Source organism: Neisseria sp. P0006.S009 (genome assembly GCF_051962915.1).
GTDB classification, from domain to species: Bacteria; Pseudomonadota; Gammaproteobacteria; order Burkholderiales; family Neisseriaceae; genus Neisseria; species Neisseria subflava_E.
This window is the reverse complement of record NZ_JBQCUV010000001.1, coordinates 303,823-360,178: the sequence shown is the minus strand read 5'-3', so window position 1 is coordinate 360,178 and position 56,356 is coordinate 303,823. Positions and strand designations below refer to the sequence as shown.

The window sequence follows — 56,356 nt, the reverse complement described above, 5'->3', positions numbered from 1 at the left end:
AATTATAAAGGGTAATGCTGATAAGCAGGCAATATGTTGTTTAATCGATAAATTTTTCAGACGGCCTTAAATGTCGGATGTCTTTTTACTGCTTCCAACCAGCTGTCCGGCGTTTGAAACTGCATCAGGCCGTCTGAAAGCGACACCGCGGCTTGGGTAGTCGAAGCGCGGGTCAGTTTTTCATTGGTTTCAGCATCGTAAATGGTGTAATCGATACGCAGGCAGCTTTCGATTTCGACAATGTCCATATCAACGCGGATTTTTTGGCCGAAACGGGCAGGGCGGATGTATTTGAGGTTCATCTGCACAATCGGCCAGCTGTACCCTTGCCGTCCCATTTCGTTGTAGTCATAACCGATGGAAGACAGAAAAGCACAACGCGCGGTTTCAAGGTATTTGACATAGTTGCCGTGCCACACGATGTGCATGGCATCTACGTCAAAAAAAGGAACTTCGGTTTCAAAGCTGTGTTGGCAGTAGATGTGTTTTTTCATGGTTTAAAAGTGTAAGTGTGATTGGTTTCAGACGGCGTCTTCGCCCCAAAAATCATAAAAATTGAACCATTGTAGCGGATTTTGCGCACATTCTTGCGCCAAAATGTCGGCAAAACCCTGCATTGCGTCTTTGACGGCAGCCTCGCGGTTGCCGCGTTTCCAGCTGGAAGTATCGGTAAAGCGACGCAGTTTCAAATGATGGCGGCCGTTTTGTTTGACGCAAAACAGTGTATTTACCTGTGTTTTTAAAAGTGAAGCCAACAGCCATGCGCCTTGCGGCATAGGGGCGGTATGGCCTAAGAAATTAATGTCGGCGGTTTTCTCGCCGCGTACAGGCACGCGGTCGGCCGCGATGGCAATCCATTCGCCGTTTTCGATACGGCTGTTCAATTCCATCATCAGGGTGGTGTCCAAATCTGTTACTTGAATCAGACGGATATGATCTGCGCCGGCTTTTTGCAATGCCTCGTTAAATGCCTGTGCGTGTTTGCTGTGCACCAATACATTGAGTCTGAAATCTTTATGGTGCGACACCAGCGCACGGCAAACTTCGGTATTGCCCAAGTGCGAACAGGCAAAAATCTGGCCGCGTTCGTTGCGCTTGACTTGCGAATAGATGTCGTCCGGATCTTCAATCACCAAATCTTCATAACGGATTTTGCGTTGCCACACGGCAAAACGGTCGCAAACTGCTTCGCCAAATGCGACGAATTGTTTGAATATGCTGTGTTTCGGCAGGACGATATGGGGAAAGGCCGTCTGAAGACGGGTTTGATACCGCAGGATATGGCGGCGCGGTTTGGGTGCGGTTGCATAAAAATACAGCACCACAAACCAAATACACGGCCTCATCAAAAAGGCCGGCAGATAGCGCACCATCAATGTGGTCAGAGCGAGAAACAGGCGGCTGCCGCGTTCTGGCTGCGCCGCCCAATGGGTTTGTTTATGGTCGGTCATGGTTTCAGACGGCCTTTCCGAAAACTTTGCTCAATCGGTGTTTTAACATACCGAAAAACAGCCGTGTGTGCATTTTGCTGATGCGGACATTGTCGGCAAAGGCATCGAAGTGGGACACGCCGTCGGAGGCGTATTGGACGGGCGTTTTAATCCAAACCGGTTTGACGTCGCGCCAGTACAGGCGGATAAGGATTTCCGTGTCGAAGTCCATACGGTCGCCTACGGTTTCTTCGTGGACGACCGAAAGCGCGGGTGCAAGCGGATAGAGGCGGAAGCCGCACATGCCGTCTTTGATGTCGCATGACCAAGTGTGCAACATATTCCAAAAGTCGGTAATTTTGCGTCCGTAAAGCCGTGCTTTGGGAGCATCATTGCCGTATTGCGGCCAGCCGCAAACAACGGCTTCGGGATTTTGTTCTGCTGCGGCGAGGAGTTTGGGAGTGTCGCTCAAGCAATGCTGACCGTCTGCATCAACCTGCAAGACGTGGGTATAGCCATGTTCTTGAGCGTATTCCAAGCCGGTTTTGACCGCTGCGCCTTTGCCGCCGTTGATTGGACGGTAAAGGACATCAATGCTGTCTGAAACCAAAGCCTGCAATACAGGTTTGCATTCTTCGCGTGAACCGTCGTCCACAATTAAAACGTTTAAACCGAAGCCGCGCATGGTTTGGGCAACGTGGCTGATGGTGGTCGGATGGTTGTAATGTGGAATGAGGGCCAGGGTTTTCATAAATATTTTTTAGACGACGTTAACACAATGCAGAGTATAGCAAATAAACATGCCATAGCGTTTGAAAAGGCCGTCTGAAACGGTGAGGACAAAATCGTTTGATTTCGTTTTTCACTGTTTCAGACGGCCTTTGGTATGCCATTAATTCAGCATTGTACATGACCGACATCGAGGCAAAAATCATGGAATTCATTGAGCGTGCTGCGGTGGCCGATGCTGATGATGATGCTGTCGGGCAGTTTTTGTTTTAAGGCGCGGTAGAGCATGGCTTCGGTCGGTTCGTCCAAGGCTGCGGTGGCTTCGTCGAGCAGGATGACTTTGGGCTGCGAGAGCAGGGCGCGGACGAAGGCGACGCGTTGCAGTTCGCCCGGGGAGAGTTTATGCTGCCAGTCATCGGTTTTATCTAATTTATCGACCAGATAACCTAATCGGCAGGTATTCATGGCTTCGATCAGTTCGGGATGTTGTTTGTCGATGTCGGGGTAACAAATCGCATCGCGCAGGCTGCCTTGCGCTGTGTACGGGCGTTGCGGCAGGAAGAGGATGTCTTGATGCGGCGGATGGCTGACTTTACCGCTGCTGCCGAAAGGCCAAAGCCCTGCCAGCGTGCGCAGCAGGGAAGTTTTGCCGCAACCGCTCGGGCCGCGTATCAACAGGGAATCGCCGCTTTTAAGGTTGATGTTGATGCTGTCCAATAAAACTTCGCCGTTGTGGCGGTATAGGGCGACGTTTTCTAAGATCAGGCCGTCTGAAACTTCGGTAAGCTCGGGTTGTTGTGCGGCGTGTTTTTCTTCCGTGCTCAGCAAAAAGCCGTACAGACGCTCCAATCGGGCGCGGTAGGCGGTGAACTTGTCATAGAACATTCGGAAGAAAGACAGCGCACTTTGCAAACGGGAGAAGGCTTGGACGGTCTGCTGGATGTCGCCGATTTTGATTTGTCCGGCAAACAGGCGCGGAGCTTGCAAAATAATGGGAAAGAGCTTGATTCCGTTGGTAAACATATCGTTAAAGCCGCTCAGGCAGACGCTTTGCCGTGCAATGCGCCAACGGTTGCGGATGATGGCTTTGAAGCGGTCGGCAAGCTGGTCGTGTTCGTGTTTTTCGCCGTTGTAAAACGCGACGCTTTCGGCATGGTCGCGCACGCGGACAAGGGAATAACGGTAGTCGCCGTTGAGTTTTTCGTTTTCATAATTAAAACGAATCAAAGGGTTGCCTATCCACATGGCGATAAAGGTCGCCAAAATCACAAAGATATAGACAAACCAAACGATGCCGTGCGGAATATCGAAGCCGAACACGGTCAGGATGCCCGCCAAGCCCCACAAAACAACGGCAAATTCCAGCGAGGTAACGACCGAATTGACCATGCCGCGCACAAATTCGATGGTCGAAGCGATGAATTCCTGCGCATCCTGTTGGATACGCTGGTCGATATTGTCCGGCGCATGGCGGCGCATTTGTAGGCGGTAGTAGTTTTTGTCGGCAAGCCAGCGCGAAGTTAAAACTTCATTGAGCCGCTCCGACCATTTAATCGCCAAGCCTTGGTCGAGAAAGTCGTTGACGACGTTGTTAAACGCCCGTATCAACACCACGCCCGCATTCATCGCTGCAAACATCCAAAATGCGGAGGCATTCAAATCCTGCATCGAGTCGTAAAGCCCTTTGGACATAAAGGTACTCAAAACATTCAACCGCACTTCAGTCAGCAGCAGCGTAATCATCGCCGTAATCAGCAGCAATACTTTAACTGCACTTTTCGGCGTCAGACACAGCCGCAGGATATAGCTAAACTCGCGCCCGAAGCGCGTGTTGCGTGCAAAAAACAGAATCACCGCCGAGGCGGCGGCGACCATCAACAAGGTCTGCACCAGCCAAGACGGTGAGGAATAAAGCTCGGTTTGCCATTTTTGCATGGATGTATTCTCTGAAAGGGTCGTAAAGGCCGTCTGAAAGGACGGCAAATTTATGGAATTATGATCACTATGAAAATAGTTTTTCAAACTGTTGTATTTTTGTATTTACAAACAGTTCTTATTTGTTTTTGTGGAAAGCAGGAATCTTATCAAATATAATCGCAAAGCTAAATTACTTTGTAATTTTTTACCCGATATAAGAATTATTAATATTTCAATTCAGAAGGAATTTATGAACAGCAAATTAGCCCTAATGCCGCTTGTGGTTGCAAGCGCATTCGCCTACGCCGCCGATGAAGCCACCCCTGCTCCCGAAGCCCATGCAGAAGTGCAGGAAGTCAAAGTCCACGCCGACGCCAAACGCGTGAAGGCCGCACGCTCTTATTCTATTGCCAGTGACGGCGATATGCGCGATCGTGTGAATTTGGGCGTATTGGGTAAAGCCAATGCCTTTACCGCGCCGATTACCGTGGTCAATTACGATGAAAAAGCCCTCAACAACACCGAAGCGCGTACTTTGGTGGATGCCGTAGCGAAAAAAGACGCTTCGACTTGGCAGTTTGGCGGCGAAAGCAATACTTTGACGGGCCTGTATTTCCGCGGTTACCAACTTGATGCGCGCCAATTCAGCGTCAATGGTTTGGCCGGTATGTACGGCACGCAAGGCACGGCCAGCGTGCAAGTCGGCTCCGCGCAACTGATTAAAGGCGCGTCCACCGCCGTAAACGGTATGGACCCTGAAGGCGCGGTATCCGGTTCCGTCAATATCGAAACCAAAAAAGCCACCGACGAAGGCAACCGCAAAATCGGTTTGGGCTGGTTCAGCAACAACCGCGCCCAAGGTACGTTCGACTTGGGTCAACGCTTCGGTGAAAACAAAGAATTCGGCGTGCGCGCCAACGGCAAACTGCGCCACGGCGATACTCCGCGCCACGGTTACAGCGAAGACAACAAAGAATTTGCCTTAAATGCCGATTATCGCGGCGAAAAACTGCGTGTGGCATTCGATTCCATCTACGCGAAACGCAAAACCAACGGCGGCCGCGCGCGTATGCAGGACATTCAAAACCTGCAAGGCCGTCTGTTTGATGCACCTGATGGTAAAACCAACCTGCTGCCTTCTTGGAACTGGCAAAACACCGTCGGCCAAACCAATATGCTGACGTTTGAATGGGATGCGTTTGACAATGCACAGATTACAGGCGGTATCGGCTACAACAAAGCGCGTTATTACGGCACGCTGATTTCTCCTACTGTATGTTTGAATGCCACCAGTACTTGTACCGATGCGCAAAACACAAACGCCAGCGGCAAAGTAACTGCCCGCAATTATGACTACAACACTGGTACTGCCCGTCTGACCGACCAATACTTCCGCACTTTAAGCATGAACCTGTCTGCGCGAGGCGAATTTGAAACCGGCCCGGTAACGCACAACTGGAGTACGGCTTTTGACCGCGTTATCCGTCAACGTGCCACTACGCGCGGTTTGTCAGCAGGCAGCAGCAGCGCGAAAATTTCTGCAAGCGGCGATATTGCAGCGCAACTTGATTCTTTCCAACCGGACTATGCAACCGATTGGGAAAGCTCTGCCAATCTTGATGCCAATATCAAAGTCAACAGCTTGGCTTTGTCCGACACACTGGGTTTTGCCGACAACAAATATCGTCTGACTTTGGGAGGTCGTTTCCAAGCGGTTGAATATACCGATAAAAAAGCAGGTCAAAGCGGTGATGCCAAACGCTTCAGTCCTATGTTGATGGCCGCGTGGGTGCCGCAACCTGATTTAGTCGTCTACGGCAACTACATGGAAGACTTAGAGCCAGCCGATATCAAAACCGACGATGACGGCAATACCACTATGTCCAAACCGCGTGTCAGCCGTCAGTTTGAAGTGGGTGTGCGTAAAAACTGGGGTAATTTCGTGACCACGTTAAACGCGTTCCAAATCAAACGTCCGGGTTACTGGCGCGGTTCTACCACCGGCAAAACAGACTTCGCAGCGTATAAAGCTTTGGGCGGCGCAGCCGGCGACGAGCAAGGCATGGAACGCAGTCGCGGTATTGAGTTCAACACCTACGCGAACTTGCTCAACAATACTTTGCGTCCGACTTTGGGCCTGATGTATCTGCAATCGACCGTGAAAGACTACCCAAATTCACGCGATATGCTGGTAAACGGCGTACAAGTTGCCAATCCGCGCGTAATTGCCAAAGCAGGTGTCGAGTGGGATACCCCGTTTGCTAAAGGCTTGACCTTGAACAGCAATGTTTCGTATTTCGGCAAGTCTTACCAAGACACGCAAAAACAATACGCCTTCCCGTCCTACACCTTGGTTGACGTAGGCGCGCGCTACAAAACCAAGCTTGGTAAAAATACTTTGACCGTCAGCAGCTCGGTAGAAAACCTGTTCAACAAAAACTACTGGCAGGTTCAGCGCGGCCAATTCGACCGCAGCTTCGCCGTCGCCGGTATGCCGCGCACTTATTGGCTGAAAGCGGAATTGGATTTCTAATCTGATTTTGGTTTGACCGTAATAGCAGGCCGTCTGAAAGGGAATGATAAAGAGCAAGAATTTGTTTTTTATCCCTTTCAGACGGCCTGATTTGATTGCCTTATGTTTTTTGCTTGAAAAATCTTACATGTTTTTTATGGATTTCACGCGAAACAAGGTTAATATTCCATTTTCACAATACATCATTCGAGAAAACATATGAAAAAATCCATCAAACTCACCCTGTGCGCCCTCGCACTGTCACTCTCCGTGCAAGCGCAAGCGGTTACCCATGCCGTGATTGAAACCAATATGGGTAACATCCAACTGGAATTGGATGAAGTCAAAGCGCCGAAAACTGTGGCAAACTTTGTCAATTATGCCAAAAAAGGTTTTTACGACAACACGATTTTCCACCGCGTTATCGACAATTTTATGATTCAAGGCGGTGGATTTACCGAGAAAATGGTTCAAAAATCCACCGATAAAGCCATCAACAACGAAGCAGACAACGGCTTGAAAAATAACGTCGGCACCATCGCCATGGCGCGCACCGGCGATCCGAATTCCGCAACCAGCCAGTTCTTTATCAATACGGCTGACAACGACTTTTTGAATTTCAAAAGCAAAACTCCTCAAGGCTACGGCTATGCCGTTTTCGGTAAAGTTACTTCCGGCATGGACGTTGTCCGTAAAATCAGCAAAGTGAAAACAGCGACACGCGGTTTCCATCAAGATGTACCGACCGAAGCCGTGATTATCCGTAAAGTCAGCATTAAATAATTTTGATTGCTTGAATCCAAACAACAGGCCGTCTGAAACATTCAGACGGCCTGAATTTATTTATTTGATAATAAGCGGCAATTTGGGCGATAATTCAGCATCTACTATTTAAGGAGTCGATTATGCAAACCCGCCTGCCTTTTTTCGGCGTTGTCCGTGTCAGCGGTGAAGACAGAGCTTCATTTCTTCATGGTCAATTATCCAACGATATTAATAATTTAGCTATCGGTCAGGCATGTTACGCCACATACAATACACCTAAAGGCCGTGTGTTGTCGAATATGCTGGTCGTCAATCGCGGAGAAGATTTACTGTTGGTCATGGCTCAAGATTTGACCGAAGCCATCGTCAAACGCCTGAGAATGTTTGTCTTGCGTGCAAAAGTCGTCTTCGATCTGATGCCTGATTTAGCAGTCAGCGGCGAGTTGGCAGACAATGCAGAGCCTCATCCTGCTGCCGAACCGCAATTGTCTTTCCCAGCCCAAATTCAAGAAAACACCGTAGAAATTGCCTTGCCGCACACAGGCCGTCTGAAAATTTCAGCAGCCGAAAACGCAGACGAATATCAAGCAGAAGCCGAAAACGCGTGGAATCTGCACGAAATCCGCAGCGGCTATCCGTGGATTTGCGCCGCAACCAAAGAAGCGGCTGTTGCCCAAATGCTCAACCAACACATCATCGGCGCAGTCCATTTCCGTAAAGGCTGCTACTCAGGTCAAGAAATCATCGCCCGCGCCCAATACCGAGGCCAAGTCAAACGCGGTCTGGCCGTATTAAGCGGCAATTCTTTAGAAGCCGCCGGTATTGCCGTCAAAGTCGGCGAGGAAGAAGCAGGCGTCATCCTCAACACAGCACTGACTGAACAAGGCAGCCTCAGCCTCGCCGTTATCAAGTTTTCCGCAGTAGAAGCAGCATTGACCGATGCAGACGGTAATGCTTTGAAACAGGAAGCACTGTTTTTTACAGTTGATAAAGATTGATGTTAGATGATTGAATAAAAAGCTTAAATATCAGCTTGAAATGAAAACAGAAAGGCCGTCTGAAATTCAGACGGCCTTTGATATTGAGTTTTGTTGGTACATGACCCAAGCAGCGTTTGCTACCGACTGAATTACGGCATGGTTTGGGATCATTTGGTAACAACAAAAACCGCGTGCGTGCGTACCGCACACACCCTACACCTCAATCTTAAGGTTTGCGTCGCCCGCAGTGGTAGGGTGTGTGGTCTAGCCACGCACGCGGTTGACAGGAGTGCGGGCTACGGCTTGCTTCGATTTTTGAAAGTGCAGGCAACTTTTGATAAAGAGAGGCCGTCTGAAAATTACTTTTCAGACGGCCTTTGATATTACGGGCGATATGAGGATTTCATTGGGTTATGGATCAAGCTGCGTTGCTGCCGACTGAATTACAGCATGGTTTGAAATCATTCGGTAACAACAAAAACTGCGTGCGTGGCTATGACTTGCTATGGATTTAAATCAAGTCCATTGCAGCATTATTAACTCTAAAGTCCTGATAAATGGTTAAGAAATCTTGTTGTGATTTCAATACATCGCGTAAAATACCACGTTTATACAAAGCACAGAACAAAGCAACCGAATAGGCTTGGCAGTTGATGGATTTTTCAGGGTTGAATTCGATATCGCTGAATGCGGCATAAGAAAGCAAACCTTCATGATATTCTTCATGTTGTTTTAAAGCATTTATATATACCCAGTCGTAATAGGCGGTTAGCGGATTCAGGCTCCATTCTTTATCTTTTTTTCCATTAGGGCGGAAAGCAATTAATTTTCCAGACTCTTTCAAACGTGGGTCTTTTTTGGCTTCGCGGGATGATACTTTGAGCAGATCCAAAAACTGCTTATCGCCTTCAAACACTTTGCTGCTCTGAAAAACGCATTCCACGCTAGCAAGGGGTTTACCTGCTGCGGTCAAAACCATCAGGTTGAACGCACTCAAAGCTACGCCTAAAGGCTCTTTTGACTTACTGGAAATTTCCAAAATCGGGCTTAGGTTTGAATCTTTTTTCAATGCGGCAGTGTGGAGAGAATGGATGGATTTTTGCTTTTGAGAAACGGAAAAACCAGCAAACCATTCAAAATCAACCATATCAGTCCTTACTAAATAATTTCCTTCAGTTTGAGGAATATAAATCGGTCTTGTTGCCATAATTATCTCCAATTGACGTTTTCCCTAAATCCATAAAAAATATGTTTGAAGTTTTTTTCAACCCATTCCGCATTGGGGAAGAAGGCAAAATCGGGATAATCATCCTTTAATTTTGAAGCAACATCTCCAAATTTCCAATGAAAATAACATTCAAAAATATAATTGGTTGATATATTATTAAATACCAAAACTTCAGCCTGAACATCAGTTGGTAAATAAGCTTTTAAATCTACTGAGCGAGAAATATTCTCTATTTCAAATCTCGTCTCTCGAATCACCGTATCGTCAAACATGGCCTCAAAAGCAGCAGCGGTTTGAAAGTTTTCAACAGGTCTGTGGTTTAACCCGGCGGAAGCAGCGTTGGTCGGATAAAAGGCACAATCACATTCCCATAAGATATCAGGACGTAATAATAAGAATACCCAATCTTCATCAGAGTACTTCTTCCTTTTGTGCCATAACATCTTATTATTGGGAAACATAATGCTTAAGCAAGAAGCATTTTTCCCATCGGCACGACATAAGTCGGGAAAAATAAATCCCGTCCCCAAAGATTCATTCAATTGTTTTGCTTGTAGGGGAGGAATAATGCCATATTCTAAAATGCTCTTTAGATTTTTAATATGGGTAAAATGTACCAGCCACTCAATCCCACGTTCTTTTGCCCTTATTTTAATTTGTTCTTTATTATCCATATTTTCCCTTTGTATAAAAATGACCCGAAATATCATTTCAGGTCATTCTACTATCATTTACAGTTTCTCTCTAACCCAGCCTTCTGCTGAATCCAGCATTGCGCCGACTTGGGATGCATCCGTTCCCCCTGCCTGTGCCAAATCCGGTCTGCCACCGCCTTTGCCGCCGACTTGTTCGGCTGCAAATTTAACCAGATCGCCTGCTTTGACTTTGCCAGTCAACGGTTTGGATACGCCTGCGCACAGGGAGACTTTGCCGTCGTTGACTGCGGCGAGCAATACGATAGCTTGTTCTGATTTGCCGGTCAGGTCGGTCACGATTTCGCGCAGGGCTGCGGCATCGGCTTCGATTTGGGCGGCAACGAGTTTGGCTGCGCCTAGGTCTTTTGCATCGTCCAAGAGTTTGGCGCCTGCGTGGACGGCGAGTTCGGCTTTGGCGCGTGCCAATTCTTTTTCCAATGCTTTGGCGTGTGCTGCGCCTGCTTGGATTTTCGCCAGTACGTCTTTTTCGGTCTGGGCTTTGGTTTCGGCAATGATGTCTTTAACCAAACGCTCTTGTTCTTGCGCCCATTTGAGTGCGTTCAGGCCGGTGATGGCTTCGATACGGCGTACGCCTGCGGCAATACCGCCTTCGCTGATGATTTTGAAGAGGCCGATGTCGCCGGTGCGTGAAACGTGTGTACCGCCGCACAATTCGGTAGAGAAACCGCCCATTTGCAGTACGCGTACTTCATCGCCGTATTTTTCGCCGAAGAGCATCATGGCGCCGGTTTTTTGGGCATCTTCCATGCTCATAATGGCTGCGTTGACGGCAACGTTGGCCAAGATGGCTTCGTTGACGCGGCGTTCTACTTCGGCGATTTCTTCGGCAGTTACCGCTTGAGGATGGGAAATGTCGAAACGGGTGGATTCGGCGGTAACCAAAGAGCCTTTTTGTTCAACGTGTTCGCCCAATACATCGCGCAGGGCTTTGTGCATCAAGTGGGTTGCGCTGTGGTTGCGCATATTGGCATTGCGGATTTCGTCATCCACTTTGGCGGTAACGCTGTCGCCGACTTTCAGACGGCCTGAAGTTTGTACGCCGAATTGGCCGAATACGGCCGCTTTGATTTTTTGGGTATCGAGTACTTCAAAGCGGTTTTCGCCTGCGAAGATATAGCCGACGTCGCCGACTTGACCGCCGGATTCTGCATAGAACGGGGTAAAGTCGATAACGACGGCACCTTCATCGCCTTCGTTCAATTCGTTGACTTGCTCGCCGTCTTTGTAGAGGGCGAGGACTTTGGATTCGGTTTGGCGTTCGCTATAACCTTTAAACTCGGTGTCTTGACCTTCGTAAGGAAGTTGGGCGTTGGCTTTGAAGCTTTGTGCGGCGCGTGCGCGTGCGCGTTGGGCTTCCATTTCGCGGTTGAAGCCTGCTTCGTCCAAATCGATACCTAATTCACGCGCCATGTCAGCGGTCAGGTCGTAGGGGAAGCCGTAGGTGTCGTAGAGTTTGAAGATATGTTCGCCACCGATAACGAGTTTGCTGTTGGCAATGTTGTCCATCAAATAGGCATTCAAGGTTTCGGCAAACGGTTTTTCCGCGTCGGGAATATGGGCGGTTTCCAAAGCAGCCTGCAAATCGATATACATGCCTTCGTTCAGGCTACCTGGCACTTGGGGACGGATAACGATTTGCTTTTTGCCCGAAGCGGCACGGGAGGCGGCGGTGAATTCCACACCCTCTGCGGTTTTCAATGCCAGTGGTTTGCCCGCACCATCTTGCGGCAGTAGGCTTTCCAGTTTCAGGAATTTCATGCCGTTTAACACTTGGTTGAACAAACCCATGCCTTTTTCCAACGTTTCACCAAATCGGCTTTCTTCCGCGCGCAGGGCTTCCATAATCTGCGTCTGTTTTTCTTTCAACTCGGGATAGGCGTCTCCCATTGCTTTCACCAAGTCGGGCACGAGTTTGTAGAAAAACGCCTGTTTCTGACCCAGTTTGTAGCCATGACGCACAGCGCGGCGGATAATGCGGCGCAATACGTAGCCGCGGCCTTCGTTGGAAGGCAATACGCCGTCTGCAATCAGGAACGAGCAGGAGCGGATGTGGTCGGCGATGACTTTCAGACTTGGTTCTTCCATGCTGAAAGGCGCGCCGGTTTCGCGGGCAACGGCTTTGAGCAGGTCTTGGAACAAGTCGATTTCGTAGTTGCTGTGGACATGCTGCATGACGGCGGCCATACGCTCCAAGCCCATGCCGGTATCGACGGATGGTTTAGGCAGCGGATTCATATTGCCTTGTTCGTCGCGGTTGAACTGCATGAATACGCAGTTCCAAATTTCGATCCAGCGGTCGCCGTCTTCTTCAGGGCTGCCCGGAATGCCGCCCCAGATTTCTTCGCCGTGGTCGTAGAAAATTTCGGAGCAAGGGCCGCAAGGGCCGGTATCGCCCATTTGCCAGAAGTTGTCGGATGCGTATTTCGCGCCTTTGTTATCACCGATGCGGACGATGCGCTCGGCAGGCATGCCGATTTCGTTCAACCAGATGTTGTAGGCTTCGTCGTCTTCTGCGTAAACGGTCGCCAAGAGTTTGTCTTTAGGGATGTTCAACCATTCTGGGGAAGTCAGGAATTCCCAAGCGAAGTGGATCGCGTCGCGCTTGAAGTAGTCGCCGAAGGAGAAGTTGCCCATCATTTCAAAGAAGGTGTGGTGACGGGCGGTGTAGCCTACGTTTTCCAAGTCGTTGTGTTTACCGCCTGCGCGTACGCATTTTTGCGCGGTAGTGGCGCGGTTGTAGGGGCGTTTGTCAAAGCCGAGGAATACGTCTTTAAATTGGTTCATGCCTGCGTTGGTAAACAACAGGGTCGGGTCGTCGTGTGGCACGAGCGAGGAGGAGCGGACGATGGTGTGGCCTTTAGATTCAAAAAATTTCAGGAATTTTTGGCGTAGTTCGGTGGTTTTCATAATGTCTCGATAAAATTTTTACAAGGATTTCAGACGGCCCGGACGGCGCGTTGCGATTAAAAACGAATGGGCGTTATCTTACCGCAAAACCATATTTCAAGCTATCGGCAGAAAGGTTTTAAGTTGGCTGCAATCCGTCTTTCAGACGGCCTTAAGCGGGGCGATATCTTTTAACAATGAAGCCTATCCGCTCGGGCTTGCCTGCTTTATAATGCCTCTCTATTTTCAACCGGATACGCAAGGAATGATAATGACCAAACATCTGCCCCTCATCGTACTGACTGTGCTGGCACTGGCCGGCTGTGGCGGCTCGGACAAAACTTCTGCCGACAAAGCGGCTCAAACCGATAATCAAAAGGTATTGAGCATTTACAACTGGTCGGAATATGTCGATCCCGAGACGGTTGCCGCGTTTGAAAAAAAACACGGTATCGCAGTAACTTACGATGTATATGACAGCGATGAAACGCTGGAGAGCAAGGTATTGACCGGCAAGTCGGGTTACGACATCGTGGGTCCTTCCAATGCGTTTGTCGGCAGGCAGATTAAGGCAGGTGCGTATCAGAAAATCGACAAATCCTTGATTCCAAACTATAAAAACTTGAATCCTCAGTTGATGAAGCTGATGGAAGGCGTCGATCCGGGGCATGAATATGCGGTGCCGTTTTATTGGGGTACCAATACTTTCGCTATCAATACCGAGCGTGTGAAAAAGGCTTTGGGCACGGATCAGCTGCCGGACAATCAATGGGATTTGGTGTTTAACCCCGAATACACGTCCAAACTCAAACAATGCGGCATCAGCTATTTGGACAGCGCAGCGGAAATTTATCCTATGGTGTTGAACTATATGGGTAAAAATCCAAACAGCAGCGAAACGGCGGATATCAAGGCAGCTACGGAAGTCTTGAAGAAAAACCGTCCGTACATCAAGCGTTTTACCTCGTCCGGTTTTATCGATGATTTGGCACGCGGCGATACTTGCGTAACGATTGGTTTTGGCGGCGATTTGAACATTGCTAAACGCCGTGCCGAAGAAGCAGGCGGCAAGGAAAAAATCCGTGTAATGATGCCGAAAGAAGGCGTGGGGATTTGGGTGGATTCGTTTGTGATTCCGAAAGATGCCAAACATGTGGCCAATGCCCATGCGTATATCAATGATTTCTTAGATCCTGAAGTTGCGGCGAAAAACGGCAATTTTGTTACTTATGCGCCGTCCAGCAAACCGGCTCAAGAGCTGATGGATGAAGAGTTTAGAAACGACAATACGATTTTCCCGACCGATGAGGATTTGAAAAACAGCTTTATCATGGTACCTATCCAACCGGCGGCGTTGAAATTTATGGTCCGCCAATGGCAAAGCGTGAAAGCAGGGACATAAGCTGATTTGAACGTATTAAGGCCGTCTGAATGGTGTAATCGAGATATTTGATTTCGTTTTACGGCTGTTCAGACGGCCTTTGGTTCGTGTTAGATTGGCTTGGATAAGGTTTAAAAACAAAGGGCGTGTCTATCAATCACGCACTTTGTGTTTGTTTCAGACGGCCTTAGAATTTCACACCTTTATGCAGGGCGACGATGCCTGCGCTCATGTTGTGGTAATCCACGCTGTCGAAGCCTGCATCCAGCATCATTTGTTTCAAGGTTTCTTGGTCGGGGTGCATACGGATGGACTCGGCAAGGTATTGATAGCTGTCGGCATCTTTTGCAATCAGTTTGCCCATAATCGGTAACAGTTTGAAAGAGTAGAGGTCGTACACGCCTTCCAAAGGTTTGTACACTTTGGAGAATTCCAACACCAGCAGGGTGCCGCCCGGTTTCAATACGCGGTACATTTCTTTCAGCGCGGCATCTTTGTGCGTCATATTGCGCAGGCCGAATGCGACGGAAACCAAATTGAAATAGTTGTCGGGGAACGGCAATTTTTCAGCGTCTGCCAATGATACGGGCAGAATCATGCCTTCGTTGAGCAGGCGGTCGCGGCCGACAGTCAGCATGGAGGAGTTGATGTCTGTCAGCCAAACTTCGCCTTCTTTGCCCACACGTTTTGCCCAGCCTCGGGACAAATCGCCTGTACCGCCGGCGATATCCAATACTTTGTCGCCTTTTTTCAGGCGCGCGGTATTGATGGTGAAATGTTTCCAAACACGGTGCAGACCGCCGGACATTACGTCATTCATAATGTCGTAGTTTTTTGCCACGGAGTGGAAGACTTCGGCAACTTTGCCTGCTTTTTCGTCTTCGTCAACGGTAGAGAAGCCGAAATGGGTTTTGTGGTCGCTCATAGTGTCTGCCTTCTTAAAATAATACGGATTCAGATATTGAATACGTCGAAATCGCCAACCACTTTCGACGCGGGAAATATAGTTTGTGCCTGCTGCTCCAGCATCAGGCGTTGCTCTTCTTCGGTATGACGTGCGCTGATGTGGGTCAGGTAGAGTTGTTTCACATTGGCTTGCAAAGCCAGCTTGGCAGCATCGGATACGGTCGAATGGAATACTCGTTCCGCTGTCTCTTCATCGTTTGCCGCAAAGGTTGCTTCATGCGCCAAAACGTCTGCGTTTTGTGCGGCGCGCACTGCATGAGGACAGGCTTTGGTATCGCCGAAGATAGCCGCTACCCGTCCTTTTTTAGGCGGGGAGGAACGCTTTGCCGTCAATGATTCTGCCGTCATCCAATGTCGGCTTCGCCTTTTTTCAGACGGCCTTTCCGCCGCAACCGCCGCTACCGCAGGAATGTGTGCGTTTGGGTTTCAAATCTTCGGCACTTGGCGTTCTGGACGCGCCGGCTTTTTCGAGGCGGTCGAGATAGTCTTGCCAAAGTGCATCTTGATTATTCGCTAGTCGGTAGAGATAGTCCCAATCGTAAAGGCCGCTGTCGTGGCCGTCTGAAAAAGTAATTTTCAAGGCGTATTGGCCGACGGGGTCTAAATCGGTAATACTGACTTCGGCTTTGCCTGTTTGCAAAACATCTTGACCTGGACCGTGTCCGCGCACTTCCGCGCTGGGTGAGTACACGCGCAGGTATTCGGCAGGAAGGCTTTTGGCACCGTCAACATAGACCAAAGTCAGTACGCGCCGCTCTTGCTGGAGGCGGATTTCTTGTGGGATTTTATCGGCTTGGGTCATGTCATGCTCCGTTCTTTTTACGCAAATAGGCAACGCGTACAGAAAAAATACCGCCAAGTACGGCAAACAACACGATTGCGTAGAGTGAAAGCCGTATCAGGCTTACTTGTGTGCCCGCCGTCAACCCCAAGGGCAGCAACATCACGGCAACGAACAGTAAAAACGCGGCCAACATGACGGCAATGCTGGCAAAGGCATAGCGGGTATTGGCTGCTGTTTGCGGATGTTTGGTCATATTGGATAGCTTGCCGTAGGGTGGTGAGGCGGTATTTTATCAGTTTTTTGGTGCTTCATGCCGTCTGAAAACGGCTTTATTTCCATAAATAAAGTGTAATGGCGCGCCTGTCTTCGCCTTCGGGCATTAAGCGGATGCTGCTGCCTTTGCTTCCGTTGACACGGATAATGATACCGCCGGCCTGCCGCTCGATAATGTCGAGTTGGGTGTCGCGGTTCATGCGGTAGTTGTAGCGTTCGCATTGCTTCAAGCACCAAAAATCCTGCCAATGGATAAAATATTTTTGTCCGGATTCGATGGCCAGCGTTTCGCCGCCTTTGACGATGAAATAAGGATAATCGGGTTTTTGCGTGCTGAATGTCCATTCGGCCGTTCTGTTTTTTCCGTTTTGACGGTATTGGAACACGGCACGGTAGTCGGTATCGTATTCCAAAGGCTGTAAAGGAAACAGCGCGAATTGGCGGTCGGTCAGGAGGCGGTTTGGGTCATTATCTTTATCTAAGATTTTGACGTCTTTGATTTCTTTTGTGTCCTGATACAGTTTGAACGAACGCATTTTGACCGGGGGCGATTGTTCTGAGAACGCGATGCTGACCGGATTGCCGGTCATTTCATAATGCGGCATAGGGTCGGGACGCTCGCCGTGGAAAACCGGCGAAGCGAAATTGCCTTGCGGATAGGTAATGTAAGGCCGGAGTTTGCGGTTGGAGATTTCATCCGCATAAACAATGGCATGGCCATGACAGGCATCTTGATAAAACGAACGGCTGAGGTCGGATAATGGGCGGTTTTTTTGGCAGAGGCTGTTGAATCTGCTGTCGCCCTGATTGATGCTCAACGCGATTTGTTTGCCTTGAGATTCAAACGCCGCACCGGCCTCGTCGATATTTTGATCGAGCAAGGAGAAACGGTGGTAAATCGCCGTCATCAGGTTGTCCAGCTGATGTTGGGCAGGTAGGTGGTCGTTGATTTTTTCGTTTGGCGGGTGTTGGCCGGTGCTGACGTTTTCGTGTACGCCTTTATAGGCATAACCGGCTTTGCGCGTGCGGTCGGATGGGCGTGGGCCTGTATAAAAGGGATTGCGTGTATTGTGTTCGTCATGTCCGTCGTCAGGGTTTTGCAGCAGATAGCGGGCATGATTGCGCGCGGCGCGTTCGAGTGTGGCCGAGTGCGCCAGTGCGGGCAGATTGGCTGAGGCGCGGAGGAAGTTTAAATACGCCAAGGCGTCAAAATCGGCAACAGCGGTACGATTTTGCGGCGGTTGGGCGTAGATGAGCTGGTCTTCGGAATAGCGATGGGTTTCGTAGTATTGGAATATGCCGAGGGCGACGGCAAAACCGCCCAGCCAGTAAAGAATGTGTTTCATTATATGTACTGCGTTCAGACGGCCTTGAGCTACGGCTTTTTCCCCTTGAGACTCATGCCGCTGAATGATTATTTTGATAGCGGCTTGACTTGGAAAGCTTCAGGATGGGATTTGAAATATTCGACAGCGATAAATCCGCCGCCAATAATAATCAGTAGGGCAATGGCCATGCCGATCATCGCTAAAATGAATTTGTCCATATTTGTCCGTTTGAATGAAGGCCGTCTGAAACACTTGGAAGCGTTCAGACGGCCTTAAAGTCAGGTTAATTAACGTTCGATTTGCGATACGTCGCGTACTGCGCCTTTGTCGGCGGAAGTCGCCATCGCGCCGTAGGCACGCAGGGCAGCGGAGACGTAGCGGTCGCGGTTTTCCGGTTTCCACGCTTTGCTGCCGCGTGCTTCCATTTCGGCACGGCGTGCGGCAAGCTCTTCATCGGAAATGACAAGGTGGATGCTGCGGTTTGGAATGTCGATTTCGATGGTGTCGCCTTCGTGTACCAAACCAATGGCGCCGCCTTCTGCCGCTTCAGGCGAAGCGTGGCCGATGGACAGGCCGGAAGTACCGCCGGAGAAACGGCCGTCGGTCAGAAGGGCGCATTCTTTGCCCAAACCTTTGGATTTCAGGTAGGAAGTCGGGTACAGCATTTCTTGCATGCCCGGGCCGCCTTTAGGGCCTTCGTAGCGGATGATGACGATGTCGCCAGCTACGATTTGGTTGCCCAAAATGCCTTCGACTGCGTCTTCTTGGCTTTCAAACACGCGGGCGCGGCCGGTAAATTTGAGGATGCTCTCGTCCACGCCTGCGGTTTTCACCACGCAACCGCGTTCGGCGATATTACCGAACAATACTGCCAAACCGCCGTCTTGCGAGTAGGCATGTTCGACATCGCGGATACAACCTTTTTCGCGGTCGAGGTCGAGGGTTTTCCACATACGGTTTTGTGAGAACGCCTGAGTAGTGCGCACGCCGCCGGGAGCGGCTTTGAAACGCTCGATGGCATGGGTGTTTTCAGGGTTGGTTACGTCCCATTTTTCAATCGCGTCTTTCAGGGTCGGCGCGTGAATGGTGTACACGTCGGTGTGCAGTTTGCCTGCTTTGTCCAATTCTTTCAGGATGGCGAAGATACCGCCGGCGCGATGCACGTCTTCCATGTAGTAATCGTGGTTGTTTGGCGCGGTTTTGCAGATACAAGGTACAACGCGACTCAGGCGGTCGATGTCGGCCATTTTGAAATCGACACCGGCTTCGTTGGCAACGGCCAACAGGTGCAAAATGGTATTGGTAGAGCCGCCCATGGCGATGTCCATGGTCATGGCGTTTTCAAACGCTTTTTTAGTGGCAATGCTGCGCGGCAATACGGTTTCGTCGTCCTGCTCGTAGTAGCGTTTGGTGATTTCGACAATCATGCGGCCGGCTTCGAGGAACAATTCTTTGCGGCCTGCGTGGGTCGCCAAGTATGAACCGTTGCCCGGCAGGGAAAGGCCGAGTGCTTCGGTCAGACAGTTCATGGAGTTGGCGGTAAACATGCCGGAGCAGGAGCCGCAAGTCGGGCAGGCGTTTTGTTCGACTTCTTCGACTTGTTTGTCGCTGATATTGTCGTCTGCCGATTCGATCATGGCGTCAATCAAGTCCAAACGGCGTTCGGGCTGAATATTGGCCACGCCGATAACTTTACCGGCTTCCATCGGGCCGCCGGAAACGAAGATGGTCGGAATGTTCAGGCGCATGGCGGCAATCAGCATGCCCGGGGTGATTTTGTCGCAGTTGGAAATGCACACCAGCGCGTCGGCGCAGTGGGCGTTGACCATGTATTCGATGGAGTCGGCAATCAGGTCGCGGCTGGGCAGGGAGTAGAGCATACCGCTGTGGCCCATGGCGATACCGTCGTCAATGGCGATGGTGTTGAATTCTTTGGCAATGCCGCCGGCTTTTTCGATTTCACGGGCAACCAGTTGACCCATGTTGTGCAGGTGCACATGGCCTGGGACGAATTGGGTGAAGGAGTTGGCAATGGCGATAATCGGTTTGCCGAAGTCGGTTTCCATGACGCCGGTTGCACGCCACAATGCGCGCGCGCCTGCCATATTGCGGCCGTGGGTAGAGGTTTTGGAGCGGTATTCAGGCATTTTTGTTCCTTTGTTTTATGCTGAGGCCGTCTGAAATAGGCTGGTTGGTTGGCGGCCCGTTGTAGAAATAACTCGGTATTTTATACCAATTACGAGCGATGAAGCACGCTATTTTGTAATAAAACTAAACTGTATTTGCTTCACCTGAATTTGCTGCTCACTTCTTCGGATGGCCTGAAGTTTTCTTAGGATGAAACGTTGTCTTTCTCATTTGCAAAAGATGTTGGCATCAAAAAGTGATATGATAGGGAACTTCTCACATTTCTAAGGATAAGACGATGAAAAAAATCATGTTTGCATTGTGTTCGGCCATGTTGGCTTCTGCTGCGTCTGCCGCTGTTTATAAAGTGGACGAATTTCATGCCAATGCCCGCTTTGCCATCGACCATTTCAACACCAGCACCAACGTCGGCGGTATTTATGGTTTGACCGGCAATTTGGAATTTGATCGTGCCAAACGCCAAGGCTCAATCGATATCGTATTGCCTTTGTCCAAACTGCAAACCGGTTCAGATCGCTTTACTCAACATTTGAAATCTGCCGATATTTTCAATGCAGACAAATACCCTGAAATCCGTTTTGTATCCACCAAATTCAATTTCAACGGCAAAAAACTGCTTTCCGTTGACGGCAATCTGACCATGAGCGGCAAAACTGCGCCGGTGAAACTCAAAGCCGACAAATTCAACTGCTACCAAAGCCCGATGTTAAAAGCAGAAGTATGCGGCGGCGATTTCAGCACCACCGTCGACCGTACCAAATGGGGCTTGGATTATTTGGTGAGTGCCGGTATGAGCAAAAAAGTAAACATCAATATCCAAATCGAAGCAGCCAAACAATAATCCTGCTTGATTTCAAAATAAAGGCCGTCTGAACAGCTTAGGCAGAAATCGTTGATTTCGTTTATCCCTGTTCAGACGGCCTGATGATTAAAGACGTTTAGGATTCTTTATTTTTATCGGCTTTGGCTGCCCAATAAGTTGCCAGAAGCGAGCCGGAGATATTGTGCCACACGCTGAACAATGCGCTGGGAACGGCAACAACCGGCGCGGCGGCAAAGTGTGCGGCGGCAAGCGCGGCGCCCAAGCCTGAGTTTTGCATACCGACTTCGATGGCCAGCGTTTTTTGTGCGTCATAAGGCAAGCCGGTCCATTTGGCGGCAAAGAAGCCGAGCAGATAGCCGATGCCGTTGTGAAGTACGACAACGGCAAAAATCAGCAGGCCGCTTTCAATAATCTTGCCTTTGCTGGCACCGACAACCGCGCCGATAATCAGCACGATGGCGGCAACGGAAACCAGCGGCAGCGCGTCGGTCAGTTTTTCAGTTTTGTTGCCCAAGGCTTTATGGACAATCAAGCCCAAAACGATGGGGAACAAAACCATTTTGACGATGGACATCAACATACTGCCCGCTTGGATTTCCAGCATTTCACCGGCAAGCATCAGGAAGATGGCGGGGGTCAGCAATGGAGAAATCAGAGTAGAAACCGATGTAACAGCAACCGACAAAGCCACATTGCCACGCGCCAGATAAGTCATTACATTGGAAGCCGTACCGCCCGGGCAGCAGCCGACCAAAATCACACCGACTGCGATTTCGGCAGGCAGGTTCAACAGCTTGGCCAGTAGATAGGCGGTTGCCGGCATGATGGCGAATTGTGCAATCACGCCGATGATGACGGCTTTGGGGCGTTTAAACAAAATATCGAAGTCGGAAGGTTTGAGCGTCAAGCCCATACCGAACATGATGATGCCCAGAAGCCAAGGAATGTAAGGGCCGACCCATTTGAAGGTATCGGGTGCGAAAAAAGCGATACCGGCAAAGAGTGCAGCCCAAAGGGAAAATGTTTTTCCAATAAAGTTGCTGATTTTATTGAAGATACTCATGATAATATGTTGTGAAGTTGTTTTTAAGGGAAATCAAGGATACACGCCTTAACCTTAATTTGCAAAATGACTTAAAAATAAACCAGGCCGTCTGAAAATAGAGATTGATTTTCAGACGGCCTGCAATTTGTATTTATGATATAGACAGTATTACTCTTTTGATAAAATATTGCGCAGCCATCGGGCGGCAGGTGCGATTTCTCCGGCGAGCATGCCGGTTTCGATTTGGCTGCTGTGTTTGATGACATCAGCCGCCGCTCCGTGCAGCCATACGCCTGCGCAGGCGGCTTGGAATACCGGAATACCTTGTGCCAGCAGGCTGCCGATAATGCCGCTCAAGACATCGCCGCTGCCTGCGGTAGCCAAACCGGCATTGCCGCTGGTGTTGGTATAGGTCATGCCGTCAGTTGTGGCCACCAATGTATGGTGGCCTTTCAACACGACGGTCGCGCCATATTTACGGCTAATTTCGGTTACGGCTTTTTGCCTGTCGGCTTGAACTGATGGGGTATCGGTACCGAGTAGGCGGGCGGCTTCAGCCGGATGAGGTGTCAGGACGATATGTTTGTACGATTTGAGGCGTTCGGCTAATTCGGAAGAACGGGCGAGCAGTGTCAAAGCATCTGCATCGAGCAATAAAGGCCGGTCATGGTGTGTCGACAGGATTTGGAGCAGCAGCTGCTCTGATAATCCGTCCAAGCCAAAGCCACAACCGATTACCCGCGCGCTGACATCGTTGCGTTCCATTAGTTGGGTCGCAGTGGCGAGCATAATTTCAGGGCGTTCGGGAATAATGGCAAAAGGCAGCATGGTTTGGTTGAAACCCGCCCAAACCTTGCCGCATCCTTGATACATGGCGGCTGTGGCTGCCAAAACCACCGCACCGCTCATTTCCGTTGCGCCGCCGATAATGGCAAGCGTGCCGTATGTGCCTTTGTGCGACTCTTGGACGCGGGGGCGGAATACGTCGGGAAATGCTAAGGCCGTCTGAAAGGCCTGAAGCGATTCGGGAAGCGTGTAGATGGGCTGCATGGCGTAACCTTCCAAGATAAGAAATTTAATTTTAAATCAGAAAGTAAAAGGTAATGAAGCAAAAAATAAAAGTTTGGGACGCACCTACGCGCCTGTTCCATTGGCTCTTGGTGTTATTGATGGGTTTTATGTGGTACAGCGCCACCCGAGGCGGCGATATGCTGGTATGGCACTTGCGCGGCGGCTTGTTGATGCTGGCTTTGGTGGCTTTCCGCTTGTGCTGGGGGATATGGGGCAGCTATACGGCAAGATTCAGCCGATTTGTGCGCCCGTTTTCCGAAATCCGCCGCTACACGCAAGGCCAAATGTCTGAAGACGAATTGGTCGGCCACAATCCTTTGGGCGCGCTGATGGTCATCGCTTTATTGGCCACCTTGGTTTTTCAGACGGCCACAGGCTTATTTGCCGCCGATGAAAATACGTTTACCAATTCCGGCTTTTTGAATCATTTGGTCAGCGAACACGCCGGTACGCTGGCGCGAAAAATCCATGTCAATTTCTTTAATGTTTTAGCTGTTTTGGCTGGCGTACATATCGCGGCTGTTTTGCTGTATCGCTTTGTGAAAAAACAGGATTTGATTACGCCGATGATTAATGGCTTTAAAACCATCGATGCCCAGCAGCCTAAATTGGCCGGAATGGGGCAACTGTTTGCGGCTTTGTTGGTGGCGATTGCGTTAGTGTGCGCAGTATGGATGTTGCGCGGCTGATGTTTTAAGGAGGACACCCAAAAACAAACCGACCCCGATAGCCGAAATTGCTGTTGGGGTCGGTTTCTTTTTAGGGTTTAAAAGATGATGTTCAGACGGCCTTAACGCAGCGCAGGATGCTGTGTCCGCGGCCGATGCCGTCTGAAATTTCCGCTACTTTCAATCCGGCTTTTTCAACGCAACGGATCAGGTCTTCAGAATGGAAGATTTTGCTGTTGCCGTTGGCCATGGCAGTGAAATACAGGCTGGTCATGGTCAGGCAGTAGGCGGCGGTTTCGTAGCGTTGTCTGTCCCAGAAAGGCTCCATAATGTAGAGGCTAGTGTTTTCGCTCATAGATGCAGCGGCGCGTTGAAGAATGCTGGTAGCTTGTTCTTCGGTAAAACAGTCTAGGAATTGGCTCATCCAGATCGCATCAAAACCGGTTGGGAACGGAATCTCAGGATCAAGCAGGTTGGCCGGATGGGCGTGGATACGGTCCGCGCCGTTTTTGCCTTTGGTCGCCTCACGCATTAAGCCGATTTGTTGCGGCAGATCCATGATGGTTACTTCAACTTCGGCATTGTGGTTGACACATTGTTCCGCCCAGCGACCGGTATTGCCGCCGACATCGAGCAGTTTTTTAACCGGTTTGGCGAACACAGTGTTCAGTGCTTCGGCGAAGGAATTGTCGGAATAATAATGGTCGAATGCAAACCATTTTTCCTGCGCAATGCTTGGCAATGAAGACAAGCCTTCGTAAATAGTCGGCCAGTCGCCGAATACTTTCAGGCCTTCAGGCTTGCCGGTTTGCAGGGTTTTTTCCAAATCAAACATACCTTGGTAGCAGATTTCCTGCGTGAAATCCATGTTGACGCGGGCCATTTTGTCTTTGAGGACAAACCAACCGGCCTTGCTGATGAAATAGCGGTTGTCGCGAGTTAAGACAGTGCCGATAGACAGCGAGGCTTCCAGCAGGACTTGTGCCGCGTAGTTGCTGATTTTCGCTTTTTCAGCGATTTCGGCTTGAGTGAGGCCGTCTGGATGGTCGTTCAGCAAATCCAGAATGCCAAATTTCACCATCAGGCGGGAAACTTGGAACACAATCGGTGCAAAAGCGATTTCTTGAGCCAGACGTTGAGCCTCGCCTGCGGACTGGTGTTCGTGGGAATAGCGTTGTTCTAGGGCAGGGAAGAGTTGCATATTGTTGGTTTTCCACTAAAAAGTTAATAAGTATATTCAGACGGCCTCAAATACAATCCGTCCTGATGCACACGGATGCTCTCCGTTGTTGATTTTAAAGCTCAGTTTGTTTTTACATTCATCGTATTTCAGCTCTACCGACACTTCATCGTGAGGACGGATAAACTGCTGATATTTTAGATTTTCGATGCGGATGATACGCTGTTTGCCCCATGGCTTGGACGCAATCAGGTTGCGTACCCACTGCAGCTCGACCACGCCGGGAACCAGCGGGAAGGTGGCAAAATGGCCGCCGAAATAAATCAAATCCAAAGGCACGCGGCCGATAAAATTTTCGGTATTGGTTTCATCGTCAGATGATGTTTTCGACCAAACGGGAGAAGTTTGGGCAACGGTAAAGGCCGTCTGAAAATCCGACGCGGCTATTTTGGCTTGGGCATTGCGCGGCAGGTTGTCGGTAAAACGCCAGTAACGCGGCAGGGCGATGGTGTCCTGCGTGGCGGCCAGATAGCGTTTGAGTGTATCGGCAACCGCAGCGCGGCCTTTCTCGCGCAAGGCAGCGATACCGTCTGCGTTCAATGCCGCCCATATGGCAATGCGTTGGTGTTGCGGATGACGGCCGCAGTGGGCGTCGGCAATCCAAGGGTGTTGTAAAAGTTCGTGTTCGATTTGGGTCAGCGACACGCGTTTGTCCTCAAATTTAATAATGCGGTCTTGACGACCGAGTAACAGGAAACCGTCATTTTGCGGCTCGATCAAATCGGCTGTTTGACGGCGTTCGGGCGACCAAGGCGAAGAAGCCCACAGTGCGCCTTCTTCGTTTTGCCCGATTTCCACGCCTTCGAAAGGCTGCCATTCTTGGTGTTCGCAACGTGAAGCAATCACGCCGGTTTCGGTACTGCCATAGACTTCAAACGGACGGACGGCAGCCTGTTGCAGCAAATCTGCCGTGGCTGCGGGCAATGCGCCGCCGGCCGAGACAATGCCTGCAATTTTATGGCCGATACTTTGCCAGTTGCGGTTTTCTCCCAAGCGGTTGAGTACGGCCGGGCTGGCAATCCAAACCACTTTATCATGCGCGGCCGTGCTGGAAAGCAGGTTTTCCGGATAAACCGCCTGCTGCCGCTCCATAGTCCAACCCATTGTCAGCGCGAGTGCGAAGCGGAACGTGAAGCCGTAAAGGTGTTGCGGAATCACGCTGCCGATCACGGTTTCACCGTGTTGTCCAAATGGCAGCGTATTTGCCAAAGTCAGGGCTTCTGCCTGCATTTGCGCGGCGGTTTTCACAATAATCTGCGCTTCGCCGCTGGAGCCTGATGTTTTCAGCCATGCTTCGGCATGGTCGGGAATCAGATGGTTTTCAGGATAGGTGCTCAGCGCTTCCGATTCTGTTTGAGTCAATACATCAGGCAAGTGCCAAATGTTCAGGCCGTCTGAAGACAGCTTTTTATCTGTTGAATCCGTTAAAAACACTTCTGTCGTTTTGCCCCAATCCAAATTGTCTTGCGCCAAATTGGGTAACAATAAAACCTTTCCGCCAGAATGCCATACTGCCAACACTGCACAGGCAAACAGCGCGGCATCATCAAACCACAACGCGGCAGTTTGCACGCCTGCCTGTTTCAGACGGCCTGACAGATGGAAAACCGCACGGTTGAAATCAGCACGCGTCCAATTCGGATGGGTGGCGATAAGGTCGTGTTGGGGTAGGTCGGGGGATAGGATTCGGGTTAGGTGCATGATGGTTCTAAGGTTTTATAATTTCGATGTATTTGCTTTGGCATCTTCTTTGAGTTGTGCCAAGCATTCATCGTATTGTTTGTTTGTCGTTTGGCGTACCAATTCGTAATCATTTGCCTGCCACTCTTCCAATGAATGGCTTTCACTTCTTTTGAAGCAATGGAGTAAGCGATCGGTTTTGCCACTTTGTCCGTCTACCAAAAGGCTGACTTCATTGTTCAGAAAGAATCGGTCTCGTCTATTGAATTTTTCATAAACCAAATAGAAACGACCCGGTTGGACAAATAGTTTTTTATTGGCACTATTGCCTTTAAATGACCATTTTGCCGCCCAATCGCGAACTTTGGGGGAAAATTGTTCAAAAACGGGATTCGCAAAATTCGGTTTAATGGGCTTCCCGCTTAAATTGTGTTTGCCCAGCAGGTCAGGGCCTTCATATCCAATATGACCGCTACTACCGGCAAGAATGAATAATGCAAAAGTTGCTGTAAATACGGCTGTTTGTGCAGCCCTTGCTTTTACCGTATTGGATTTCCGAATAATCATCAAATTCATGCTGCTGGTTGTAGTATCGTCAGAATAACGATTGTGTATTCGGTCAATGACGGTCAGGTTTCCCGAGCGCGTTTTGATGGTGTGGCTGGCAACTTCCGTATAATTTTTCTTGTATTCGGCTTCCGCCTTTTCTTCAGGGGATAAAGGCGTTTTAGACGTCGAAGAGCATGCGGTAAATGTGAAGGAAATCAGGGTGAGTAGGATGATTTTTTTCATTATGGTTATTCGTCTAATTGATGAAATATTTTTAATGGATTAAACCTTCAAAACCAATTTCCGATACACCCACTCCCCGGCAAATAAGATTCCCATTAACACATACGACACAATGCCTGTATAAGCTGCCCACCAATCGTAATATTGTAAGCCTGCCAAAATGGCGGCGGTTGCGCCGTTGAAGATAAAGAACGCGCACCAGATTTGCGTAACGCGCCGGGTGTGGCGCACGCCTTCGGGCGGCAGGTCGGGGTGTTGCAGTCGGGCAAGGCGTTCGATAACGGTTTGTTTGGCAAACAGGCTGCCGCCGAAAACGGCAAGCATCAGCGCGTTGACGGCGACGGGATACCAATACATCGAGTCAGGCCGTCTGAAAATTAGTACCGCCGCAAAAAAAGCGGCAAGGATAATCGCCGTAATGCGTTGGGCTGTGGTTTGCGGCATGGCGGCGCGTATCAGCCATAACACACACATGGCCGCTGCAAGCCAGAAAAATGCGCCGTTTTCCCTGCCGTAATACCATAGGAGCGGATACGCGAGGCTGGCGAGGGTCAGTAGGAGTTTTCCTAATATTTTCATGGTTGCGATTGATTTTCAGACGGCCTTTCGGATTGACAAGGCCGTCTGAAAATATGCTGATTCAAAGCAAAATCAGGAATCTTGTTGTACTTTCAAAACCGCTTGAACCACGTCTTCTACGGTACGCACATTGCGGAAGTCTTCGGCTTGCAGTTTGCGGCCGGTTTCGCGTTTGATATGGTCGATAAGGTCGATGGCGTCGATGCTGTCGATTTCCAAATCTTCGTAGAGGTTGGTTTCGGGTTTGATGCGTTCCGGTTCGATTTCAAACAGGTTAACCAGTGCATCGGTCAGCAGGGTGCGTACTTCTTGTTCGGTCATCTTCTCTCTCCCTTATGCTTGGCGGCTCTTGACGAACTCGGCCAGTGTTTTGACGTTGGCGAAGTTTTCGCGCAGGTTGTCGTTTTCACCGTCGAGCTGGAAGCCGAAGGTTTTTTGTACGGCCAAACCAAGTTCCAATGCATCAACCGAATCCAGACCCAGGCCGTCGTCGCCGAAAAGCGGATCTTCGCTGCCGATGTCGGCAACGGTAATGTCTTCCAGACCTAAGCTGTCGATGATTAATTGTTTGATTTGGTTTTCTAAATTGCTCATGTGGTTTTCCTTGTAAAATAGTCTTGCAGGTATTCGTTTAAACGCCTTGCGGCGATGGGCAGGGGTTTTTCTGCCAGCCATTCTTCCGGCAGGATGTCGTCGCCGACGGTAATTTCATAATGAATTTTTTGCGGTGGGATTTTGTACCACGGTTGCCCCTTTTTGAAATTGGGCGGCGTCATCTTGATGCACACGGGCGTGATGACCGATGCGCTGCGCAAACCGAGCGATACGGCGCCGCGGTGCATTTTAACCTGTCCGTCCCAACCTGTGCGCGTGCCTTCGGGGAAAATCAGCATACTTTGCCCGCTTTTGAACACGGCGTCGATTTCTTCCAACATTTCCATGCTTTCGTCGTTGGGGATGTAGCCTGAAGCGATAATTTGGCTTTTCATGCTGGGGTTGTGCAACAGGTCTTTTTTGACCAACACGTTCGGGTCGGGGAAGTGGCTGATCAGTAAAACAACATCCAAAAGCGAGGGATGGTTGGCAAGAATGAGCTGACCGGGTCTGCCGAGTTTTTCCAAGCCGTTGAAACGGACGCTCAATACGCCCGACCATTGCAGGTAGCCGACAAAGAAACGCCAAACTTTGCCTATCATGCGCCTTGCTTCAAGTTGGCGCTTGATGTCGCCTTTGGTTGATTTGAGCGTATAGGGCAAAAGTGCGATTTTGAACAATACGCCTGCAACGCCGAAGAGGATGAAGCCGAAGAGTGTGGCAAAAAAGCGACGGAAATAGTCTAAAGTCTTCATGCGTTTTTCTGCCAGTGCCAGTTTCTGCCGATATAGTGTTGCGTGTGTTGTCGGCCGTCTGAAAGCAGGAAGCGTACCCACTCCAAGCTGCTCCAATAGGGCTCGACTGTTGTATCGTTAGGGTTTTCAGACGGCCTTGCGGATGTGGTTTCCAAGCTTAAGGTATAGTCTTCGCCCTTTGTGATTACCAGTGCCAATGCATAGGCAAACGGCGCACGTGTAGCCAGGACGGGATAGTCTTCGGACAACGGATCATCGGCGACAATCACTAAAACAGATGGCGCGCCGTCTTGCAAAAGCGCAAATGCCTCGGTCAGCGCGGTTTCAAAGGAATCGGCGGCAACGGCCAACGCGGTATGCTCACTCATGTCTTTGCGCAACATCGACCATTGCCCAATCGTTGCGTTGTGAACGGACAGGCCGAATGAGGTCGGCGACACGGTATGCGTGTTCAAAAGCTCTTGCCACAATTCAAAGCTGCGGTTGCTTTCGCCGTCGTGCGAAACGTACACCGGGACGCTTTCGGGATATTGGTCGGCCAGATTCCATGCGGCATCGCAAACCAAGCGTGCTGCTTTTCCCAAGCGGCGGCGTTGCATAGGCGGCAAAAAGGAGAGCGCGGGTTTGCACTCCGGCAGTGAGGCGGTATCGAGTTTCCCCTGCGCCCAGTCTTGCCATTGCTCCGGCGTACTGATTTTGCTGGAGGAGGCCTGCCATGCGGCGATATTGAAGCTGAAACGGCAAACGTTTTGAGGCATGATGTCTTTCAATGTTTTACATTTTCATACATTGTAATGAAATGGGTTAGTAAAAGCTAGGCTCTGTTATAATGCATATTGTAACGTAATTTATTCCCGGATGACATTTTATGCCTTCAATACCGAGTGCCCCGATTTATGATGTGGCTCCGCTGCTTCCGCACAGCGGACATATGGTGCTTATCGACTGTGTGAAAGAATTTGGCGATGACTATACGGTTTGCCGTGCGCCGGTTGGCAACAAGCATATTTTGTTGCAGGACGGCGTGTTGCCGTCTATGGCTTATATGGAACTGATGGCGCAGGGCATAGGCGCGTTTGCAGGCATTGAGGCTTTAAAGGCTGGAGAGCCTGTACGCTTGGGTTTTTTATTGGGAACGCGCAAGCTGGATTTGTTTGCCGATTCCGTGCCTGTCGGTACTGAGCTGGAAGTCAGGGCGCATGTGTCCATTCAGGATTTGGGCGGCATGGGTGTATTTGATTGTGAGTTGCGCTGGACGGACGCGCCGGAAGATGTGAAGCCTCTGTTGCCGCCGGACGGTTTGCTGGCAAAAGCCTCTTTAAATGTGTACAGTCCTAAAGACGGTCAAGTCATTTAAACTGTTTACAAGGCCGTCTGAAAAGACAAAGATTCAGACGGCCTGTCGATATAGTGAGAAAACGTATGAGTGAAACTATTTTAATTACAGGGTCTAATCGCGGTATCGGCAAAGCTGTTGCGCTTGGTTTGGCGCAGGACGGCTTTGATATCGTCGTCCATTGCCGTAGCCGCCGCGATGAAGCGGAAGCTGTCGCGGAAGAAATCCGTGCATTGGGTAGAAATGCGCGCGTGTTGCAGTTTGATGTGTCCGAACGCGAAGCCTGCCGTGAAATTCTGACTGCCGACATTGAGGCAAACGGCGCGTATTACGGCGTGGTGCTGAATGCCGGACTGACGCGCGACAATGCGTTTCCTGCGTTTACAGATGATGATTGGGATTTGGTGCTTCGCACCAATTTGGACGGTTTTTATAATGTGTTGCACCCTTTGACCATGCCGATGATCCGCCGCCGCAAAGCCGGACGTATTGTGTGCATGGCGTCGGTATCCGGTTTGACGGGCAACCGCGGTCAGGTCAATTACAGCGCGTCCAAAGCGGGCTTGATCGGCGCGGCAAAAGCCTTGGCGGTTGAGTTGGCAAAACGAAAAATTACCGTCAATTGCGTGGCGCCGGGCCTTATTGATACCGATATTATCGATGAGAACGTGCCTGTCGAAGAAATCTTAAAGGCCGTCCCTGCCGCGCGTATGGGATTGCCGGAAGAAGTGGCGCATGCGGTGCGCTTTTTGATGGATGAAAAAGCGGCGTACATTACGCGCCAAGTGATTGCTGTGAACGGAGGTTTGTGTTGAATACCAGAAGAGTCGTTGTAACAGGTATTGGCGGTATTACCGCCTTCGGCCGTGATTGGCAAAGTATTCAGACGGCCTTTAAAGCCGAAAAAAATGCGGTCAAATACATGGACTGGAGCGGACGCTTTCCTGAATTGGAAGCGCAACTGGGTGCGCCGATTGAAGGCTATTCTCCTCCCGAACACTGGACGCGCAAGCAGCTCAGAAGCATGGGGCGCGTATCGCATTTGTGTGTCGATGCGGCGGAACAAGCCTTGACGGATGCAGGCTTGCTGGGTGACGAAAGCATTACAGACGGCCGTATGGGCGTAGCGTGCGGTTCGTCTGTCGGCAGCACCAAAGACATCGGCGATATGGGCGAACTTTTGATAACAGGCACATCGCGCAATTTCAACGCCAATACTTATGTGCGCATGATGCCGCATACGACTGCCGCCAATATCGGCATTTTCTTCGGCTTGAAAGGGCGTATCATCCCGACATCGAGCGCGTGTTCTTCCGGCAGCCAAGGCATTGGTTATGCCTACGAAGCCATCAAATACGGCATGATTGATATGATGCTGGCCGGTGGCGGCGAAGAGTTTTGTCCGTCCGAAGTGTATGTATTCGATTCACTTTATGCCGCCAGCCGCCGCAACGGCGAACCTGAGCTGACGCCGCGCCCTTACGACAACGGCCGAGATGGTTTGGTCATCGGCGAAGGCGCAGGCATTTTCGTATTGGAAGAATTGGAACACGCCCGTGCGCGCGGTGCGAAAATCTATGCCGAACTTGTCGGCTACGGTGCCAACAGCGACGGTAGCCACGTTACCCAGCCGCAAAAAGAAACCATGCAAAAATGTATGGAGCTCGCGCTGCAAGACGCAGGCATTACGCCCGACAAAGTCGGCTATGTCAGCGGTCACGGTACGGCGACCGAAAAGGGCGATATTGCCGAAACATTGGCGACCGAGGCCGTGTTCGGATTCATCCCCATGAGTTCGCAAAAAAGCTACCTCGGCCATACACTCGGCGCGTGCGGCGCATTGGAAGCCTGGTTCACCATCGAAATGATGAACAACGGCTGGTTTGCGCCGACTGTCAATTTGGAAAACATCGATCCGCGTTGCGGCAAGGTGGATTACATTCAAACAGGCGGACGTGAGATTCAAACCGATTATGTGGTCAGCAATAACTTTGCCTTTGGCGGCGTCAATACTTCGCTGGTGTTCAAACGTTGGCAAGAATAATCATTGCTTGATGTTATGATTAAAGGCCGTCTGAAACTTATCTTGAGTTTCAGACGGCCTTTATTTTATTTACGGATTGAGCCGCTTTTGTATTTTATTCGTTTGTTTTCTTCTGATTTAAATCCACCAGCCTTGTTCCGGCCAAGAGGTCGTAGAGGAACTGGCGGTCGGGATGGAACAAGGCGAAGCCCCATGGCAGGATGAGCCAAATGAGCGCGGCGCCGAATGCGCCTTTAGGCGGGATATTGAGCAGATGGCGCAATCCGGCGTAGGCAAGCAGGGGGATGAAGACAATAAAAACGCTGGCCCAAATAAAGCGCAGGCGCAGTTGCGGCAGGGATGGCTGGGTATCGTTTTTATCGGCCAAACCGATTTTCCATGTCTGCATGGCGAGGGTTTGGCCTTTTTTGTGCCAGTTGGCGCGGAAGTAGAGCCACCATGCGTAGAACAGAATCAGGCAGGTTGTCAGCATGGACAGGCGCGTGGAAACGGGATTGAGAAAGATGGCGACAATACCGGCTGCAAGGGCGGCAATGCTGGTCACTGCGCCGGTCAGCAGAAGTTCGTAAACCAGTGCGGCGAGGCGGCGTTTGAGTGGGGCGGTGGGAAGGCGGGTCATAATGCGATGGAAACGGAAATGGGTTTGATGGCAATAAAAACAGGCCGTCTGAAACGGGATAGGATGTTCAGACGGCCTGTTACTGTCGGGATTAGCGATGTGGACGTTTTTGACCGCGTGCCTGTTGGGCAGCCATTTGGTTCATTTCCTGACGGGTCGGACGTTTTTTAAAGATGGCGTGCGCTTCGTCAACGGAACATTTTTGCGACAGGCAAACCAAGGTAATCGCGTCTTTTTGATGTTGGCCGCCACTGTGGTACATGCGGCGCAGGTTGGCTTCGTTGATACGGCCTTTTTCCGGATCGATGTCGAATTTTTTCAGGCGCTCGAGGAATTGGCGTTGCTGACGGCGTGAAGTCCAAACGAAACCGCCTGCAGCAGCGGCTACGATGATGACCGCCAACAGGATGGCCAGCGGCCATGAATCGACGATCAGAACGATGATGAGGCTTAATACGGCAGTGGTCAGCAGGGCCAGGCCGCCGAGGCGAAGTTTGGTTTTATTATCCATACGGTTGGTGTTTCCTTATTTTTTGCTGGAAGAGGCCGTCTGAAATGCGAGGTTCAGACGGCCTGAATTTGAGTTTACGCTATTTTACAGTATTTTCTGTTTTTGGGGCGTATTGCGTGCAAGTTTCTTGACGCGCGGCAACGGTTTCAAGCGGCCAACGAGGTAACGAGCTGTTTGAACTCGGTCCATGCATCGCCTTCTTCCGCGCCTTTGATGATGCGGTCGATTTTGGCGCAGGTTTTGAGCGCGTCGAGCAGGCGGTTGATGGAAATGCGTTTGGCAGCCATCGGTGCGAGGGTCTGCTTGTCGCCCCATAAGCGCAGGCTGTTGCGCAGGCTTTGGATGTTTTGTCCCTGCTTGAGTGCGGCAGTGAGGCGGATTAGGGTGCGGATGTCTTCGGCAACTGCCCACAATAGCAAAACCGGCTCTTCGCCTTCTTCTTCCAAACCGTCCAGCAAACGGGAAACGCGCAGGGCATCGCCTTTCATCCATGCGCCGGCCAGTTGGAATACGTCGAAGCGGGCGACGGTGGCAACCGCGGCTTCTGCGTCGGCAATATTGATCAAATGGCCTTTTGGGTGGAGCAGGGTGAGTTTTTCGATTTCCTGACGGGCGGCCAAAAGATTGCCTTCGACGCGCTCGGCAAACAGGGCGAGTGCTTCAGGTTCGATGTCCAAACCCTGCTGTTTCAGACGGCCCTGTATCCATTGCGGCAAAGCATGTGGCGCAACGGCTTTGGCTTCTAAGACGATGCCTTTGCCGGCCAATGCGGAAAACCATTTGGACTGGATTTGCGCTTTTTCAAGCTTGGGCAGGAGGATGAGCGTAACTGTATCTTCGGGCAGGCGTTCGGCGAAGGCTTGCAGGGCATCGCCTCCGTTTTTGCCGGGTTTGCCGTTGGGAATGTGGATTTCCAGCAGTTTCAAATCGGCAAACAAACCTGCGCTGCCGGCGCTCTGCAACAGCTCGTTCCAATCAAAATTGTTTTCGGCGGTATAGACTTCGCGGTTGAGATAACCTTGTTTTTTTGCGGCTGCGCGCAGCGTATCCAAAGCCTCGATGCGCAACAAATCCTCTTCGCCGTGGATGATGTACAACGGTTTAAGCGGCGTATCGGGGCGCAGGCTCTCAATGGGCGCGGCAGCCATTATTGCGCCTTTAGGAAAGTCAGGCGGCGGACGATTTGATCTGCGGCGTCGATGCGCATTTCAGACCAAATGGTTTCTTCCTCTTCCTGTTTGCCCAAGACTTCGCTGTCGGCGTAGTCCATGGTGCGGTGCACCTTGACTTCCATCGGTTCGCCAACCGGCTCGCCGTTGCGGAAGGCTTGGGCTTTGACAGTCATGGCTAGCAGGTATTCATTGATTGCGGCGGCGCGGGTGATGGTGTAGATGTCACGGCGTTTTTGAAAGTCGACAACGCGCAGGGTGATTTGTGATTCGGCTTCGCTAACCGGATGGCCGTCGGCACGGCGTAAGGCATTTTCCAGCGCTTTTTGCATGACGGCTCCGCCTTCTACATGCCAGTTCTGATAAGGCAGCGGCTGAGAAGTCACACCAGTGCCTTTCAGGTGGAAACCGCAAGAGGCAAGCAAGAGGGCGAGTGCAGGCAATAGGATTTTTTTCATTGGATATTCCTTCGTTGAAACCGGTTACGGTATCGTCGGATTATAACGAATAATGTTTAGGCCGTCTGAAACTGTAAACGGAAAGTATTTCAGACGGCCTTGTCTTTGATGGCGAAAATCTTATTTTTCCAACCAAATCAGGCTGACCATGCGGCCGGTTTGCCCGTCGCGGCGGTAGGAGAAGAAAGTATCGCGTTCCAAGACGGTGCAATGGGTACCGCCATAAATCATGTTCACGCCTTCGCGGTGCAGAATTATGCGCGCCAAAGCGTAAATGTCGGCAAGGTATTTGCCGCCGCCGATGTCTTCAAACGCATCGACAGCTTCCGGCATAGGTGTGCAAAACGCATCAAATACATCTTGTCCCACCTCAAACGCATCAGGGCCGATGGCAGGCGCGAGATAGGCCATGATTTCCAGCGGCTCGACATTCATTGCCGCAATGGTGTTTTGCAAAACGCCGCCAGCCAAACCGCGCCAACCTGCATGAGCTGCCGCAACAACGGTCCCTACTTTGTCGCAAAACAAGACAGGCAGGCAATCGGCAGTCATTGAAGCGCAGGCGACCGTACCCGTCGTATCAACCGAGGCATCGGCGTCGGGCGTATTGCCTAACGCTTCAGCTGCGTTCACAACAATGGTGCTGTGGATTTGATTGAGGTAGGCAACGGGCAGGCCGACTTGTTCCTGTACGATTTCGCGGTTGCGGAGCACGGCTTCCAGATTGTCGCCGACGTGCGAACCGACATTCAGGCTACGGTACACACCTTCGCTGACACCGCCGTTGCGCGTGGTAATAAGCGTTTTAACATTGGCAGGGGCAGGCCAGTCGGCAGTCAAAAAGTTCTTGCCTTGCGGGGCGAGGTTTAGGGTATCTGTGATGGTTTTCATAATCTTTAAATCGCTGAAATATTGGAACGGATTGATTTCAGACGGCCTCAAATAATATTTTAGGCCGTCTGAAACTATGGGTTTAATCCCTTACATAAACGACTTCGACATCGTAGTCGTCTTCATTCCAATCATCATCATCGTCCATGCCGAATTTCTCTTGCCATTCTTCCTCGTTGCTTAGGGACGAATCCAAACCGGCTTCCAGACGCAGGACGGAGAGCAGGTGGTACATATCGTCAGGCATAGGCGCTTCAAAGGAAACGGTTTCGCCGGTTTTTGGGTGTACAAAGCTCAAGCGGTAGGCATGCAGGGCTTGGCGCGCGCCGAGGGCTTTGATGGCTTCTTTAACCGCATCGCTGCATGGATGGCGCAGGTTGCCGTAAACAGGATCGGCGGCCAGCGGATGGTTGGCTTCGCGCATATGAACGCGGATTTGGTGCGTGCGGCCGGTTTCGAGCGAGCATTCGATGTAGCTGTGCGCCAGGTAACGTTCCAACACTTTGACGTGGGTAATGGCAGGTTTGCCGCCGAATTTGACGACTGCCATTTTCAGGCGGTTGTGCGGATCGCGGCCGATTTGGGTTTCGATTTTGCCGTCGAAAGGAACAATGCCGTTGGCGACTGCGCGGTAAATGCGTTTGACTGTGCGCTCTTGAAGCTGTTGAACCAGTGAGTTTTGCGCCGGCAGGGTCTTGGCGACCACCATCAGGCCGCTGGTTTCTTTGTCCAAACGGTGTACGATGCCCGCACGCGGCACTTGGCTTAATTCCGTACAGTGCGCCAATAGGCCGTTGAGCAGGGTGCCGCTCCAGTTGCCTGCGGCAGGATGGACGACCAACCCAGCCGGTTTGTTGATGACGATGACGGTATCGTCTTCATAAATAATGTCCAAATCCATAGGCTCGGGTGTGAACGCGAGGTTTTCTTCGCTCGGACGTACCGTAACGGCAATCAATTCACCGCCTATCATTTTATCTTTGGGTTGCGCAGGCTTATCGTTTACAATGACTGCACCCTCTTTAATCCACGAACTCAAGCGGCTACGAGAGTAGTCGGGCATGAGTTTGGCCAATACGGCATCCAGCCTTCCGCCCGCCATTTCGAGCGGAACGGTCAAATTAACACAACTTTCTGTTTCAGGGGATGACGGAAAGTCTAAATCATCGCTATAATCGGCTTCGTTATCAAAGGAAGTATTCTGCATGAAAAAAATTCTTTTAGTAGTTTCTTTAGGTTTGGCACTGAGTGCCTGCGCAAATAAAGGCACAATCGATAAAGACGCCCAAATTACTCAAGATTGGAGTGTGGAAAAGCTTTATGCCGAAGCGCAAGACGAATTGAACAGCAACAATTATACGCGAGCTGTCAAGTTATACGAAATTTTAGAATCCCGTTTTCCAAACGGCCGCTATGCCCAGCAGTCCCAGTTGGATACGGCGTATGCCTATTATAAAGACGATGAGCCGGAAAAAGCCTTGGCTGCCATTGCGCGCTTCCAACGCCATCATCCGCAACATCCGAATATGGACTACGCGCTGTACTTGAAAGGTTTGGTCCTGTTTAACGAAGACCAGTCTTTCTTGAACAAGCTGGCTTCCCAAGACTGGTCCGACCGCGACCCGAAAGCCAACCGTGATGCTTATCAGGCGTTTGCCGAGTTGGTTCAACGTTATCCAAACAGCAAATACGCTGCCGATGCAACCGAGCGTATGGCCAAGCTGGTGGACGCTTTGGGTGGTAACGAGATATCTGTGGCGCGTTATTACATGAAACGCGGTGCTTATGTCGCAGCGGCTAACCGTGCACAAAAAATCGTCAGCCGTTACCAAAATACCCGTTACGTCGAAGAAGCTTTGGCGATGATGGAATTGGCGTATAAAAAACTGGACAAGCCGCAACTGGCTGCTGATACACGCCGTGTTTTGGAAACCAACTTCCCGCAAAGTCCGTTCTTGCAACACGAATGGCGATCTGACGATATGCCTTGGTGGCGTTACTGGCGCTAAGCGTCGGGTTGTTCAGGCATGAATTAAGGCCGTCTGAAAATGATGCAGCTATGCATTTGGTTTTCAGACGGCCTTTGTTTTTAATGTTTTTTTACGCTCTCTGTAAACAGGGTGCAAAATTCGTTTTAATATGGTAAAGTCTGATTTTAATAACTCGACGGTTTGAAGCCGTTACTCAGGGGCTGTTTAAATTTAAAATCAGTTTTGTTGAAGCCGCATCGGATTTGCCATTGATGCATTCAGAAAAATTTCAGTCGTCAGGCTGATTTGGTTTTAAATTTAAGCAGCCCTTTATGTTTACAAAAAAACAGAGGTAGATTCTCATGAAGTCTTGGCAGCTTCCTGAACACGTTGCCGACGTGTTACCGACCAATGCCCGACAACTGGAAAGCGCCCGTGAGCAGCTGTTGGCTTTGTTTCGCGTGCATGGTTATGAATTGGTGCAACCGCCATTGATGGAATACAGCCATTCCTTATTGACGCATATCGATGCCGGTTTGTCTTTGAAAACCATTTTGGTCGTTGATCAGCTTAGCGGCCGTCAGCTCGGTATCCGTGCGGATATTACGCCGCAGGTGGCGCGTATTGATGCCCACTTGCTTTCTGCCAACCAAGGCATCAACCGTTTATGCTATGCCGGTTCGGTGCTTCATGCGCGTCCTGATGGATTGCTCAATATGCGCGAGCCTTTGCAGGCGGGTGCGGAAATGTACGGCTTGGAAGGCATTGAAGCGGATATCGAATTGATTGATTTGATGCTGAAAAGCATGAAGATTGCCGATATGGGCGAAGTTTTGCTTTCATTAGGCCATATCGGCGTATTCCGTGCTTTAGCAAATGCCGCGCATTTGGATGAGCAGCAATCGGCAACCCTGCTGTCATCGATGCAGGACAAGGATGCTGAGGCTGTCAGCCAGTTGGTCAAAGAGTGGAAACTTGATGGCATGTGGGCAAAAGCGTTTTCATTGTTGCCCCGACTGTACGGTGGTCATGAAGTGCTGACTGTGGCTAGAGAAAAATTACCGGAATTGTCCGCAGTCAGTGCGGCCTTGGATGAATTGCAGGCGGTATGCGATGCGTTTCCAAATCAAAAAGTGCATATCGATTTGTCGGAACTGCGCGTTGACAATTACCACACCGGTTTGCTTTACGCGGCTTATGGTTCAAACCGTCATGATGCCGTGGCACGCGGCGGCCGTTATGATGGATTGGGCGGATACTTCGGACGCGCGCGTCCTGCGGCCGGATTCAGTTTTGATTTGCGCAGCTTTATCGGCCGCCTTCCTGCTATCGGACGGGAATCCGTGGTGGCTGTCGATGTAAAAGACATGCCTGCGGCTCATGAAGCGGTAGATGCTTTGCGCGAACAGGGACAATGTGTCGTTATCGATTACGGTATCGGCTATAACGGTTCGGAAGAGGTTACAGGCCGTCTGAAACAGGTAGACGGCGTTTGGAAAGTAATCGCTTTGAACGATTAAGTTTTATTTTGAAATTTTGTATCTGAAATAAGGTTAGATGGCTATGGCTAAAAATGTTGTCGTAATCGGTGCCCAATGGGGTGATGAAGGCAAAGGTAAGATTGTTGACTGGCTGGCGGAAGAAACCAGCGGTGTTGTACGTTTCCAAGGCGGCCACAATGCCGGCCATACTTTGGTTGTCGGTGGCAAAAAAACCATTTTGCGCCTGATTCCAAGCGGCATTTTGCATGAGACTTTGGACTGCTTTATCGGCTCAGGTGTTGTCGTTTCTCCTGAAGCATTGTTGGGCGAAATCGATGAATTGAACGCTGCCGGTGTGAAAAACGTCGAAGGCCGTCTGAAAATTGCGCCAACCTGCCCATTGATTCTGCCTTACCACATTGCGCTTGACCAAGCACGCGAAGCTTCCCGCGGTAAAAGCAAAATTGGTACAACCGGTCGCGGCATCGGCCCAGCCTATGAAGATAAAGTTGCCCGTCGCGCGATTCGCGTGGTGGACTTGTTGCACCCTGAAAAACTGGTTGAAAAACTGGAAGCTGTTTTGGCTTATTACAATGTCCAGTTGCAACACCTGCACAATGCCGATCCTGTAAAAGTTGAAGACGTGATGGCGGTCATTGAAAAAGTTGCACCGCGCATTACGCCGATGATTACCGATGTTTCCCGTGTTTTGAACGAGAAAAACCGCAAAGGCGAAAGCCTGTTGTTTGAAGGCGCGCAAGGTACGTTGCTGGATATCGACTACGGTACTTATCCGTTTGTAACTTCCTCCAACTGCTTGGCTGGTGCCGCTTCTGCCGGTGCAGGCGTAGGTCCGCAAATGCTGGATTACGTTTTGGGTATCGTTAAAGCCTATACCACCCGTGTGGGTTCCGGTCCATTTCCGACTGAATTGTTTGACGAAGTGGGCGCAGGTTTGGCAGAGCGCGGCCATGAGTTCGGTTCTGTAACCGGTCGTGCGCGTCGTTGTGGCTGGTTTGACGCAGCTGCTCTGAAACGCTCTATTCAAGTTAACGGCATTTCTGGCATGTGCATTACCAAGCTGGACGTGATGGATGGTATTAAAAACATCAATATCTGTGTAGGTTATGAATTGCCTGATGGCAGCAAAACTGACATTCTGCCTTGCGGCTCCGATGCGGTAGAAACCTGCAAACCGATTTATGAAACCATGCCGGGTTGGAGCGAGTCGACTTTCGGTGTGAAAGAGTACGACAAGCTGCCTGAAAACGCTAAAGCTTATCTGAAACGTATTGAAGAAGTTTGCGGTGCGCCTGTGGCTATTGTTTCAACCGGTCCTGATCGTGAAGAAACCATCGTTCTGCACCATCCGTTTGCTTAATTGATGAAGTGAATAAAAGGCCGTCTGAATTTTCAGACGGCCTTTTATATAAAATGCAATAAAAATTCAGCCCTGAAGAACACCTGTCTTCAGGGCTGAATTTTGTATTTTACGCTGTTTTTAAGTACGAATGTTTGGAAAGTGAGATGTAGTGCTAAGTAACAATTATTCTCATTGACGTAAATCAAGAAAAACCAAATCTGTAATTTTATTTCATAAAAACCCCTGTAAATAAATGGGTATTGATGTTATCCTTTCAGAAAATTTACAGTCTATATTTTCAATAAAATTAGGAGCTTGATATGTCAAATGATGTTCAGCAACGTCCAGCCGCTTGGGAAGGTTTTGTCGGTGGCAACTGGGAAACCAACGTAGATGTCCGCGATTTTATTCAAAAAAACTACATGCCATATGAAGGCGATGCCTCTTTCTTGGCACCAGCAACCGAAGCCACAACCAAACTGTGGGCGGAAGTGATGGAAGGCATCAAGGTTGAAAACCGTACGCATGAGCCGTATAAAATCGACGCGCAAATCGTATCCGGTATTACCAGCCATGCTCCAGGCTATATCGACAAAGATTTGGAAACCATCGTCGGCCTGCAAACAGACGAGCCTTTGAAACGCTCTATCATGCCGTTTGGCGGTTTGAAAATGGTACAAGATGCGTGCAAAGTGTACAACGTTGAATTGAATCCTGAAGTCAGCGAAATTTTCACCAAATATCGCAAAACCCACAACCAAGGCGTATTTGACGTTTATACGCCCGACATCCGCCGCTGCCGTAAATCAGGTGTGATTACCGGCCTGCCGGATGCTTATGGCCGCGGCCGTATTATCGGCGACTACCGTCGTGTTGCATTGTACGGTATCGACTTCTTGATGAAAGACAAACTCAACCAGTTCAACTCACTGCAAGCCGATTTGGAAAACGGTGTGGACTTGGAAGAAGTGATCCGCCGTCGTGAAGAAATCAACGAACAATACAAAGCCTTGGGTCAAATGAAAGAAATGGCGGCTTCTTACGGCTACGACATTTCCGGCCCTGCAAAAAATGCACAAGAAGCCATCCAATGGACTTACTTTGCCTACCTCGCTGCCGTTAAATCTCAAAACGGCGCAGCGATGTCCTTCGGCCGTGTATCTTCATTCTTGGATATTTACATCGAACGCGACCTGAAAAACGGTGTGATTACCGAAACCCAAGCGCAAGAATTCATTGACCACTTGGTGATGAAACTGCGTATGGTCCGTTTCCTGCGTACGCCGGAATACGACCAACTCTTCTCCGGCGACCCGATTTGGGCAACCGAATCTATCGGCGGTATGGGTTTGGACGGCCGTACCTTGGTAACACGCACCAACTTCCGCGTGCTGCATACCCTGTACAACATGGGCCCGTCTCCTGAGCCAAACATCACTGTATTGTGGTCAGAACAACTGCCGCAAGGCTTTAAAGAATTCTGCGCCAAAGTATCCATCGATACTTCGTCCATCCAATACGAAAACGACGATTTGATGCGCCCTGACTTCAATAGCGACGACTACGCCATTGCCTGCTGCGTCAGCCCGATGGTGGTCGGCAAACAAATGCAGTTCTTCGGCGCACGTGCTAACTTGGCTAAAACTCTGCTGTACGCAATCAACGGCGGCGTGGACGAGAAATCTAAAGAGCAAGTTGGTCCGAAAACCGAGCCGATTATGGACGAAGTTTTGGACTACGACACTGTCTTTGAGCGCATGGACAAATTCATGGATTGGTTGGCAACCCAATACGTTACCGCGCTGAACATCATTCACTACATGCACGACAAATACAGCTACGAAGCTGCATTGATGGCATTGCATGACCGTGATGTGATCCGTACGATGGCATGTGGTATCGCCGGTCTGTCTGTGGCTGCCGACTCTTTGTCTGCCATTAAATACGCCAAAGTAAAACCGATTCGTGATGAAAATGGCATTGCCGTTGACTTCGAAATCGAAGGCGAATACCCACAATTTGGTAACAACGACGACCGCGTTGACGATATCGCCTGCGATTTGGTTGAACGCTTCATGAAAAAAGTGGCAACCCACAAAACTTACCGCAACGCCACTCCGACTCAGTCCGTACTGACTATTACCTCCAACGTTGTTTACGGTAAGAAAACCGGTAATACTCCAGACGGCCGCCGTGCAGGCGCTCCGTTTGGTCCGGGTGCAAATCCGATGCACGGCCGTGACGTCAACGGTGCAGTCGCTTCATTGACTTCCGTAGCCAAACTGCCATTTGAGTTTGCAAAAGACGGTATTTCTTATACCTTCTCCATTATTCCTGGCGCGTTGGGTAAAGACGAGCATTCTCGCGAACGCAACCTTGCCGGTTTGATGGACGGTTATTTTCACCATGAAGACGGTATTTTGGAAGGTGGTCAACACTTGAACGTCAACGTTTTGAATCGCGAGACTTTGGAAGATGCGATGCACAATCCGGAGAAATATCCGCAGTTGACCATTCGTGTGTCCGGTTATGCGGTTCGCTTCAACTCGTTGACCCGCGAACAACAGCTTGACGTGATTACCCGTACGTTCACAGAAACCATGTAATCCGGGTGGCGAAACAAACCAGAAGTTAAATTTGCATTTGGTTTGTTTTGAAACAAAGCTCCAAGGCCGTCTGAAATGTTCAGACGGCCTTTATTATCGTACAATTCACATCAGCAAAATTATTTTTGAGCCGAACATTATGTCCACGACTTTTGCCATCACTCCCGAGCCGGAACTGAAAAACCTTGGCCACCGTCACTATAACGGCAAAGGCATTATTCATTCGATTGAATCTTGCGGCGCTGTCGATGGTCCGGGTTTGCGCTACGTGCTCTTTTTGCAAGGTTGCCTGATGCGTTGTCTTTATTGCCATAATCGCGACACATGGGATCTCCATACCGAGCAGGCGCAGGAATTAGACGTGGCAACTGTGATGAAGCAGGTCATGACCTATCGTCATTATCTGCGTGCGACAGGCGGAGGCGTAACGGCAACAGGCGGCGAGCCGTTATTGCAATATGAGTTTGTACGCGATTGGTTTACGGCCTGTCGGGAACACGATATTCATACCTGTCTCGACAGCAATGGCTATGCTTTGCACTATGATTCGATTTTGGATGATTTGCTCGATCATACCAATTTGGTCATGCTCGACTTAAAACAAATCGATCCTGAAATTCATAAAGTGCTTGTCGGTATCCCTAATACCAAAACGCTGAAATTCGCGCGCTATCTTGCCGAACGCAATCAGCCGACGCGGATTCGTTATGTGGTTGTTCCAGGCTATACCGATGATGAGCGTTCAGCGCATTTATTGGGCGAGTTTATCGGTGATATGGATAATGTCGAAATGGTCGAGCTTTTGCCGTATCACGAATTGGGCGCACATAAATGGGCTTTGTGCGGCGATGAATACAAGTTAAAAGGGGTACATCCGCCGCCTAAAGAAACCATTTTGAAAATCAAAGAAATATTAGAGAGCTACGGAAAAAACATTATTTATTAAAACAGAAAAAGGCCGTCTGAAACGAAATAATCAGTTTCAGACGGCCTTTTCATTATTGAAAAGACTTAAGCGTTCAATGCGGCCAAAACCTTGGCGACAACTTCTGATACCGCAACGGCTTGAGCCTGATTGTCACGGCGCTCGGCATATTCGACATTGCCTTCTTTCAATGCGCGATCGCCGATCACGATGCGGTGAGGAATACCCAACAGCTCAGAGTCATTCAGCAATACGCCCGCACGTTCATCGCGGTCATCCAACAATACATCCGCACCGGCAGCCAAAAGCTCGGCATAGATTTTGTCAGCGGCTTCGCGCACGGCGTCTGATTTTTTGTAGTTCATCGGCACGATAACGACTTCAAACGGCGCCATTGCTTTGGTCCAAACAATGCCTTTTTCGTCGTTGTTTTGTTCGATGGCGGCGGCCACAACGCGGGTAATACCGATACCGTAGCAGCCCATTTCCATGATTTGGGATTTGCCGTTATTGTCCAAGAAGCTGACATTCATGGCTTGGGTATATTTGTCGCGCAATTGGAAGACATGGCCGACTTCAATACCGCGCGCCAGTTTCAGACGGCCTTGTTCGTCGGGGCTGATATCGCCTTCGATGACATTACGCAAATCGACAAATTCAGGCTCGTCAGCATCTCGGCCGAAGTTGAAGCCGGTATAGTGGTAGTCGTCTTCGTTCGCGCCGATAACCCAATCTGCGCCTTTTTCGGTAGCGAAATCCGCATAGACTTTACCGTTGAAGCTGACAGGGCCGAGAGAGCCACCGTTTGCGCCGAACTGTTCAATAATCGCGGCAGGGCTTGCCATGGTCAGTGGTGATTTCACGCCGGCCAGTTTTTCTGCCTTAATATCGTTAAATTCATGGTCGCCACGCAACAGCAACAGAACAAGTTCGCCTTCGTTTTCGCCTTCGACCACGATGGATTTAAGGGTTTGTTCAACCGGAATATTGAGGAATTCAACCAAAGACTCAATGGTTTTGACGTTTGGCGTATGTACTTTGGTCAACTCGGCCTGAGCAGCGGCGCGTTCGCCTTTAAGCGGCAAAGTCGGCGCCAGCTCGATATTGGCGGCGTAATCGGAAGTGTCGCTATATGCAATAACGTCTTCGCCGCTTTCAGCCAATACTTGGAATTCGTGAGAGCCGGTACCGCCGATGCTGCCGGTATCCGCGGCAACAGGACGGAATTCTAAACCCAAACGGGTGAAGATACGGCAATAAGCGTCGTACATATCTTGATAGGTCGTCTGAAGCGAGGCATAGTCGGCATGGAAGGAGTAAGCATCTTTCATGACGAACTCGCGCGCGCGCATCACACCGAAGCGCGGACGTACTTCATCGCGGAATTTGGTTTGGATGTGGTAAAAGTTTTTTGGCAGTTGTTTGTAGCTGTTGACTTCTTTGCGCACGATGTCGGCAATGACTTCTTCGCAAGTCGGACCCATACAGAAATCGCGGTCATGACGGTCTTTCAGGCGCAGCAGTTCTTTACCATAAAATTCCCAGCGACCGGATTCCTGCCACAGTTCGGCAGGTTGTACCACCGGCATCAGCAGCTCCACGCTACCCGCGCGAGCCATTTCTTCACGCACGATATTTTCAACTTTGCGCAATACACGCAGACCCATTGGCATCCAAGTGTAAAGACCGGATGCGTTGGCTTTGATCAAGCCGGCACGAATCATCAGCTTGTGGCTGGCAAGTGCGGCTTCGGCAGGGGCTTCTTTAAGGGTAGAAATGAAGAACTGGGAGGCTTTCATGGCGTATTTTTCTTTCTTAAAAATAAGTGCGTATTGTAACTCAAAATGTATGGCCGCGTGTCTTTTGAATGGCACCTGATAAAATCGGCCGTTGTTTTACGCAGCTTTCGATTCGGGGTGATTTTTAGGGATGTCAACCCTAATTTATGCACAAAGCCGCATAACCTTGTTTTACCTATAAATTTTCACTGTATGATTATAGTAAAATCTTATAAATATAACTACTTGATTTTATTATGTTTTATTTGATTAAATTTTAGTCAATTTAAGACTTGGTTTGTTCCTAAAGAAAATTTTACGATTACCCAAAGCTTATCAACAGATTTATCCACAGAGATTGTGTATAGATTTTAAATGCTGTCGGCGTAATGATTTCGCATGATTGGCAAGCCTTGTTTAAAGCAGATTGGGTTGACTTAAAAGGATGGGGCAACAACACGATGGGTAGGTTTTGCGCTAACATTCTGCTTAGTGTTGCTTCCCTACAAGGAATAAAATGAAAAATTCAGAATTGCATTTGCTGGAACGCAGAAAGATGTTTAACGGGCATCAGGAACGGTACCGCCATTTTTCTCAAACCTGCCGGACGGATATGGTATTTGATGTCTATCTGCCGCCACAAGTCTTAAAAGGCTATCCTGCACCTGTTTTATATTTTCTTTCCGGCTTAAATAGTGATGGTTCTGAATTGGTTCGGCAAAGCGGAATCCAACGTTTTGCGGCACAATGGAATATTATTGTGGTTTTTCCGGATACCTCGCCACGCGGTCAGCATGTTGCCGACAGTGAAGAGCATTATCTTGGACAGGGCGCCGGATTTTATATTAACGCAACTGAAGCACCTTGGGCGCAGCATTATCAAATGGAAAGCTATATCAGCCAAGAATTGCCTGATTTGATCAAGCATCATTTTCCGGTAACGAAAGAGCGCAGCATTGCAGGTTTCAGCATGGGTGGGCATGGTGCGCTGCATTTGGCTTTGAGGCATCCCGGCCGATATGCTGCGGTTTCCGCTTTTGCGCCTTTATGTCATCCTATCGATACGGAAGGCGGCAGGCAGGCATTTTCAGTTTATTTGGGGCAAAACGTAGAAACATGGAAATACTATGACAGTATAGAACTGCTTCAAACGGCCTCGCATAAATTGCCTGTTTTGATTGATGTCGGCAGTGAAGATGCTTTGTATCCTGAAGTCCTGCAACCGGAAGGGTTCATCCGCTCAGCACGCGAAAAAGGTTTCAATATCCAATATAAAGTACGCCCGGGCTATGGGCATGATTATTTCTTTATTGCCAGCTTTATCGATTCGCATATCGAGTTTCACGCCCAAGCATTGGGGCTTTAAGCAGTATTGAATAAAAGGCCGTCTGAAATCCGATTAATGGTCGGATTTCAGAAGGCCTTTATTTGGTCTTTTTTGACCTTTAATTTCAAACAGGCTTATTCCTCAGGACGTTCGCCGTCGGTATCGTCCAATTTGCCTTCGGTTATATCGACATTGATACCGACTGCCGCACGGATTTTGGCATCGATTTCGTTGGCAATATCAGGATTTTCTTTCAGCCAAATGCGTACATTATCTTTACCTTGGCCGATTTTTGCACCGTTGTAGCTGTACCATGCACCGGATTTCTCAACGATGTCATGTTTAACGCCCAAGTCGATCAATTCGCCTTCCCAGCTGATGCCTTCGCCGTAAAGAATATCGAATTCGGCTTGACGGAACGGAGGCGCAACTTTGTTTTTGATGACTTTGACTTTGGTTTCGTTACCAATGACGTCATCGCCTTTTTTAATCTGACCGGTACGGCGGATGTCGAGGCGGACGGAGGCGTAGAATTTGAGTGCGTTACCGCCGGTTGTGGTTTCAGGGCTGCCGAACATCACGCCGATTTTCATACGGATTTGGTTAATGAAAACAACCAATGTATTAGTGCGTTTGATGTGACCGGTCAGTTTGCGCAGGGCTTGGCTCATCAGGCGGGCTTGCAGGCCGACGTGGCTGTCGCCCATTTCGCCTTCAATCTCGGCTTTAGGCACAAGTGCGGCTACGGAGTCGACAACGACCATATCGATACCGCCGGAGCGTACCAAGGTATCGCAGATTTCCAATGCCTGTTCGCCGGTGTCAGGCTGGGAGAGATAGAGTTCTTCGACTTTTACGCCGAGTTTGCGGGCGTAAATCGGGTCAAAAGCATGCTCGGCATCAATGAATGCGCAGATGCCGCCATTTTTTTGGCATTGGGCAATGGCTTCGAGACAGAGTGTGGTTTTACCGGAGGATTCCGGGCCGAAAATTTCAACCACGCGGCCGCGGGGCAGACCGCCGACGCCGAGTGCCAAGTCCACGCCGAGGGAGCCGGTGGAAATAACATCAAGGTTTTCTTCCTGTTGGCTGCCGTCCATTTTCATGATGGAGCCTTTGCCGAAGTTTTTTTCGATTTGGGCAAGGGCTGCGGCTAAGGCTTTGCTTTTTTCGTCTGACATGTTTTCTCTCCGAAAGGAAATATGAATCGCTAAGAATTTATTTAGCTATTATCGCACAAATTAAGAAAAAGTATAGTTTTATTTTTATTTTTCAGACGGCCTGTGTTTTTTGTATGCAACAGGCCGTCTGAAATGTTGAATAATCAATCAGTTGGTCAATGATGCAAAAACTTGGAAATAGTCGGGGAAAGTTTTATGTGTACATTTCGGGTCGTTGATGATGACGGGGACGCCCAAAAGCGAAACCAGCGAGAAACACATGGCCATGCGGTGGTCGTCGTAAGTATCGATGACGGCATCGGGGGTAAGCGTTTCGGGCAGCGTAATATGGATGGCTTCGGCTTCTTCGACGACTTCTGCGCCCAGTTTGCGCAGTTCGGTTGCCATGGCGGCGATACGGTCGGTTTCTTTGACGCGCCATGAGCCGATATTGCGCAGGGTGCAGGGTTGCTTAGTGGTCAGTGCGATGATGGCCAGAGTCATGGCCGCGTCTGGAATATGGTTGGCATCCAAATCAAAAGCCTGAACCTTGCGCTCCGAAGGACGGGAAATTTCTACAAAATTTTCTCCCCAAATGACATCTGCACCGATTTTCTCCAATTCGCGTGCGAAGGCAACGTCGCCTTGAATGCTGTGTGCGCCGATACCGGTTACGCGGATGGGTGTACCTGCAATCAGGCCTGCACCCAAGAAGTAAGACGCGCTGGAGGCATCGCCTTCTACATATAAATGCTCGGGCGCATGATATTTGGTACCGGCCGGGATTTTAAATACACGGTAGTCTTCATTGATGATGTTCACACCGAACTGCGCCATCAGCTTGAGCGTGATGTCGATATAAGGTTTGGAAATCAACTCGCCTACCATGTGGATTTCAAATGCTTGTCCGGTCAAGGGCAAAGCCATCAGCAGGGCGGTCAGGAATTGGCTGGAAACATTGCCTTTAATCGGAATAATGCGCTCGCCGTTGTCTTGGCGTTTGCCGATTTGAAGCGGCGGATAGTTTTCATTCCCCAGATATTGTACGTCCGCTCCGGCAATACGCAACGCGTCGACCAAATCGCCGATAGGGCGTTCGTGCATACGCGGTACGCCATGCAGATGATAGTCGCCGCCCAAAACGGCAAGTGCGGCAGTCAAGGGACGGAATGCCGTACCGGCATTGCCTAAAAACAAATCGGCGGATTGGTTGGGAAAGCGGCCGCCGGCGCCATGAACTTTCAGACGGCCTTCAGGTAAAGATTCAATTTGCACGCCGAGTTTGTCGAGTGCTTCAAGCATTCGGTCGGTATCGTCGGATTTGAGCAAAGAATGGATTTCGCAAACGTTGTCGGAGAGTGCCGCCAAGAGCAGCGTGCGGTTGCTGATGCTTTTGGAACCGGGCAGGGCAACGGTGGAAGGCTTGAGTGTGGAAGCGGGCAGGCGGATGGATTCGGTCATTGGTTAGGATTTCAAATTGTAGACAAAACGATATTATACGCAGGCAAAGGCCGTCTGAAAAATGAAGAAGGCGCAATTTATTTGTGAAAAAATGAATTTTTATATTGTTGCACTATCTCCTAATCGTTTATTTTGAAATTTTCTGCTTCTGTTTTGTGTTTGCCGCTATAACTTATTTTGTTGTGGCAGGTATATAACCAAACACCATAAGAAAATCAGAAACCATTCTTTCCTATTTTTTCAGACGGCCTTTAATATCGGCGGACAATCATTGATAAAGCAAGAACACGACCATGAGCCATTATCCTTTGTTTGCCGATTTGAGAGACCGTCCTGTTTTACTGGCAGGTGCGGGTAAGGTTGCCGAGCGCAAGGCGGAAAGCCTGTTATCTGCCGGAGCGCGCGTGCGCGTTGTTGCGGAAACTCTGAATCCGCAGTTTCAGCAATGGGCGGCTGAAGGGAAAATAGTTTGGCTGGGCGGCTTGTTTGAAGAAGCCATGTTGGACGAGGTGTATTTTGTTATTGCGGCGACGGATGACGACGTGTTTAACCACAGTGTTTTTGAAGCGGCGGAACGACGGGCAAAATTGTGTAATACGGTGGATACGGCGGACTTGTGTTCGTTTATCGTACCTGCCGTGGTGGATAGGGGACCGTTGAAGATCGCCATATCCAGCGGCGGTACTGCGCCTGTATTGGCGCGTAAATGGCGGCAGATTATTGAGACATTGATTCCGCTGCATACGGGCACGATGGCGCGTATTGCCGGCAAATGGCGCACAAAGGTTAAGCAAGCGCTGAATAATGTCGAACAACGCCGTTATTTTTGGGAGAAGTTGTTCGACAGCCGTTTCAGTATTTTTGCAGCTCAAAACAATATCGAGGCGGCGGAACGTGAATTGATCACGCAGTTAAACCGGGAAACGCCGTTTGGCGGCGAAGTGGTTTTGGTGGGGGCAGGGCCGGGAGATCCGGGCTTGCTGACCATACATGCTTTGCAGGCGATTCAGGCTGCGGATACCGTGTTTTACGATGCTTTGGTGTCGGATGAAATTTTGGCGATGGTACGCAAAGATGCGGTGAAAATCAGCGTGGGTAAACGCGCCGGTGCGCACCATGTCCAGCAGGAAGAAACCAACCGTCTATTGGTTGAGCACGCTCAAAAAGGCGAGCGCGTGGTAAGGTTGAAAGGCGGCGATCCTTTTGTGTTCGGACGTGGTGGGGAGGAAGTGCAAACCCTGCATCAAGCTGGAATCGCTTACCGCATTGTGCCGGGTATTACTGCTGCACTTGGAGCTACTGCTTATGCCGGTATTCCGTTAACCCATCGCGATTGTGCACAAAGTGCTTTATTTGTAACCGGCCACAGCAAACACGAGGGCAATCAGCCTGATTGGCAGACTTTGGCTTTAAGCCGTCAAACGCTGGTAATCTATATGGGCACACTTAAAGCGGCTGAGATTGCGGAAAAACTGATGGCTTATGGCAGGCAGCCTTCTACACCTGTTGCCGTGATTTCCAATGGGACTTTACCGAATCAAACCGTGCGGACAGGCCGTCTGAAAGATTTGGGCTTGCTGGCTGCCGAAGCAGATCGTCCAGCTTTAATGGTGATTGGCGAAGTGGTTGCCCTGCGCAATGAGATGAAATGGTTCGGAGAAGGTGTCGAATATTTCGAAGAAGCCGCATAAAGAAAATTGATTAAATCAGGCCGTCTAAACATTGGTTTCAGACGGCCTTGCCTTATTTAAAAGCTTGGCAATATTGCTGATAACGTTCTGCCAGTCCATATAGGATGATTGCTGTCAGCCCCCAGATGTCGTAGTGTCGGAAAGGCAGGGCGGGGAGGGCGAGGGTTTGATTGTTGTGATGAAGCTGACGGAATGTGTAGTTTTGCAGGTTTAAGGCGAAATCCAAAGGCAGATAAAAAATTTCAGCTACTTCGTCGGGATTGGCTTTTGGGTTGACGGACTGGGTGCAAATTGCCGGAACAGGCGTAACACGGTAGCCGGAAGGCGTGTCATAAAAGGGTAGCGGCGCAAAAGTCTGCCATGCGGTAATCGGAATGGCGGTTTCTTCATAAGCTTCTCTTAACGCCGTTGCCGTTAGGCTGTCGTCTTGGGTATCTTTGCGGCCACCGGCAAAGGCGATTTGTCCAGTGTGTTGCCTTAAGGTCTCGGCCCTTTTGGTCAGTAAAATTTGCCACGCTCCTTCATACAAGACAATGCCGACCAAAACGGCAGCTTCTTTGACCGTGTGGGCGGTAAATAATTGATTGCGCTCTGCTTGCATACGGCTGCTGAAGCGTGAAGCTTGAGTTAGGAAGTGGATAAGGTGGTCGGTATTCATTTTTGGCACTGATCGTTTTATGCAGATGAGGATTACACAAGGTTTACGGTTACCGTGTCAACAAAATAGGGTGCGTGTGTTACAGTTATGCCTGAATGATAAATAAAGCTTTGCATCTGTTCTGCAAGTGCTTAGGCCGTCTGAAAATGCCGGCAGGTTCTCAAAAAGGATAGTTATGTTGTTTTCCCCATCCCGTATTCAAGTAGCAGCTGCGGCTGTCATGATGTTGTTCGCTGCACAAACTTTTGCCGCGCCCGGCGATTCAAAGGTTGTTTTTGAATCGGCTAAGATTATCAAAAAGAAAAGCCGTGCCGACCGTTTTTCTCCCGAAGAGCGTGAGCAGGAGCGGATACGTCTGTTGGGTATACAAAACCGCACCTCGCAGGTTTTCACTTTGTTAAATTCAGAACTGGCTCTGCAAAAGGGTGATGCCGCCTCTGCACTGTTTACTTATATTTTGACGTTGCATCGCACTAAATCTCCCGAAGTGGCCGAACGCGCTTTGGAGATGGCGGTTTCTTTAAACGCATTTGAACAGGCTGAGGCCATTTACCAAAAATGGCGCGAAATCGAGCCGGAGCCTGGTGAAACACAAAAGCGCATGACTTGGTTGCGCAATTTGCTGCTGGGCAAAGCCGATAAGAACTTGAGCGGATTGGACAAGGTGATTGCCGGCGGTAGTGAAGACGAGCAAAAGCGCGTGTTCCTGCTTTTGGCACAAACCGCAGCCCAACAGCCGAATCTGACCAGCGATGCGGTCAAGCAAGTACATAAAACAGCATTGAATTATAAAGACTTTCCAGAAGCGGCGATTGCGGATGCAATTTTTAGTGCAAAAGACGGTCAAAAGAAACACGCCATTGCGGCATTGCAGCGATTGGCCAAGTTGGACAACGAAATTCTGCCGCCGACTTTTGTTACCCTGCGTCTGATGGCGCAACGGCATCCTGATATTCTGGACGGCTTTTTCAAAGAGACAGACACCAAAACCTTATCTCCGATTTGGCAGGAATTGGATATCGCCAATTTGATCGCCCATGGCCAAAATGATAAGGCTTTTAAGCGTTTGCAGACTTTGTTGGAAGAAAATCCAAACCCTGATTTGTATATTCAGGCCGCCTTATTGTCCGCCAGCAAGACGGAAAATATTTCTGCGGTAAACAGTTATCTGGAAAAGGCTTATAAAGCCGGTACGGAAGAGCAGCGCAGCCGTGCGGCGTTGATTGGCGCGATTTCTTATAATGATGCCGAGGATTTTGCCAAAGCCAAACAATGGCTGGCCAAGGTCACGGCTACGGCTTATACGTTTGATAAAACCATTTTGGCCGCCTCCATCGAAGCCAAACAGGGCAACCATAAAGAGGCTTGGGCTTTGGTGCAACGCGCACAAAAAATGCCCGAGCAAAGAGGACGTTATTTTGAAGCCAGTGATTTGTTGAATACGGCTTTGTTCGTATTGTCTAAAAATACCAATCTTCAAGAATCGTTGAATGCTTTAAATAGCTTGGTAAGTTCTACCGAAAAATCCTTGAAAACCCAAGCTTCTCCTGAGCTGCTTGCCAATGTACTGTATCAACGTTCGATGGTTTATGAGAAGCTGAATCAGCCAGGCAAGGCGATTGCCGATTTACGCCGTGTGGTAGAGCTGTATCCGGATAATCCGCACGGTTGGAATGCTTTGGGCTATACCTTGTTGTCAAGCGGCAAGGATTTGGACGAGGCATTCAAAATGGTTCAGACGGCCTATCAAATGGAGCCGGAAAGCGCAGCCATTAATGATAGTGTAGGCTGGGCTTATTATCTTAAAGGCGATGCACAAACAGCTTTGCCGTATATCCAATATGCCTATGAAAAAGAACCTGAAGCCGAAGTTGCCGCGCATTTGGGCGAAGTCCTATGGACACTTGGCGACCAAAACAAGGCCAAAGAAATCTGGAATGACGGTTTGAAACGCGGAAGCAATCTCCGAGTATTAAAAGAGACAATGTCCAAATTCGGTATAACGCCCAGCAAACCGCATACTCAAAAACACAAATAAAACTCAAAGGCCGTCTGAAAAGTGTTTGATTTCAGACGGCCTATGAAGGAATATCCATGAATTTAAAACAAATATCATCGGTTGCAGCCTTATTGCTTTTAGCCGCTTGTGCGCAGCCAAACTTTCCTCAGCAAAACAGTTGGCAAGCAGCAGAGCAGGTGCAGGATTTTAGTGCGGATGGCCGATTGGCTGTCAAAGTGGAAGGAAAAGGCTCTTATGCCAATTTCAACTGGACTTATCAGAACGCGGTTCAAACCATTGATGTGAATACACCGTTGGGCAATACCGTAGGCCAGCTGTGTCAAGACAGCGAAGGCGTATTGGCAGTAGACAGTAAGGGTAAGGTTTATCAGGCGGAAACGGCTGAGGAATTGAGCAGACAGCTTTTGGGCTTTGCTTTGCCGGTTCAATATTTGCATATTTGGGCAGATGGTAAACGCGTTGCCAATGCGCCATACAAAATTCTGCCTGATGGCCGTCTGGAGCAGTTTGACTGGACGATATCGCGTACTTTAAATAGTTCAGGACAGCCCAAAACGCTTCAACTTGAGAATGCCAAGTTTAATATCCGCTTGGTGTTCGATACAGTAAACCACTCTTTGGATAAGAATGGACAAACCCGATGCGCAGCACGCAAATAGAGGATGTCATGTCTGTTTCAGAGGAAATCCAAGCCTTTCCTGCGCCGGCTAAATTAAATTTGGATTTGAGGATTACCGGCCGCAGGAGCGACGGTTATCATAATTTGGAAAGTATTTTCTGTTTGATCGGTTTATATGATACCGTTCATCTGAAAATGCGTACCGATGGGCAAATTATTCTGCATACGCCGGTCGAAGGACTTGAGCCCGAACAGGACTTGACTTATCGGGCGGCTAAATTATTACTACCATATGCAAGCGTACCGAACGGCGTTGAAATCTGGTTGGATAAAGTGATTCCGACCGGCGGAGGTTTAGGCGGCGGCAGCTCCGATGCAGCCACAGTCTTAATGGTTTTAAACCAATGGTGGCAATGCGGTTTGAGCAGGCAGCAACTGATTGATTTAGGTGTAAGTCTTGGTGCGGATGTTCCTTTTTTTATTTTTGGAAGAAGTGCTTTTGCCAAAGGCGTAGGCGAGAAGCTGGCTGAAATAGATGTCCCTAAACAATGGTATGTTATCGTTAAGCCCCCCGTTCATGTGGCAACAGCTAAAATTTTTGCGCATGAAGGCTTGACACGGGATTCCAAACCCAGCATAATGCCGACTTTCCAATCGTTACAGCCGTTTCAAAATGATATGCAGGCGGTTGTGTTTCAGGAATATCCTGAAGTTTGGAAGGCTTATATTGAGTTATCCCAATATGGTCATGCATTAATGACTGGTTCCGGGGCTTGTTTGTTTATAGCAAGTAAATCTCATCAAAAAGCACATACAATTTACCAACAGGTTTCTCAATCATATGAAGCTTATTGTGTGGAAGGATTAGATGTTCATCCGCTGTATCATATGATTTAGTAAGTTGGGGAGTCGTCAAGCGGTTAAGACACTGGATTTTGATTCCAGCATGCGAAGGTTCGAATCCTTCCTCCCCAGCCAA

Annotated in this window: 53 protein-coding genes and 1 tRNA gene; 20 read left to right on the top strand and 34 right to left on the bottom strand. The window is 49.7% G+C overall.

Annotated features, from left to right (window positions below):
- Positions 1-56: 56 nt before the first annotated feature.
- The 4 genes from ACTHTK_RS01720 to ACTHTK_RS01705 all read right to left on the bottom strand — a co-directional run bounded on the left by ACTHTK_RS01720 (position 57) and on the right by ACTHTK_RS01705 (position 4,094).
- The gene (locus ACTHTK_RS01720) at positions 57-494 is read right to left on the bottom strand and encodes an acyl-CoA thioesterase (protein ID WP_004519960.1); all 438 of its coding nucleotides are present in this window, start codon (positions 492-494) and stop codon (positions 57-59) included.
- 27 nt (positions 495-521) lie between these two features.
- The gene (locus tag ACTHTK_RS01715) at positions 522-1,451 is read right to left on the bottom strand and encodes an LpxL/LpxP family acyltransferase (protein WP_440378276.1); all 930 of its coding nucleotides are present in this window, start codon (positions 1,449-1,451) and stop codon (positions 522-524) included.
- A 4-nt stretch (positions 1,452-1,455) separates the two neighbouring features.
- Positions 1,456-2,181: a glycosyltransferase family 2 protein gene (locus ACTHTK_RS01710; protein ID WP_440378275.1), complete on the bottom strand. Its 726-nt coding sequence runs from the start codon at positions 2,179-2,181 to the stop codon at positions 1,456-1,458.
- 146 nt (positions 2,182-2,327) lie between these two features.
- Positions 2,328-4,094 (bottom strand): ABC transporter ATP-binding protein/permease, encoded by a 1,767-nt coding sequence (locus ACTHTK_RS01705; RefSeq protein ID WP_440378274.1) that lies wholly within the window; start codon positions 4,092-4,094, stop codon positions 2,328-2,330.
- Positions 4,095-4,326: 232 nt separating this feature from the next.
- On the opposite strand from ACTHTK_RS01705, the gene ACTHTK_RS01700 reads away from it, so the two are divergent.
- The 3 genes from ACTHTK_RS01700 (at position 4,327) to ygfZ (ending at position 8,351) form a co-directional block, all read left to right on the top strand.
- Positions 4,327-6,609: a TonB-dependent siderophore receptor gene (locus tag ACTHTK_RS01700; RefSeq protein ID WP_440378273.1), complete on the top strand. Its 2,283-nt coding sequence runs from the start codon at positions 4,327-4,329 to the stop codon at positions 6,607-6,609.
- A 198-nt stretch (positions 6,610-6,807) separates the two neighbouring features.
- Positions 6,808-7,371 (top strand): peptidylprolyl isomerase, encoded by a 564-nt coding sequence (locus ACTHTK_RS01695; protein WP_004519955.1) that lies wholly within the window; start codon positions 6,808-6,810, stop codon positions 7,369-7,371.
- Positions 7,372-7,493: 122 nt separating this feature from the next.
- Complete coding sequence (ygfZ, locus tag ACTHTK_RS01690; protein ID WP_440378272.1) at positions 7,494-8,351, top strand: CAF17-like 4Fe-4S cluster assembly/insertion protein YgfZ; 858 nt, start codon at positions 7,494-7,496, stop codon at positions 8,349-8,351.
- Between the two features lie 493 nt (positions 8,352-8,844).
- On the opposite strand, the gene ACTHTK_RS01685 is transcribed toward ygfZ, so the two are convergent.
- The 3 genes from ACTHTK_RS01685 to alaS are packed head-to-tail and all read right to left on the bottom strand — an operon-like array spanning position 8,845 to position 13,184.
- A complete protein-coding gene (locus ACTHTK_RS01685) occupies positions 8,845-9,540 on the bottom strand; it encodes a DarT1-associated NADAR antitoxin family protein (RefSeq protein WP_440378270.1) in 696 nt (231 codons plus the stop codon).
- Between the two features lie 2 nt (positions 9,541-9,542).
- Positions 9,543-10,235 (bottom strand): DarT ssDNA thymidine ADP-ribosyltransferase family protein, encoded by a 693-nt coding sequence (locus ACTHTK_RS01680; RefSeq protein ID WP_440378269.1) that lies wholly within the window; start codon positions 10,233-10,235, stop codon positions 9,543-9,545.
- 57 nt (positions 10,236-10,292) lie between these two features.
- Entirely contained in the window at positions 10,293-13,184 is a 2,892-nt protein-coding gene (gene alaS / locus ACTHTK_RS01675; protein WP_440378268.1) for an alanine--tRNA ligase, read from the bottom strand.
- A gap of 250 nt (positions 13,185-13,434) precedes the next feature.
- Here alaS and ACTHTK_RS01670 point away from each other — a divergent pair, with 250 nt between their 5' ends.
- Complete coding sequence (locus ACTHTK_RS01670) at positions 13,435-14,565, top strand: polyamine ABC transporter substrate-binding protein (protein WP_440378267.1); 1,131 nt, start codon at positions 13,435-13,437, stop codon at positions 14,563-14,565.
- Between the two features lie 166 nt (positions 14,566-14,731).
- Here ACTHTK_RS01670 and ubiE read toward each other — a convergent pair whose 3' ends face one another.
- The 7 genes from ubiE to ilvD all read right to left on the bottom strand — a co-directional run bounded on the left by ubiE (position 14,732) and on the right by ilvD (position 20,042).
- Positions 14,732-15,469 carry a bifunctional demethylmenaquinone methyltransferase/2-methoxy-6-polyprenyl-1,4-benzoquinol methylase UbiE gene (gene ubiE, locus ACTHTK_RS01665; protein ID WP_004519946.1) on the bottom strand — a complete coding sequence of 246 codons (738 nt, stop codon included), beginning with the start codon at positions 15,467-15,469 and terminating at the stop codon, positions 14,732-14,734.
- A gap of 29 nt (positions 15,470-15,498) precedes the next feature.
- A complete protein-coding gene (locus tag ACTHTK_RS01660) occupies positions 15,499-15,858 on the bottom strand; it encodes an MBL fold metallo-hydrolase (RefSeq protein WP_107723380.1) in 360 nt (119 codons plus the stop codon).
- Positions 15,859-15,880: 22 nt separating this feature from the next.
- Positions 15,881-16,312 carry a gamma-butyrobetaine hydroxylase-like domain-containing protein gene (locus tag ACTHTK_RS01655; RefSeq protein ID WP_107723379.1) on the bottom strand — a complete coding sequence of 144 codons (432 nt, stop codon included), beginning with the start codon at positions 16,310-16,312 and terminating at the stop codon, positions 15,881-15,883.
- Position 16,313: 1 nt separating this feature from the next.
- Positions 16,314-16,547 (bottom strand): hypothetical protein, encoded by a 234-nt coding sequence (locus ACTHTK_RS01650; protein WP_063068666.1) that lies wholly within the window; start codon positions 16,545-16,547, stop codon positions 16,314-16,316.
- A gap of 76 nt (positions 16,548-16,623) precedes the next feature.
- Positions 16,624-17,913 carry a CAP domain-containing protein gene (locus ACTHTK_RS01645; RefSeq protein WP_107723378.1) on the bottom strand — a complete coding sequence of 430 codons (1,290 nt, stop codon included), beginning with the start codon at positions 17,911-17,913 and terminating at the stop codon, positions 16,624-16,626.
- Between the two features lie 68 nt (positions 17,914-17,981).
- Positions 17,982-18,113: a hypothetical protein gene (locus ACTHTK_RS01640; protein WP_256388404.1), complete on the bottom strand. Its 132-nt coding sequence runs from the start codon at positions 18,111-18,113 to the stop codon at positions 17,982-17,984.
- 69 nt (positions 18,114-18,182) lie between these two features.
- On the bottom strand, positions 18,183-20,042 hold the full coding sequence (gene ilvD / locus ACTHTK_RS01635) for a dihydroxy-acid dehydratase (RefSeq protein ID WP_070615262.1): 1,860 nt from the start codon (positions 20,040-20,042) through the stop codon (positions 18,183-18,185).
- A 278-nt stretch (positions 20,043-20,320) separates the two neighbouring features.
- Here ilvD and ACTHTK_RS01630 point away from each other — a divergent pair, with 278 nt between their 5' ends.
- A complete protein-coding gene (locus tag ACTHTK_RS01630) occupies positions 20,321-20,884 on the top strand; it encodes a YceI family protein (protein ID WP_440378266.1) in 564 nt (187 codons plus the stop codon).
- Between the two features lie 97 nt (positions 20,885-20,981).
- On the opposite strand, the gene ACTHTK_RS01625 is transcribed toward ACTHTK_RS01630, so the two are convergent.
- Together ACTHTK_RS01625 and ACTHTK_RS01620 are read right to left on the bottom strand one after the other, a co-directional pair.
- Complete coding sequence (locus ACTHTK_RS01625; RefSeq protein ID WP_440378265.1) at positions 20,982-21,929, bottom strand: bile acid:sodium symporter family protein; 948 nt, start codon at positions 21,927-21,929, stop codon at positions 20,982-20,984.
- 150 nt (positions 21,930-22,079) lie between these two features.
- On the bottom strand, positions 22,080-22,961 hold the full coding sequence (locus ACTHTK_RS01620; RefSeq protein ID WP_440378264.1) for an NAD(P)H-hydrate dehydratase: 882 nt from the start codon (positions 22,959-22,961) through the stop codon (positions 22,080-22,082).
- Positions 22,962-23,014: 53 nt separating this feature from the next.
- Between ACTHTK_RS01620 and ACTHTK_RS01615 the strand changes: the two genes are divergently transcribed.
- The gene (locus ACTHTK_RS01615; protein ID WP_440378263.1) at positions 23,015-23,671 is read left to right on the top strand and encodes a cytochrome b/b6 domain-containing protein; all 657 of its coding nucleotides are present in this window, start codon (positions 23,015-23,017) and stop codon (positions 23,669-23,671) included.
- Between the two features lie 91 nt (positions 23,672-23,762).
- On the opposite strand, the gene ACTHTK_RS01610 is transcribed toward ACTHTK_RS01615, so the two are convergent.
- The 8 genes from ACTHTK_RS01610 to ACTHTK_RS01575 all read right to left on the bottom strand — a co-directional run bounded on the left by ACTHTK_RS01610 (position 23,763) and on the right by ACTHTK_RS01575 (position 30,048).
- Positions 23,763-24,851, bottom strand: a complete 1,089-nt coding sequence (locus ACTHTK_RS01610; protein ID WP_003685414.1) for a methyltransferase — start codon at positions 24,849-24,851, stop codon at positions 23,763-23,765.
- A 36-nt stretch (positions 24,852-24,887) separates the two neighbouring features.
- The gene (locus ACTHTK_RS01605) at positions 24,888-26,591 is read right to left on the bottom strand and encodes an AMP-binding protein (protein WP_440378262.1); all 1,704 of its coding nucleotides are present in this window, start codon (positions 26,589-26,591) and stop codon (positions 24,888-24,890) included.
- A 15-nt stretch (positions 26,592-26,606) separates the two neighbouring features.
- The gene (locus ACTHTK_RS01600; protein WP_070829945.1) at positions 26,607-27,362 is read right to left on the bottom strand and encodes a hypothetical protein; all 756 of its coding nucleotides are present in this window, start codon (positions 27,360-27,362) and stop codon (positions 26,607-26,609) included.
- A gap of 39 nt (positions 27,363-27,401) precedes the next feature.
- The gene (locus tag ACTHTK_RS01595) at positions 27,402-27,941 is read right to left on the bottom strand and encodes a hypothetical protein (RefSeq protein ID WP_440378261.1); all 540 of its coding nucleotides are present in this window, start codon (positions 27,939-27,941) and stop codon (positions 27,402-27,404) included.
- Between the two features lie 72 nt (positions 27,942-28,013).
- Positions 28,014-28,262, bottom strand: coding sequence for an acyl carrier protein (locus ACTHTK_RS01590; RefSeq protein WP_003680823.1), 249 nt, complete (start codon positions 28,260-28,262; stop codon positions 28,014-28,016).
- Positions 28,263-28,274: 12 nt separating this feature from the next.
- On the bottom strand, positions 28,275-28,535 hold the full coding sequence (locus ACTHTK_RS01585; protein WP_003680822.1) for a phosphopantetheine-binding protein: 261 nt from the start codon (positions 28,533-28,535) through the stop codon (positions 28,275-28,277).
- Positions 28,532-29,290, bottom strand: coding sequence for a lysophospholipid acyltransferase family protein (locus tag ACTHTK_RS01580; RefSeq protein WP_003746415.1), 759 nt, complete (start codon positions 29,288-29,290; stop codon positions 28,532-28,534). Before ACTHTK_RS01580 ends, ACTHTK_RS01585 begins: the two co-directional genes overlap by 4 nt.
- Positions 29,287-30,048, bottom strand: coding sequence for a beta-ketoacyl synthase chain length factor (locus ACTHTK_RS01575; protein ID WP_049332540.1), 762 nt, complete (start codon positions 30,046-30,048; stop codon positions 29,287-29,289). Before ACTHTK_RS01575 ends, ACTHTK_RS01580 begins: the two co-directional genes overlap by 4 nt.
- A 110-nt stretch (positions 30,049-30,158) precedes the next feature.
- On the opposite strand from ACTHTK_RS01575, the gene ACTHTK_RS01570 reads away from it, so the two are divergent.
- The 3 genes from ACTHTK_RS01570 (at position 30,159) to ACTHTK_RS01560 (ending at position 32,670) form a co-directional block, all read left to right on the top strand.
- On the top strand, positions 30,159-30,647 hold the full coding sequence (locus ACTHTK_RS01570) for an ApeP family dehydratase (protein WP_440378260.1): 489 nt from the start codon (positions 30,159-30,161) through the stop codon (positions 30,645-30,647).
- Positions 30,648-30,712: 65 nt separating this feature from the next.
- Positions 30,713-31,441: a 3-oxoacyl-ACP reductase FabG gene (gene fabG, locus ACTHTK_RS01565; protein ID WP_440378259.1), complete on the top strand. Its 729-nt coding sequence runs from the start codon at positions 30,713-30,715 to the stop codon at positions 31,439-31,441.
- Positions 31,435-32,670, top strand: coding sequence for a beta-ketoacyl-ACP synthase (locus ACTHTK_RS01560; RefSeq protein WP_440378258.1), 1,236 nt, complete (start codon positions 31,435-31,437; stop codon positions 32,668-32,670). Before fabG ends, ACTHTK_RS01560 begins: the two co-directional genes overlap by 7 nt.
- A gap of 94 nt (positions 32,671-32,764) precedes the next feature.
- On the opposite strand, the gene ACTHTK_RS01555 is transcribed toward ACTHTK_RS01560, so the two are convergent.
- From ACTHTK_RS01555 to rluD, 6 genes are all read right to left on the bottom strand, one after another.
- On the bottom strand, positions 32,765-33,289 hold the full coding sequence (locus ACTHTK_RS01555; RefSeq protein WP_440378257.1) for an RDD family protein: 525 nt from the start codon (positions 33,287-33,289) through the stop codon (positions 32,765-32,767).
- A 91-nt stretch (positions 33,290-33,380) separates the two neighbouring features.
- Positions 33,381-33,800: a hypothetical protein gene (locus ACTHTK_RS01550; protein ID WP_440378256.1), complete on the bottom strand. Its 420-nt coding sequence runs from the start codon at positions 33,798-33,800 to the stop codon at positions 33,381-33,383.
- Positions 33,801-33,946: 146 nt separating this feature from the next.
- A complete protein-coding gene (gene holA, locus ACTHTK_RS01545) occupies positions 33,947-34,948 on the bottom strand; it encodes a DNA polymerase III subunit delta (protein ID WP_440378255.1) in 1,002 nt (333 codons plus the stop codon).
- The gene (locus ACTHTK_RS01540) at positions 34,948-35,427 is read right to left on the bottom strand and encodes an LPS-assembly lipoprotein LptE (RefSeq protein WP_003680809.1); all 480 of its coding nucleotides are present in this window, start codon (positions 35,425-35,427) and stop codon (positions 34,948-34,950) included. Before ACTHTK_RS01540 ends, holA begins: the two co-directional genes overlap by 1 nt.
- A 120-nt stretch (positions 35,428-35,547) precedes the next feature.
- Positions 35,548-36,318 carry a peptidoglycan editing factor PgeF gene (pgeF, locus tag ACTHTK_RS01535; protein ID WP_107696894.1) on the bottom strand — a complete coding sequence of 257 codons (771 nt, stop codon included), beginning with the start codon at positions 36,316-36,318 and terminating at the stop codon, positions 35,548-35,550.
- 82 nt (positions 36,319-36,400) lie between these two features.
- Complete coding sequence (gene rluD / locus ACTHTK_RS01530) at positions 36,401-37,525, bottom strand: 23S rRNA pseudouridine(1911/1915/1917) synthase RluD (protein ID WP_371459251.1); 1,125 nt, start codon at positions 37,523-37,525, stop codon at positions 36,401-36,403.
- Here rluD and ACTHTK_RS01525 point away from each other — a divergent pair.
- From ACTHTK_RS01525 to pflA, 5 genes are all read left to right on the top strand, one after another.
- Positions 37,524-38,327: an outer membrane protein assembly factor BamD gene (locus ACTHTK_RS01525; protein WP_003680807.1), complete on the top strand. Its 804-nt coding sequence runs from the start codon at positions 37,524-37,526 to the stop codon at positions 38,325-38,327. The genes rluD and ACTHTK_RS01525 overlap by 2 nt on opposite strands.
- 323 nt (positions 38,328-38,650) lie before the next feature.
- Positions 38,651-39,808: an ATP phosphoribosyltransferase regulatory subunit gene (locus ACTHTK_RS01520; RefSeq protein ID WP_107723362.1), complete on the top strand. Its 1,158-nt coding sequence runs from the start codon at positions 38,651-38,653 to the stop codon at positions 39,806-39,808.
- Positions 39,809-39,851: 43 nt separating this feature from the next.
- A complete protein-coding gene (locus ACTHTK_RS01515; RefSeq protein WP_440378254.1) occupies positions 39,852-41,150 on the top strand; it encodes an adenylosuccinate synthase in 1,299 nt (432 codons plus the stop codon).
- Between the two features lie 302 nt (positions 41,151-41,452).
- Entirely contained in the window at positions 41,453-43,738 is a 2,286-nt protein-coding gene (pflB, locus tag ACTHTK_RS01510; RefSeq protein WP_107723360.1) for a formate C-acetyltransferase, read from the top strand.
- Positions 43,739-43,877: 139 nt separating this feature from the next.
- On the top strand, positions 43,878-44,684 hold the full coding sequence (pflA, locus tag ACTHTK_RS01505) for a pyruvate formate lyase 1-activating protein (protein ID WP_107723667.1): 807 nt from the start codon (positions 43,878-43,880) through the stop codon (positions 44,682-44,684).
- A 65-nt stretch (positions 44,685-44,749) separates the two neighbouring features.
- On the opposite strand, the gene ACTHTK_RS01500 is transcribed toward pflA, so the two are convergent.
- Positions 44,750-46,462: a proline--tRNA ligase gene (locus tag ACTHTK_RS01500; RefSeq protein WP_107723666.1), complete on the bottom strand. Its 1,713-nt coding sequence runs from the start codon at positions 46,460-46,462 to the stop codon at positions 44,750-44,752.
- Between the two features lie 496 nt (positions 46,463-46,958).
- On the opposite strand from ACTHTK_RS01500, the gene fghA reads away from it, so the two are divergent.
- Positions 46,959-47,807 carry an S-formylglutathione hydrolase gene (gene fghA, locus ACTHTK_RS01495; RefSeq protein WP_440378253.1) on the top strand — a complete coding sequence of 283 codons (849 nt, stop codon included), beginning with the start codon at positions 46,959-46,961 and terminating at the stop codon, positions 47,805-47,807.
- Positions 47,808-47,902: 95 nt separating this feature from the next.
- On the opposite strand, the gene recA is transcribed toward fghA, so the two are convergent.
- Positions 47,903-48,949, bottom strand: coding sequence for a recombinase RecA (gene recA, locus ACTHTK_RS01490; protein ID WP_440378252.1), 1,047 nt, complete (start codon positions 48,947-48,949; stop codon positions 47,903-47,905).
- Between the two features lie 147 nt (positions 48,950-49,096).
- Positions 49,097-50,389: a 3-phosphoshikimate 1-carboxyvinyltransferase gene (gene aroA / locus ACTHTK_RS01485; protein ID WP_440378251.1), complete on the bottom strand. Its 1,293-nt coding sequence runs from the start codon at positions 50,387-50,389 to the stop codon at positions 49,097-49,099.
- A gap of 293 nt (positions 50,390-50,682) precedes the next feature.
- Here aroA and cysG point away from each other — a divergent pair, with 293 nt between their 5' ends.
- Positions 50,683-52,080, top strand: a complete 1,398-nt coding sequence (cysG, locus tag ACTHTK_RS01480) for a siroheme synthase CysG (protein ID WP_107723357.1) — start codon at positions 50,683-50,685, stop codon at positions 52,078-52,080.
- Positions 52,081-52,132: 52 nt separating this feature from the next.
- Here cysG and ACTHTK_RS01475 read toward each other — a convergent pair whose 3' ends face one another.
- Positions 52,133-52,738 carry a CoA pyrophosphatase gene (locus ACTHTK_RS01475; RefSeq protein WP_107723356.1) on the bottom strand — a complete coding sequence of 202 codons (606 nt, stop codon included), beginning with the start codon at positions 52,736-52,738 and terminating at the stop codon, positions 52,133-52,135.
- Positions 52,739-52,913: 175 nt separating this feature from the next.
- Between ACTHTK_RS01475 and ACTHTK_RS01470 the strand changes: the two genes are divergently transcribed.
- From ACTHTK_RS01470 to ACTHTK_RS01455, 4 genes are all read left to right on the top strand, one after another.
- Positions 52,914-54,776 carry a tetratricopeptide repeat protein gene (locus ACTHTK_RS01470; RefSeq protein ID WP_107723355.1) on the top strand — a complete coding sequence of 621 codons (1,863 nt, stop codon included), beginning with the start codon at positions 52,914-52,916 and terminating at the stop codon, positions 54,774-54,776.
- A 56-nt stretch (positions 54,777-54,832) separates the two neighbouring features.
- Complete coding sequence (lolB, locus tag ACTHTK_RS01465; protein WP_107723354.1) at positions 54,833-55,417, top strand: lipoprotein insertase outer membrane protein LolB; 585 nt, start codon at positions 54,833-54,835, stop codon at positions 55,415-55,417.
- An 8-nt stretch (positions 55,418-55,425) separates the two neighbouring features.
- Positions 55,426-56,274 (top strand): 4-(cytidine 5'-diphospho)-2-C-methyl-D-erythritol kinase, encoded by an 849-nt coding sequence (gene ispE / locus ACTHTK_RS01460; protein WP_199903859.1) that lies wholly within the window; start codon positions 55,426-55,428, stop codon positions 56,272-56,274.
- Positions 56,275-56,279: 5 nt separating this feature from the next.
- Positions 56,280-56,355, top strand: a tRNA-Gln gene (locus ACTHTK_RS01455).
- The last annotated feature ends 1 nt before the right edge of the window (position 56,356 follow it).

What these genes read in the sequence shown, in the direction of transcription:
- ACTHTK_RS01720 (WP_004519960.1), bottom strand. Translation starts at nt 494, where the DNA reads ATGAAAAAACACATCTACTGCCAACACAGCTTTGAAACCGAAGTTCCT.
- ACTHTK_RS01715 (WP_440378276.1), bottom strand. Translation starts at nt 1,451, where the DNA reads ATGACCGACCATAAACAAACCCATTGGGCGGCGCAGCCAGAACGCGGC.
- ACTHTK_RS01710 (WP_440378275.1), bottom strand. Translation starts at nt 2,181, where the DNA reads ATGAAAACCCTGGCCCTCATTCCACATTACAACCATCCGACCACCATC.
- ACTHTK_RS01705 (WP_440378274.1), bottom strand. Translation starts at nt 4,094, where the DNA reads ATGCAAAAATGGCAAACCGAGCTTTATTCCTCACCGTCTTGGCTGGTG.
- ACTHTK_RS01700 (WP_440378273.1), top strand. Translation starts at nt 4,327, where the DNA reads ATGAACAGCAAATTAGCCCTAATGCCGCTTGTGGTTGCAAGCGCATTC.
- ACTHTK_RS01695 (WP_004519955.1), top strand. Translation starts at nt 6,808, where the DNA reads ATGAAAAAATCCATCAAACTCACCCTGTGCGCCCTCGCACTGTCACTC.
- ygfZ (WP_440378272.1), top strand. Translation starts at nt 7,494, where the DNA reads ATGCAAACCCGCCTGCCTTTTTTCGGCGTTGTCCGTGTCAGCGGTGAA.
- ACTHTK_RS01685 (WP_440378270.1), bottom strand. Translation starts at nt 9,540, where the DNA reads ATGGCAACAAGACCGATTTATATTCCTCAAACTGAAGGAAATTATTTA.
- ACTHTK_RS01680 (WP_440378269.1), bottom strand. Translation starts at nt 10,235, where the DNA reads ATGGATAATAAAGAACAAATTAAAATAAGGGCAAAAGAACGTGGGATT.
- alaS (WP_440378268.1), bottom strand. Translation starts at nt 13,184, where the DNA reads ATGAAAACCACCGAACTACGCCAAAAATTCCTGAAATTTTTTGAATCT.
- ACTHTK_RS01670 (WP_440378267.1), top strand. Translation starts at nt 13,435, where the DNA reads ATGACCAAACATCTGCCCCTCATCGTACTGACTGTGCTGGCACTGGCC.
- ubiE (WP_004519946.1), bottom strand. Translation starts at nt 15,469, where the DNA reads ATGAGCGACCACAAAACCCATTTCGGCTTCTCTACCGTTGACGAAGAC.
- ACTHTK_RS01660 (WP_107723380.1), bottom strand. Translation starts at nt 15,858, where the DNA reads ATGACGGCAGAATCATTGACGGCAAAGCGTTCCTCCCCGCCTAAAAAA.
- ACTHTK_RS01655 (WP_107723379.1), bottom strand. Translation starts at nt 16,312, where the DNA reads ATGACCCAAGCCGATAAAATCCCACAAGAAATCCGCCTCCAGCAAGAG.
- ACTHTK_RS01650 (WP_063068666.1), bottom strand. Translation starts at nt 16,547, where the DNA reads ATGACCAAACATCCGCAAACAGCAGCCAATACCCGCTATGCCTTTGCC.
- ACTHTK_RS01645 (WP_107723378.1), bottom strand. Translation starts at nt 17,913, where the DNA reads ATGAAACACATTCTTTACTGGCTGGGCGGTTTTGCCGTCGCCCTCGGC.
- ACTHTK_RS01640 (WP_256388404.1), bottom strand. Translation starts at nt 18,113, where the DNA reads ATGGACAAATTCATTTTAGCGATGATCGGCATGGCCATTGCCCTACTG.
- ilvD (WP_070615262.1), bottom strand. Translation starts at nt 20,042, where the DNA reads ATGCCTGAATACCGCTCCAAAACCTCTACCCACGGCCGCAATATGGCA.
- ACTHTK_RS01630 (WP_440378266.1), top strand. Translation starts at nt 20,321, where the DNA reads ATGAAAAAAATCATGTTTGCATTGTGTTCGGCCATGTTGGCTTCTGCT.
- ACTHTK_RS01625 (WP_440378265.1), bottom strand. Translation starts at nt 21,929, where the DNA reads ATGAGTATCTTCAATAAAATCAGCAACTTTATTGGAAAAACATTTTCC.
- ACTHTK_RS01620 (WP_440378264.1), bottom strand. Translation starts at nt 22,961, where the DNA reads ATGCAGCCCATCTACACGCTTCCCGAATCGCTTCAGGCCTTTCAGACG.
- ACTHTK_RS01615 (WP_440378263.1), top strand. Translation starts at nt 23,015, where the DNA reads ATGAAGCAAAAAATAAAAGTTTGGGACGCACCTACGCGCCTGTTCCAT.
- ACTHTK_RS01610 (WP_003685414.1), bottom strand. Translation starts at nt 24,851, where the DNA reads ATGCAACTCTTCCCTGCCCTAGAACAACGCTATTCCCACGAACACCAG.
- ACTHTK_RS01605 (WP_440378262.1), bottom strand. Translation starts at nt 26,591, where the DNA reads ATGCACCTAACCCGAATCCTATCCCCCGACCTACCCCAACACGACCTT.
- ACTHTK_RS01600 (WP_070829945.1), bottom strand. Translation starts at nt 27,362, where the DNA reads ATGAAAAAAATCATCCTACTCACCCTGATTTCCTTCACATTTACCGCA.
- ACTHTK_RS01595 (WP_440378261.1), bottom strand. Translation starts at nt 27,941, where the DNA reads ATGAAAATATTAGGAAAACTCCTACTGACCCTCGCCAGCCTCGCGTAT.
- ACTHTK_RS01590 (WP_003680823.1), bottom strand. Translation starts at nt 28,262, where the DNA reads ATGACCGAACAAGAAGTACGCACCCTGCTGACCGATGCACTGGTTAAC.
- ACTHTK_RS01585 (WP_003680822.1), bottom strand. Translation starts at nt 28,535, where the DNA reads ATGAGCAATTTAGAAAACCAAATCAAACAATTAATCATCGACAGCTTA.
- ACTHTK_RS01580 (WP_003746415.1), bottom strand. Translation starts at nt 29,290, where the DNA reads ATGAAGACTTTAGACTATTTCCGTCGCTTTTTTGCCACACTCTTCGGC.
- ACTHTK_RS01575 (WP_049332540.1), bottom strand. Translation starts at nt 30,048, where the DNA reads ATGCCTCAAAACGTTTGCCGTTTCAGCTTCAATATCGCCGCATGGCAG.
- ACTHTK_RS01570 (WP_440378260.1), top strand. Translation starts at nt 30,159, where the DNA reads ATGCCTTCAATACCGAGTGCCCCGATTTATGATGTGGCTCCGCTGCTT.
- fabG (WP_440378259.1), top strand. Translation starts at nt 30,713, where the DNA reads ATGAGTGAAACTATTTTAATTACAGGGTCTAATCGCGGTATCGGCAAA.
- ACTHTK_RS01555 (WP_440378257.1), bottom strand. Translation starts at nt 33,289, where the DNA reads ATGACCCGCCTTCCCACCGCCCCACTCAAACGCCGCCTCGCCGCACTG.
- ACTHTK_RS01550 (WP_440378256.1), bottom strand. Translation starts at nt 33,800, where the DNA reads ATGGATAATAAAACCAAACTTCGCCTCGGCGGCCTGGCCCTGCTGACC.
- holA (WP_440378255.1), bottom strand. Translation starts at nt 34,948, where the DNA reads ATGGCTGCCGCGCCCATTGAGAGCCTGCGCCCCGATACGCCGCTTAAA.
- ACTHTK_RS01540 (WP_003680809.1), bottom strand. Translation starts at nt 35,427, where the DNA reads ATGAAAAAAATCCTATTGCCTGCACTCGCCCTCTTGCTTGCCTCTTGC.
- pgeF (WP_107696894.1), bottom strand. Translation starts at nt 36,318, where the DNA reads ATGAAAACCATCACAGATACCCTAAACCTCGCCCCGCAAGGCAAGAAC.
- ACTHTK_RS01525 (WP_003680807.1), top strand. Translation starts at nt 37,524, where the DNA reads ATGAAAAAAATTCTTTTAGTAGTTTCTTTAGGTTTGGCACTGAGTGCC.
- rluD (WP_371459251.1), bottom strand. Translation starts at nt 37,525, where the DNA reads ATGCAGAATACTTCCTTTGATAACGAAGCCGATTATAGCGATGATTTA.
- ACTHTK_RS01520 (WP_107723362.1), top strand. Translation starts at nt 38,651, where the DNA reads ATGAAGTCTTGGCAGCTTCCTGAACACGTTGCCGACGTGTTACCGACC.
- ACTHTK_RS01515 (WP_440378254.1), top strand. Translation starts at nt 39,852, where the DNA reads ATGGCTAAAAATGTTGTCGTAATCGGTGCCCAATGGGGTGATGAAGGC.
- pflB (WP_107723360.1), top strand. Translation starts at nt 41,453, where the DNA reads ATGTCAAATGATGTTCAGCAACGTCCAGCCGCTTGGGAAGGTTTTGTC.
- pflA (WP_107723667.1), top strand. Translation starts at nt 43,878, where the DNA reads ATGTCCACGACTTTTGCCATCACTCCCGAGCCGGAACTGAAAAACCTT.
- ACTHTK_RS01500 (WP_107723666.1), bottom strand. Translation starts at nt 46,462, where the DNA reads ATGAAAGCCTCCCAGTTCTTCATTTCTACCCTTAAAGAAGCCCCTGCC.
- fghA (WP_440378253.1), top strand. Translation starts at nt 46,959, where the DNA reads ATGAAAAATTCAGAATTGCATTTGCTGGAACGCAGAAAGATGTTTAAC.
- recA (WP_440378252.1), bottom strand. Translation starts at nt 48,949, where the DNA reads ATGTCAGACGAAAAAAGCAAAGCCTTAGCCGCAGCCCTTGCCCAAATC.
- aroA (WP_440378251.1), bottom strand. Translation starts at nt 50,389, where the DNA reads ATGACCGAATCCATCCGCCTGCCCGCTTCCACACTCAAGCCTTCCACC.
- cysG (WP_107723357.1), top strand. Translation starts at nt 50,683, where the DNA reads ATGAGCCATTATCCTTTGTTTGCCGATTTGAGAGACCGTCCTGTTTTA.
- ACTHTK_RS01475 (WP_107723356.1), bottom strand. Translation starts at nt 52,738, where the DNA reads ATGAATACCGACCACCTTATCCACTTCCTAACTCAAGCTTCACGCTTC.
- ACTHTK_RS01470 (WP_107723355.1), top strand. Translation starts at nt 52,914, where the DNA reads ATGTTGTTTTCCCCATCCCGTATTCAAGTAGCAGCTGCGGCTGTCATG.
- lolB (WP_107723354.1), top strand. Translation starts at nt 54,833, where the DNA reads ATGAATTTAAAACAAATATCATCGGTTGCAGCCTTATTGCTTTTAGCC.
- ispE (WP_199903859.1), top strand. Translation starts at nt 55,426, where the DNA reads ATGTCTGTTTCAGAGGAAATCCAAGCCTTTCCTGCGCCGGCTAAATTA.